Origin of the sequence: Pseudomonas wadenswilerensis, from assembly GCF_900497695.1 — a bacterium.
Taxonomy (GTDB): domain Bacteria; phylum Pseudomonadota; class Gammaproteobacteria; order Pseudomonadales; family Pseudomonadaceae; genus Aquipseudomonas; species Aquipseudomonas wadenswilerensis.
Genome location: NZ_UIDD01000009.1, coordinates 111,001 through 168,671, shown reverse-complemented (window position 1 = coordinate 168,671; position 57,671 = coordinate 111,001). Strand labels below are relative to the sequence as shown.

Here is a 57,671-nt window from a genome sequence, read left to right as displayed (position 1 = left end):
CCCGGCGTTCGGCGATCTTGGCCAGCATGCTGTGCAGTTGCTTGAGGTTGCCGCTGGTAGGATCGTAGAGCTCGATCAGCTCTCGGCACTCGGCCAGGGAAAAACCGATGCGCTTGCCGCGCAGGATCAGCTTCAGGCTGACCTTGTCGCGGGCCGAGTAGACCCGCTCCAGGCCACGGCGTTCGGGGCTGAGCAGGCCCTGTTCTTCATAGAAGCGGATCGCCCGGGTGGTGATGTCCAGCTCGCGGGACAGGTCGGAGATGCTGTAGGTCTGGCTGCTCATTGCTTGGCTCGGTAAAAGGGCATGGAGCTAAGCTAATTGCAGGTTGACGTATACGTCAAGCAAGGATTGGCAGGGCTATGCCCTGCATCGCCGGCAACGCCGGCTCCCACAATGGTTCTGTGTTCACTGCAACGGCACCTCAGCCGTGGCCGCCCGCTCATCCTGCGCCACCACCCCCTGGCACAGCTCGATGATCTGTTCGCGCATCCAGCGGTTGGCCGGGTCCTGGTCGGTGCTTTCGTGCCAGTACAGGTGGGTTTCCAGTGACGGCACGTCCACCGGCAGGCTGACATGATTGAGCTGGTGGCGGCGGGCAAAACGTTCCGGCACGGTCATGACCATATCGGTCTGCTGCAGCACCTGCGAGGCCATCAGGTAGTGCTGGGAGCGCAGGGCGACCTTGCGCTGCACGCCCATCTTGCCCAGGGCCAGGTCGACATAGCCCAGGCCATTACGGCGGCTGGAGATATGAATGTGGGTCATGCCCAGGTAATCGTCCAGGCTGAGCTTGTCCTTGAACAGCGGATGGCCCTGGCGCATGGCGCAGACGTAGCGGTCTTGCATCAGCTTGACGTGGCGCACCTGCGGGTCGGTGTTGAGCGGCGCATCGACGGCAAAGTCCAGGCGCCCGGCAGCCAGCTCCTTGGTGGTTTCCCGGCGCTTGCACAGGAAGCTTTCGATCACCACCGCCGGGGCCAGGCGGCGCAGGCGCTGGAACAGCGGCGGCAAAATCACCGCCTCGGTGAGGTCGGTCATGCTGATGCGAAAGGTCTTGTTGGCCTGCAGCGGGTTGAAGATGCGGCTTTCTTGCACCGATACGCGCAACAGCGAGAGGGCATTGCGCACCGGGCCGATGATGTTCTGCGCCATCGGCGTGGGCACCATGCCCTGGGCGGTACGCACGAACAGCGGGTCGTTGAAGGTTTCGCGCAGGCGCGCCAGGGCGTTGGACACTGCCGGCTGGGTAATGCCGACGATCTGCCCGGCCCGGGTCAGGTTGGCTTCGGTATAGATGGCATCGAAGACGATGAACAGATTCAGGTCGACCTTACTCAGGTTCATGGGCGCTGCTCTTGTTGGTGTTATAGGTCGATCATATATCGGTTATGAATGTTTATACACGCCGAGAATAGGCTAGGTGGATTTTGCCTGCTGATCTAGGATCTTTATCAGATCCCTTTTCCACTGAAGGTACTGCCCATGGATTTCGCCTATTCACCCAAGGTCCAGGCGCTGCGCGAACGTGTCACGGCGTTCATGGATGCCTATGTCTATCCCGCCGAAGCGGTGTTCGAGCGCCAGGTTGCCGAAGGCGATCGCTGGCAGCCGACCGCGATCATGGAGGAGCTCAAGGCCAGGGCCAAGGCCGAGGGCTTGTGGAACCTGTTCCTGCCTGAGTCGGAACTGGGTGCGGGCCTGACCAACCTTGAATATGCCCCCCTGGCCGAGATCATGGGCCGCTCGTTGCTGGGCCCCGAGCCGTTCAACTGCTCGGCGCCGGACACCGGCAACATGGAAGTGCTGGTGCGTTACGCCAATGAAGAACAGAAGCGCCAGTGGCTGGAACCGCTGCTGCGCGGTGACATCCGCTCGGCATTCGCCATGACCGAGCCGGACGTGGCGTCGTCCGACGCTACCAACATGGCTGCCCGCGCCGTGCGTGACGGTGACGAGTGGGTAATCAATGGCCGCAAGTGGTGGACTTCCGGTGCGTGCGACCCACGTTGCAAGATCATGATCTTCATGGGCCTGAGCAACCCGGAAGGTCCGCGTCACCAGCAGCATTCGATGATCCTGGTACCCACCGACACACCCGGGGTGAAAATCGTTCGCCCGCTGCCGGTGTTCGGTTACGACGACGCGCCCCATGGCCACGCTGAAGTGCTGTTCGAGAACGTACGCGTGCCTTACGAGAACGTGCTGCTCGGCGAGGGCCGCGGTTTCGAGATCGCCCAGGGGCGCCTTGGCCCGGGCCGCATCCACCACTGCATGCGGTCGATCGGCATGGCCGAGCGGGCCCTCGAGCTGATGTGCAAACGCTCGGTGGAACGTACCGCCTTCGGTCGGCCATTGGCACGCCTGGGTGGCAACATCGACAAGATCGCCGACTCGCGGATGGAAATCGACATGGCCCGGCTGCTCACCCTCAAGGCCGCCTACATGATGGACACCGTGGGCAACAAGGTCGCCCGCAGCGAAATCGCCCAGATCAAGGTGGTGGCGCCGAACGTGGCCCTGAAGGTCATCGACCGGGCGATCCAGATCCACGGCGGTGCCGGTGTCTCGGGCGACTTCCCGCTGGCCTACATGTACGCCATGCAACGCACCCTGCGCCTGGCCGACGGCCCGGACGAAGTGCACCGCGCGGCGATCGGCAAGTACGAGATCGGCAAGTACGTGCCCAGGGAAATGCTCCGTAGCGGTCATTGATGTTTGCCGCGCAAGCCCGTCTCTTTTGTAGGGCTGGGCTTGCCCCGCGAACGGGTCGAGAACAGCGAAAACAACACCCCACCGCAAAGCAGGGCAATGGTCACCCCCAGCGACAGCATCGGCGGCACGGCACCGATCAGGCCGTGATAGAAAATCTTGCCGCCGATGAACACCAGCACCAGTGCCAGCGCGTACTTGAGGTAGATAAAGCGGTGCATCAGTGCTGCCAGGGCAAAGTACAGCGCCCGTAAACCGAGAATCGCGAAGATGTTCGAGGTGTAGACAATGAACGGATCCTGGGTGATGGCAAAGATCGCCGGCACGCTGTCGACGGCGAACACCAGGTCGGCCAGTTCGATCAGCACCAGGGCCAGGAACAGCGGCGTGGCATAGCGCAGCGCCTTGCTCTGCCCGGTGGGGGTGATGTGCACGAAAAAACGCGGGCCATGAAGCTCGTCGGTCACCCGCAGGTGGCGCCGCACGAATTTCAGCACCGGATTATTGGCCAGGTCCGGGTGGAGTTGTTCTCCGGAGAACAGCATCTTCACCCCGGTGAACAGCAGGAAGGCACCGAACACATAGAGAATCCAGTCGAACTCCTGTACCAGCGCACTGCCCAGGCCAATCATGATCGCCCGCAGCACCACTACCCCGAGAATCCCCCAGAACAGCACCCGGTGCTGGTAGCGGCGGGGGATGGCGAAGAAGCTGAAGATCATCGCCATGACGAACACGTTGTCCATCGACAGCGACTGCTCGATGAGAAAGCCTGTGTAGAACTCCAGGGCTTTCTGCGCCCCCAGCTCGAACCACACCCACACGCCGAACAGCACGCCAACGCTGAAATAGCCGCCATACAGCAGCAGGCTTTCGCGCATTTCGATTTCGTGCAGCTTGCGGTGCAGCACGCCCAGGTCCAGTACCAGCAGGGTCAGCACGATGCCGAGAAAGGCCAGCCAGAACCACAGGCTGGTGCCGAGGAAGTCGTTGTCGAGAAATACCTGTAGAGCTGCCATGAGCCCCTCCTTTATGTCGACGTTGCTGAGCAACAGTGACTCCGACATGGCGGCTTGGCAGCCGTCAGAGGGGCCCGGCGTCACTAAGGACAAGCCTAGCCCCGGGGAGGGTGAGCGCCCAATCGAGCCTGTAACAATTGATTGCCCAGGCTGCCAGGCAGCAAGTCAGTAGACCCACACCTCGACTCGTCGATTGCGGATCCGCCCTTGCTCGGCAGTGTTGGCCGCCACCGGCAGTTCGTCACCCAGGCCGATGATCTCGCGCAATTCGACGCCGCTGCGGGCCAGCTCCCGCCGCACTGCCATGGCCCGCAGCCGCGAAAGCAGGGCAGCGCGCCGCGGGTCATCCTTGGCATCGCCGAACCCCACCAGCACCACCTTGTTGGCCAGCTTGTGCCGCGCCTGCAGGTACTGGACGACCCGCTGCACATCGCGCAGGGCCTTGTTGTCGAGGCTGGCGTTGCCCTCCTGGAAGCGAAAGTTGACCGACAGGCGCTGGGCATCATTGGCAAGGCTCAGGTAACGGCGCGGCATGTCGGCACGGGGCTGAACCTTGCCGCTCTGCACCTGCTGGCCGACGAAGCCGTTACGGGTAACGATGGCCTGGCCCTGGGGGCTTTGGGCGAACTCGACCAGGGCTCGGGCCAGCGGGTTGGCCTGGCCGGGCGGCAGATAGAAGTACAACCGTCGCGACAGTGGATAGTCTTCGCTGGCCACCAGCGCCGGTGTCGGCAGCATGGCCTGGGACTCACCGTCGGCAATCGCCACGACTTTGGCGCCATGCACCGTGGCCAGGCTGCTGAAGCCGATGGCCTGGCGGTCGCCGAGCACCTGGCTGGCCAGTTGTTCAGCCGATTCGAAGCGTCTGGCGGTGTCGGCCAGCGGTTGCTGGGCCGGGTCGAGGACCAGCGCCTTGAAGGTTTCGAAGGTCCCGGAGCGGTCGTCGCGGGCGTACAGGTTGATCGGGCCGCTGCCGATACCCAGTTGTTCCCAACGGTTGATCTGCCCGGAAAAAACCTGCGCCAGCTGGGTGGTGGTCAGCTGCGGCAGCGGGTTGTCGGGATGGACGATCACCGCGACACCGTCCAGGGCGATGATCTGCTCGGCAGCGGCACTGTTGAGGTCGCCCAGGGCTTGCAGCTCGCTCAGCTCAACCGGCTTGATCGGGCGGGAGGAGGCGGCCAGTTCTGCCTGGCCGGACTTGAGTGCGCTAAAGCCGGTGCTGGAGCCGTGTGCGGCGATGTCGATGAGCAAGGCCTGGCCGTTGCTGCCCCGGGCACGGACCTGGAGTTCGTTGGCGGCATCGCTACTGACGATGCTGATGGCGCTGGCGCCTTGTTGCTCGAGCAAACCGGTGACCAGCGCCGGTGCCAGCGCGGCACCGATGGTGTTGGAACCCTGGATACGCAATTGCGCCTGCGGGGCAGCGGCGCCAATCAGCGGGAGCAGGCAAAGCACGAGCAGGGAGAGGTGGCGCAACATGCCGTCTGGCACTCATGGGCAAAGGGTGTGCCGGGAGATTAAGACGGAAGGGTGACCAAAAGATGACAGCGTTTTTGCCAACCTGCGCCAATCCTGTGGGAGCCGGCTTGCCGGCGATGCTTTTCCGCGGCCGATACCGTGCTTGGCCAGCCGGGTCTCATCGCTGGCAAGCCAGCTCCCACAGGGTCTGCGTCTGAACTAGCCCAGTTCAAGCCAGATCGGCGCGTGGTCCGAAGGTTTTTCCATACCGCGCAAGTCATAGTCGACCCCGGCATCCTTGATCCGCGGCAGCAGCCCCTGGGAAGCCATGATCAGGTCGATGCGCAGGCCACGTTTGGGCTCGTCTTCAAAGCCGCGGCTGCGGTAGTCGAACCAGCTGAAACGGTCGGCCACTTCCGGGTGCAGGTGGCGGAAACTGTCGACCAGGCCCCAGTTCTTCAGGCGCGCCATCCACTCGCGTTCTTCCGGCAGGAAACTGCATTTGCCGGTCTTCAGCCAGCGCTTGGCGTTGTCGGCACCGATGCCGATGTCGCAGTCTTCCGGAGAGATGTTCACATCACCCATCACCAGCAATGGCTGATCGTTCTGGAACTGGGTTTCCAGCAGCGCCTGCAGGTCGCTGTAAAAGCGCTGCTTGGCCGGGAATTTGGTCGGGTGGTCGCGGCTTTCGCCCTGGGGGAAGTAGCCGTTCATGATGGTGATCGGCGTGCCATCGGCATCGGCGAAGGTGCCCCAGATGAAGCGGCGCTGGGCTTCTTCTTCATCGGTGCTAAAGCCCTTGTGCAGGCTCAGTGGCGCCTGGCGCGAGAGCAGGGCGACGCCGTAGTGGCCCTTCTGGCCATGAAAGTGTACGTGGTAGCCCAGGGCCTGGACCTCGGCGAGCGGGAACTGCTCGTCGCTGACCTTGGTTTCCTGCAGGCCGATGACGTCGGGCTGGTGCTTTTCGATCAACGCCGCCAACTGGTGGGGCCGGGCACGCAGGCCATTGATGTTGAACGAGACGATCTTCATGGAAGCACAATCCTGGTAAAACCCAGGATCCTAGCCGACATCGGCGGCGTCGGCCAGCGTGGCGATCCACTCGATAGGTTGCTAACCTGTGGCACGAGGTGAACGTTGGCACCCCGAACACCTCAAAGGCAATGAATGCCCATTTCCGGAGGTTTGCCAGCATGCCCGAATCGACTGCCGCACCGGCTGAAGTCCGTCTGCTCGATGGCGGCTACAGCCGCGAGGCGCGCTCCCTGCTGTATCACGCCTATCGCCACGAACCGACCTTTGCCTTTTTGTTCGAAGCCCAGCGCCCGGGGTTCGACCAGCGTATTCGCGCCACCGTGCGCGAGCGGGTCAAGCAGCATTTTCTCCAGGACTTGCCCGCCATTGGCCTGCTGGTCGATGACCGCCTGATCGGCATCGCCCTGATTGCCCCGCCGCAGCGACGCCTGGGCATCACCGAAAGCTGGGCCTGGCGTATGCGCATGGTGCTCAGCACCGGCTTTCGCTGCACCCGCCGCTACCTGGATTACCAGGCCGCGCTGATGGCCTGCCTGCCCAGTGACGCGGTGCATGTGTTGCCGCTGCTGGGGATTCACCCGCAGTTCCAGGGCAAGCACTACGGTGAACAATTGTTGCAGGCGGTGCACGACTGGTGTGCCGTGGATGAGCATTCCCAGGGTGTGGTGCTGGACACCGGCAACGAGCACTACCTGGCGTTTTACCAGCGTCAGGGCTATCAGGAAATTGGCGAGATCGCGGTAGGCCCGGTCCGCGAACACGTGTTCTTCCATCCCAATCCACAGTCGTCGCAGCAGGCTTCGGCCTGAATTGCTCAACCGCGAGGAAAACCTTGGGCTCCATGCTGCCGCCAAGCTCTGGTAGCATCCGCGCCTATGACGCATTCAGGACGATTCACCTGCGGTTTGATTCTATGGTTTGCCAGCATCGGCGCGTATGCGCAAAGCGAGCTGGTGGTCCGGGTCAAACCTGCCAATAACGAACTCAAGGCCAATGTCGAAGGCTATATCGGCAGCCTTGGTAAACGCGATGAAGAGGCGCTGCTGCGCTTCAGCCGCGGCGCAGTCGAGCAGGCGCGCAAGGCAGCTCAGGCCCTGGGTTATTACCAGGCGCAGATCGACAGCGAGGTCAAACCACCGGCCAAGGCCGACAAGGGGCCGCAGCTGGTATTGAACATCGATCCCGGCGAGCCGGTGCACCTGCGTGATGTGACTATCCGCATCGATGGCCCGGCCAGCGAACTCAAAGCCTTCCGCATTCCCGACAGCAAGGCGCTGCGCTCGGGCGCGGTGCTCAACCATGGTCATTATGAAGACGCCAAGCGCCTGATCCAGAACCAGGCATCGCGCTACGGTTACTTCAGCGGCCACTTCGTCCGCCAGCGCCTGGCGGTCGACCCGCAGGCGGGCGTCGCCGACATCGAACTGATCTATGAAAGCGGCCCGCGCTACCGTCTGGGCAAGGTCAGCTTCGCCGGCGATACCCCCCTGGATGAAGACCTGCTGCAACGCATGGTGCCGTTCAAGGCCGACACGCCTTACGATTCCGAACTGATTGCCGACCTCAATAATGCCCTGCAATCGAGTGGCTATTTCGAAGGCGTACGGGTCGATGCCGCACCCACCGCCGCAGTCGATCTGAGCATCCCGGTGGCCGTCCGGCTCGAGACTCGCAAGCCGCGAACCATGGGCCTGGGCCTGGGTTTCTCGACCGACGTCGGGCCGCGCGGCAAGGCCAACTGGACCCGCCACTGGGTCAATCCGCAGGGCCATAGCTACGGTTGGGAAACCGAGCTTTCGGCGCCGCGGCAGAACGTCGGCCTGTGGTACGACATCCCGCTCGACCCGCCGCTGACCGACAAACTGCGTTTTGCCGGTGGCTACCAGAACGAAGAAATCGCCGGCACCGACACCTTGAGCAAGCTGCTCACGGTCGGCCCGGAATGGCACAGCAAATTGCCCAGCGGCTGGCAGCGGGTCATCTCGCTGAAGTACCAGCGCGAAGAATACAAGCTCGGTGACGATTCGGGCCTGAGCAACCTGCTGATGCCCGGCATTAGCTATTCCTACCTGCGCAGCGACAACCGCATTGACCCGCACAACGGCTATCGCCTGCAGTTCGATGTGCAGGCGGCCAAGGAAGGGCTGGTTTCCGACACCAACCTGCTGCACGCCAATGTGTTGCTCAAGGGCCTGACCACCCTGGGCCAGAACCATCGCTTCCTCGGCCGTGTGCAGTTCGGCGGCAGCGCCACCAACAGCTACAAGAACTCGATTCCGCCCTCGCTGCGCTTCTTTGCCGGTGGCGACCAGAGCGTGCGCGGCTACGATTACCAGACCCTGTCGCCAAAGAACTCCGACGGCGATCGCATCGGTGGCCGTTACCTGGTAGCCGGCAGCGCCGAGTACCAGTATTCGGTCGCCGAGAAATGGCGGGTGGCGACCTTCATCGACCAGGGTAATTCATTCAACAATCTGGAGCTCCCCAGCCTCAAGACCGGTGTCGGTATCGGGGTGCGCTGGGTGTCTCCGGTCGGGCCGCTGCGTCTGGATCTGGCCCGCGCGCTGGATGACGACGGCGGTTTCCGTCTGCACTTCTCCATGGGGCCGGAACTGTGAGTCGCGTTATCAAATTCATCGTTCTTGGCCTGCTGGCCTTGCTCGTACTCCTTGTGCTGGGTGTGGGCCTGATGCTCGGTACCCAGGCCGGCAGCCGCTGGGCACTGGGGCTGGTGCCGGGGTTGCAGCTGGATAACTTCCAGGGGCGCCTGGCCGGGCAGTGGCAAGCCGAGCGCTTGCTCTGGGAACAGGGTGGCGATCGGGTCGAGCTGCTGGCGCCGGTATTGGCCTGGTCGCCGGGCTGCCTGCTGCGCATGACCCTGTGCATCGATCAATTGGAAGCCGGCCAGGTCAACCTGGCCTTCGCCCCCGGCGAGCCGAAGCCCGACAGCGGGCCGCTGCAGCTGCCGGAACTCAAGCTGCCCATGGCCATCGAGCTGGGCACCGTGCGCATCGGCCATCTGCGCCTGGACGGCAATGAACAGCTCAGCCAACTGCAACTGGCCGCCCACTGGACCACGGCCGGGCTGCAGATCGACAGCCTGCAACTGCAGCGCGATGACCTCAAGCTGAGCCTGCAGGGCTCGCTCAAGCCCGAAGCCGATTGGCCGTTGCAGGCCCAAGGGCAGCTGCAGTTGCCGAGTGTCGATGGGCAGCCCTGGCAACTGGCATTGCAGGTGGACGGCGACCTGCAGAAAACCCTCAAGCTCAAGGCTGACAGCAGTGGCTACCTGCATGCGCGCCTGACCGGCGAGCTGCAAGCCCTGGCCGACAACCTGCCGGCGCAACTGCAGATCAGCAGCGAGGCGTTCAAACCCTCGGCCGAGCTGCCCGACACCCTGCAGCTGAACAAACTGCAACTGAGCGCCAAGGGCAACCTGCAAAGCGGCTATCGACTGCTTGGCACGGCCAGCCTGCCCGCCGAACAGGGTCCGGTGGCGCTCAACCTGCAAGGCCGGGTCGATGCCAAAGGCGCCGAACTCAGTGCCCTGGACCTCACCGCCAGCGCCGAGCAGGCGCTGAAACTCAAGGCCAAGGCCAACTGGCAGCAAGGCCTGAGCGCCGAAGCCAGCATCGACTGGCTGGATTTCCCCTGGCTGCGCCTGTATCCGCTGGAGCAAGCGCCCGAAGTTGCCTTGCGCCGTTTCAACGGCCAGGTGCAGTACCGCGATGGCAACTACCAGGGTGAGTTCAAAGGTGACCTGGACGGTCCGGCCGGCGCCTTCAGCCTGAGCAGCCCGTTCAAGGGCGACCTCAAGCAGGTCAGCTTGCCGCAACTGCTGCTCAATGCCGGCCAAGGCAAGGCCGCCGGCAGTGTCGGCGTGCAGTTTGCCGATGGCGTGGCCTGGGATGCGGCACTGGAGCTGTCGGCGCTGAACCCGGCGTACTGGCTGGCCGAATTGCCCGGCACCCTGGCCGGCCCGTTGCGCAGCAAGGGGGCAATGAAAAACGGCGAGTTGCGCCTGGACGCCGACCTTGACCTCAAGGGCCGTCTCCGTGGTCAGCCCGCAGTGCTTAAAGCAGTGGCCCAAGGGGCAGGGCAGGAATGGACCCTGGGTACCCTGGACATCCGCCTGGGCGACAACCACATCAATGGCAGTGGCAGCCTGCAGCAGCGCCTGGCCGGACAGATCGATATCAACCTGCCGCGCCTGGGCCAGCTCTGGCCGCAGCTGCAAGGCCAGGTCAAGGGCCGCCTGGAGGTTGCCGGTACCTTGCAGGCACCCCAGGGCAGCTTCGTGCTGCAGGGCCAGCAACTGGCCCAGGCCGACAACCGCGTGCAGCGCCTGAGCCTGGAGGCGCGTCTTGATAACGCGCAAAGAGCGGTCATCGACCTGCAGGCCGGCAGCATTCGCCTGGGCGATACCAGCCTCGGAATGCTCACTGCCAAGGGCGCCGGTGATCTTCGCCAGCAAAAACTGCATCTGGGCCTGGACGGGCCGCAGCTCAAGCTTGACCTGGGTCTGGATGGGCAACTGGACAAGGGCAACTGGCGCGGTCGCCTGGCCAGCGGCGAAATCCAGGCCGGAGGCCAGGACTGGCGCCTGCAGGCGCCGGCCAAACTGCAGCGCCTGGCCAGCGGCCAAGTGGATTTCGGTGCCCATTGCTGGCGCTCCGGCCAGGCCAGCCTGTGTGGTGAAGACCAGCGCCTGGCGCCCGAGCCGCGCCTGCGCTACCACCTCAAGCAGTTCCCGCTGCAAAGCCTGGCGCAGTGGCTGCCCAAGGACTTTGCCTGGCAGGGGCTGCTCAATGCCGACATCAACCTTGACGTACCGGCCAGCGGGCCCAAGGGCACCATCCTCATCGATGCCAGCGGCGGCACCTTGCGTGTGCGCGAAAAGGACCAGTGGCTGGACTTCCCCTACCAGACCCTGCGCCTGCAAAGTACCCTGGGCCCGCGGCGCATTGACACCCGTCTGGATTTCCAGGGCGACAAGCTCGGCGAGCTGGCGGTGAATACCCGGCTTGATCCGCTGGCAAAAAACAAACCCCTGAGCGGTGACTTCCGCCTCAGCGGCCTGGACCTGGCCATCGGCCGTCCGTTCGCGCCGATGGTCGAACGCCTCAATGGCCAGCTCAACGGCAGCGGACGCCTGTCCGGCACCTTGCTGGCCCCCCAGGTCAATGGCAGCCTGAACCTTGCGCGTGGTGAAGTCAGCGGCGCCGAGCTGCCGATCAGCCTTGAGGACCTGCAACTGCAGGCGCTGATCGCCGGCGAACAGGTCCAGCTCAACGGCAGCTGGAAAAGCGGCGATGCGGGCCAGGGCAGCCTGAGCGGGCAGATTGGCTGGGGCCATGCCCTGGCAGTCAACCTGGCACTGCAGGGCCAGCGTTTGCCGGTCAACGTCGAACCCTACGCGGCCCTCGAAGTGGCCCCGGACCTGAAGATCAGCCTGATCGACGACAAGCTCGCGGTGACCGGCAAGGTGCTGGTACCCAAGGGCAAGATCACCGTGCGTGAACTGCCGCCGTCCACGGTCAAGGTCTCCGATGACACGGTGATCCTGGGGCATCAGACCGAGGAGGGCAAAGCACCGATGGCCATGGCCATGGATATCGACGTCCAGGTGGGCCAGGAGAAACTCTCGTTCAGTGGTTTCGGCCTGACCGCCAACCTGTTGGGGCACGTGCATATCGGTGACAACCTCGATACCCGTGGTGAGCTGAGCCTGGCCGACGGTCGTTACCGTGCCTACGGCCAGCGGCTGACAATCCGCCGTGCGCGCTTGTTGTTTGCCGGGCCCATCGATCAGCCGTACCTGGACATCGAGGCGATTCGCAAGACCGATGACGTGATTGCCGGTATCCGCTTGAGCGGCAGCGCCGAGCAGCCTACCACCCAGGTGTTCTCGGAGCCGGCCATGAGCCAGGAGCAGGCGTTGTCCTACCTGGTCCTCGGGCGGCCGTTGGGCACCACGGGGGAAGACAACAACATGCTCGCTGAAGCCGCGCTCGGCCTGGGCCTGGCAGGCAGCGCCGGGATCACCGGCAGCCTGGCCTCGAGCCTGGGCATCGATGACTTCCAGCTCGACACCCAAGGCAGTGGCAACAACACCGCCGTGGTCGCCAGCGGCAACCTGACCGAGCGCTTGAGCCTGCGTTACGGGGTGGGGGTGTTCGAGCCGGCCAACACCATTGCCTTGCGCTACAAGCTCAGCAAGAAGGTCTACCTGGAGGCGGCCAGTGGCCTGGCCAGTTCCCTGGATATCTTCTACAAGCGCGATTTCTAGGGGCGGTCCTGGTCAACGCACGGTCGCGGCTTCGATGAACTCGTTGCTGTCGTCCGTGGGCTGGACAGGGGTGGACAAGCGAAGCGGGGTAATCAGTTTGGTGTACTCCTCGATCAGCCGGTTCAGCGCTTCCGGTGGTTCACAGGCCTGGAACTGCATGCGGATCTGCACTTCATCGGGGTCGCGCGGTGCTTCGCCATTGCGTTTGCTCTGGCCGCCGACCGTTACATAGAAGCGCTCGCGTTGCAGGCTCTCGCTGGCCTCGGTGGTTTCGGTGTTTTGAATCCGCACAGAGAGGTCTACCTGCATGCGCTCCAGTGCCAGCCCCCGCGGTGACACCAGTGCGATCAGCGGGATCTGCATCGTGTGCTGATCGTCCATCGCCACTTCGACCATCTTGGCTTTCATCGGCGTGCCCAGTGCCTCGGCGTCATAGTCGAAAAACTGGTCGAACAGCTTGATGTATTGCTGGGCAATCAGGTTGTTGGTGGCCGCGGCGGCTTCCTGCAGGCCGCGAGTGATATCGCACAGGTCGCTGGCGATGATGGGCGCGTTGTTCGGCGGGCGCGGGTCCAAGCTGTGTGCACTCCTGGAAATCTTCAGCTCAAGCCCCCTCCAGCAGAGAGGGCCATTGGCGAAGGGTTACGCTGAGGTACCCAACGCAAGGGTGGTGGCTGTCAGCTGGAGCTTGTAACCGGCTTGCTGGCGGCTTCAGTGAGGGCATCGATGACCCGCATCAGTGCTTCAGGTGGTTCCATACGACGTACTTTGGTATTGAAGGCGTAGCGGGCACGGGTATCGGTCTTGCGGGTTTGCGTCGACTTGTGGCTGACCTGGCCTTTGAGCTCCATCTTGAACTTGCCGAAGCCAAAGGACGCGGCAGTACTCACTTCACCTGCGGTTTCGCTACTGGATTCGGCCTGTTGGCTAATGGTTACTTCGAACTCGACATTCCCTTCCTCGATGACGATGTTGGGGTGAGCGATCGCCGCCATGAGCGGGATGCGCATGGTTTTGGAGACGGTTCCCTTGGCTGCCCCCTGTTCATCGGTAACGGTTTCGTCGTAGTTGAATTCGATGGCGACCGCTTTGCCATTCTCGACACAGACGCCCATGAGGAAGTCAGCGTAAGACTGGCTGGCGGCGACTTGGGCCTGGACCATTGCCTGCAGCGGTCCGGCGATCATCCGATCCAGGGGTAGGGCGTTCATGACCGAACCGATCATATCGTTGTCGACTGTTGCCATGGGGGATTTCCTTATCGTGGGTGCGCACCTTGTGCGCGGGTTGGGAATCTAGGGTAGTTGTCTGCTGACATCAGCGCGGGCAAGCGTCCTGGCCTAGGTTTTCATAAATAGTTGAAGTGATTTGCTTATAATACTTGACGTTGTAAAAAGATTTATCAGTTTGGTTTGTGTAACGCTTTCAAGTTTTTTGAAATTTAATATCTAAGATCAATTTTGGCTGAATTAAGTCCGTGAGGGTTCATTTGATCTGTGGTGCTATTTATTTTTAATTGGACCTGAAAAGTCTTCAGGTAATTTGTTAAGGAGTTTGTATAGGAGACTCAAATGGCTAGCACTTATGCATTTTATCGGCGGTATAGCCTGTAAGTATGGGGAGCTGTCTGGGTGTGATTTCAAAATATCATAAAGATTTGTTGTGCTGGTGCCTATTATTGGTGCTGCTTTATATATTGATATATAGTCGCTCATGTAACTGGCTATGGCGGACGAAAGGGGTGAGTTTATGCATGCAATATTATTTACATTGATTATAGATTTAGATTTTACTAAGCCGAAAAGGCTTTTAATTCTCTGTTTGGAAATTCCGAGTTCGGTTGCTAGGTGGTCAAGCATTACGAGATTATCAATGATATCTTTTATCTGATCTAGTTCTGTGCTTGTGAATAATTTCTTGTAGTAATCGCTTTGGTAGATAGTTGGGCGATTTTGTAAGATTTTGCGAGAGAGTATAGATAGGCCATTTTTACTTAAATTCAATTCCTTGGCGGCCTGTTTATGGGTAACGGCTTTACGATTAAGTCTATGATTAAGGAAGTCCATCGAAAAGTCGTAAGTCTCGAATATTTTGATGCTGCTGATGTCTGAAGATTTATAAATGTGAATACGGTTGTGGTTGTCGCCTAAAATAGCTGACTCGATTTTGTGTGCGGTAAGTACAGATATTAAAGATCTTGCATCTAGTCCTGTGGCTTTCTTTAGATTGTCAAGCGTGGTGTAATTGCGCTCGAAAAACAAAACGGATTTGTAGTCGACCATTCTCTTGGTCCTGATTTTATAAGTTTTAAGTACTCCGTGATTTATTAGGATGTAAAATTTGTTTATGCTGATGCTCGTAAGTTTGCTTGCCTCTTTTAATGTGATGAGTTGCGAGTTGCGTGATGCTTGTGGTATCTGGACGACCAAGGAATTATTGCGAGTGGACTCCTTTGGGAATTCAGCAGCCCTAAATATAGGCAGAGCTAAGTCTGTTTGGATTTTGTAAAATATTGTTCGTTCGATGAAGCAAGGTGCATCTATGCCTGGTAAGTGTAAACATTTGGCGTCATGCTCTTTTATGATTTTCTGTGTTTGTATGATACTAATGTCTAAAATTTTGCTTGCTGCTTCCAATGAAATGTATAGATCTTTGAAGGTCTCGAAAGACTCTATTTCGATGATTACGACTGGGAGTGTGCTGTCAAGTTTTTTAAGGTGGCCTACCTGGTAAAGTTTGGTAAAGATGGGGTTTGGGATGTCTAGAGTTTCCCTGGCTTGGGATTGACAAACACCGTTAATTAGTGATTTTTGGTTTTTGTTCTTTTTGTCTTCATATAGCTTCATGATCTGACATAGTTCATCGATGGTATATCTTTCACGAGTACTTTTTTTGAAAGGTGACAGAGTGTGTGAGTACCAGTATGTGCGTGTTAGCCCCAGGCATTTGTATAGTTCTGGCGTGGAAAATGTAACGCCTTGGATCGTTCCGATGTTTTTAAGTTTCAATTCTTCAAGCTGCGTTATTAGTCTCTGAGGAATAGCGAGGCAAGACGCATTAGCCAATTGTGCGATGATGATGTTGTGGGTTGGAGCGCTGCCGTAAAAAACACTGTCAATAAGTCTTTTGTAGGCTTTGATGATATTGCCACGGGCAATGTCCATTGCGCAAAGAGAAAGGATTCGATTTAGGTTTTGGTTGTACGTTGTTTGGTGGCAATTTAATTTCGTCAACGCATAAAAAAATGTGTCGACTTTTACTTGGTCGTTGTTTTCGAGTGTTGAAAGTAAAAAAAGCTCGAGCTCTGCAGAGGCGGCCGTCCCTACTTCACACGATAGGTAAGCTCCGCAGGTGCACTCTAGGCTCAGTTGGGTGAGGGATGAAAAGGCTCGATGGCAGTTTGGGCATGCTCTAAGGTATTGGCAGAAATGCAAGGGGCAGTATTCCGCGATTCTTAGGTCTTTGATTTTATGTTCCCAGCCACACTTGAAGCACTCAGTGCAAATGCCTGAGTTTGAAAGATTTATTTCTTTAATTGGGACTCGACAGCAGCCTATGTCTAATAGACGGCCGTGTTTAGAAAATAGCTGTTGGTAGAATGTAGAGATATAATTTACTTCGGAGTTCTCTCGCTTTAAAAAAGTATAGAATTCACTATCTTGAATAAATAGGTCGCGGCCCATGTTTAGATTGGCTTGACGGCAAAAACGAGGCGCTGAAATGAACCCATTATTCAAGGCGATGCGCCGTAATAAGCTGGTTGGGCTCTCATTGGATAATGGGGTAGGAATGTAATGTAAGGTGCTCATAAGCGGGTAATGAGGCTTTCGCAGTGTTGTTGCGAGATCATGAAGGGGTTATGATCGCTGTTAAGATTGTTTTTAATTTTCAAGAGAGCGTAGGCTTGAGCCAAGCTGTCTTTGGTGAGGCCGCATTTGTTTTTTTTAAGGCATATTTGTAATGCGTGGAAGGTGATAATCTTTATGTGCTCAAGGCTGCCGGAAGATGCTAGATAAATCCGATCGCTGATTCCTGGGTCTCCTAGGTGTATGCCGGATTTCAAATCTCCTATTTTATACATCTTGGCATCCAGTTCTGAAAGTACAATTTGAAATTCACTCTCAGGGGCGTTGCTGTAGGAAAGGAGATCAAGCTTTGCGTGGAAGGGAAATCTTCTAGCTAAATCTGCACGCTGGTAGATTAATGTTTCGCAGCTTTTGTAGTACAGGGAGTGTATATCATCCTCGTCCCTTCCGACGAGAATGAAAGGGATGGCTGTTTGGTCAAGGAGCATGACCAGACAATTAATTACTGCTTCTTTGGTCCGGTATGCATCTTTTTTTATAAGAAACTGGAAGTCATCAATCAGTACTACTTTGACTTCACTGATTCGGAGCAGGGTGATTAGCCTGAACAGCAAATCCATTGTATCGCCCTTTAGCTTCTCGCAGTGCATACCTACTAAAATTGTTTTAAGAAGAGCTTTAACTGTACAGGCGGGCGGAAGGGAGCACATAATAACTGGTATTATCCAGCGCTTATCAAGCTCGCTCTGGATGTAGCGTTCTGCGGGGTGAGCGAATTTTATATAATTGAGTAATGTCGATTTGCCTGTGCCTGATGGTCCCGTAATTAGCGCGCAATTAGGTACGCCGCGTAAGTGTGTAGCCTCAATAGCCTTGAGAGTGAGTGCATAACTATTGCGATAATTGTGGTAAAATACCACTTGCTGATTGTATAGGCGTAAACGCTCTTCGGTGTCGGAGTTCATGAGTCGTTCTCCTCAGTAGATGGAGGAGGCAGGCAGGTTTCCGTTAAATCGGGTAGTTCAACAGTGGTCAACCAGTCTGCGGCACTAAAGATTCCAAGTTTTCTGGGTAATTTGTCGGCTCGGCTCCCCTCTGGCGCTTGTCCTGAAAACTTTGACTTGTTTTTTGGCTTGTGTTTATTTTGCTTGGCGATTGATTCATTAATTCTTAGGCGGTGCATGAGTGCTATTTTGTCATTGAACGCTAGTTTCCGTTCCTTGACCTGGGCCATTATTTTACAATGCTCGGACAAGGTAAGGCCTTCCTGATAATCTGGGTTGACAGCAAACACTCTATGCAGGTCGTCGGGATTGTCGGGATGGCAGACGAAGGCATACCCTAAATCGCTTACATCATAGTAGATCGTTAATTTTTTGCGTTTGTCTCTCCAATGGTTTAGAAACGGAACACTGGGGCACGTCCATTGCAGCTTCTTGAATCCTACACGTCCATTGACTGCAAAAGAACTCTCTCTGCACAGGAACAGCTGCTTGAGAGTGGTTTCGCTAAATTGGTGAGGCGGAAATAGATTATCAACATGCGTGTCCCAATAGTCGTTAGGTGATGTTCCAATCTCTCGATGGTAAGTTTGGTGGTATACGTTTTCAAGCCAATCTTCAAAGATATGCTCTAATTGCTCGATGGTGTACATAGCTTGTTTCGTTGAATCATAATCACCCTTATGGTTCGGGTCTGAGAAAGTCGTGCCCCGCATGTGATGAATCAGTTGTTCATTTAGCGTTCTGAAAAATCGCTCGATATGCGGCTTTTGGTTTGGTTCGCCAGGCTCACAAAAAATAGGCGTGCTCCCCAGTGTGGCCAGTATGATTTTAGTTTTTTCCGTGGTGAACTCGGAACCATTGTCAAATATATAAGTCCTGCACAGGCCTGTGCGCGAGCGATTAACGTCGAGTGAGTGCTTTAGTGTACTCATCGTCATTTCCAGGCAAGGGGCGTTTATTGAAAATTTATATCCAAGCAGGCGTCGCGAGGGACAGTTCATTAGAGCGGTGAGCCATGGTCTGCCACAGGGCTCACCGTTAGCATCGACTAATATAATGTCGAGATTGACGGAGTCTGCTTCTGCGCACTCGAGGAGAGTTACAGGTTGCATTTGCTTTCTGCTCCAATGATGAGTTTTTCCAGCCTCTTTATGGCCGCGTTGAGCATGCAGGCGCTCATACTCGTCATGTTCTTTCATTATGCGACGAAGTGTACTGGCGGAAGGAATTGGCAGGGGGGCATTGACAAGGCGGCCTGTGTTGGTTACTTCCACTGCTGATTGGATCTGATCAATAATATCGGTTCCGGAGAATGGAGTTCTTACAAGAAAGTATGTGTTTAGATGATGTTCAATAATTTCTTGGATAGGAAAGGGCTGGTGCAACATCCGAGGTGTTTTGCGTCTGATCGACCGAGTTACCAGCGAAAGTGGATTTCCATTCGAGCGAAAAAATAATTTTATCCAGTTGTGCACCGTGTTATAACATGGTGCGCGCGGATCATTGATTTTCTCGGCGGTCTTTGCAATTATTGACTTCACTTTATTTATAGGGCGCGGCCCGCCAAGATTCTCGATTACTGCATTAACGTATGCCTGCCGACGCTGGAATAAATCAAGTTCCACCTGATTAAGTCCGGCGATGATTTTGTTGGATTCGCCATTGAGTGGCGCTTCGTGTACGCATACGAACCGCCCCTTTACCCAAGCTTTTCGTAGACTATTAAAGCTGTGGAAAGTTATGGTGGCAGCCCGTTCCAGACTTCGGAGTTGGTACCGCTCTGCGACAATTTCCATGACTTCGTACGCTTGGCCATTGTACTCGTAGTGCTCGCCCACGATTGGTGAAAATTCATCATTATTATTAATTTTTGTGTTCATATTCAGGCGCGATCCTAACCATGGCATGGATAGTCAAAGGGCGGCTGAGGTCGGTAAGCAAAATCTCATAGAACAAGGCATGAGCAATAATTTTAGGATCGATACCAAATGCTAATAAGCTGGAAATGCTAAGCTCGCGAGAGGTCCACTGCTTTAGGTTGCTTTTGAAGTGATCTGACTCTGCGTCAGAAACTGTATAACCTTGATGATAGAGCGTTCGAAGATTGGATGTTTTGACTGTGTGGCGAATGGCTGAGTCAAGAGCAATTTCCAAGGAGTAACCACAGTCTCTTAAGATGGAAGCGAATAACTCAAGTTTCTCAGGGTTCTTACCTTTCTTATAACGGGTTTCAGTTTTCACCTCGAATAGCTCTGTTCGACCATTGTGGTATGACACTTCAAAATCTGGGATGTAGCTGGTTTGGGTCTTAAGGTGAGTTATACGAAATGGCTGTGGCGTGTAATTTTTCACGGGCCTCCGACGCTCAAGCTCAAGGCAGAAATCGCTTTCTAATAGGGAGTCACACATGACACCTGCGCGGTTTTTGCGAGAGGGGAAAGAGGACACACGCCGGCCGTGACGGCCATGAGTGATGCGTTCCACGGGAGATAGCGAAAGCTCACTGATTAAAACCTCAGGAATATTGATCATGATCGCCACCCATATCGCAGGAATGCGGTTGCGCTCCTGGGCGTTTCTCATTGGTGAGGGAAAATCAGGCGAGAAGCTTAAGCCCGATCGGCTACCTCTACTGACCAAGTGCACCATAGCGTTGCGGATCCCTGCCGTTTAGTCCACCGGTACGACTAGCGGTGCCTCGGTACGTATAGATTGCGTCTATTCTGTTTGCTTGCCAAACCCGTAAAACAACACATATAGAAAATCTATCGGGGCTCTAAATCAATGATTCTGGCCGTCTAAGCATTCCCATTTTGATTTGTCGTGGGAATTTTTCATGAGAAAAAGCACTCCGGGTAGGGCGAGTGAGATGCGCTTGTACGATCAGCTGGTACGTCAATGCCGGGCGAAACATTTCATTTTTACCTTTGCGGCAACAATCCACGTTGCCCCTAACGGCCCAGCGTTAGCGCGCTGGTGGGAAGCAACCCATGGACCGACGGAGGACCTGCAACCCAATCGAAAATGGGATGCCTATTTCAGGGGGGCTTTGCCCCAAGCCAAACTGTTGGAGCAGTTGATAGGCGATGTACCAGAACTGGCGACTTGCCTGACCAACCCGATTTGGTATGCCTTGGCTGATTTCCAGGTGGGCAATAGCGAGGCGTTCTGGAATTCTTGCGCAAATGCTGTGAGAATTAATGATGCACCGTTCGGTTATCAATCGAGGCAGCGTCTGGATGATCTTTATGCTCAGCCCAATTTGGCAAGCTTGGGTCTCTTAATAATTATACTAAGAAGCGACGACCTGCAGCATTATTACAGTCGTCAGCATATAACACGCTGCTTTACTTGCTATGTGTGTATAGCGCTACTTTCCGACAGGCTGCGGGACGTTGCTGATGATATCTACATGTTAATTAACTCTTTGATTGAGCGCGGAGGATTTACTGAAGGCACTCCCCTAGGGTGGCCTGAAAGCTTAGATGACTTCTGCAGGCAATATAATTCTTATCACTTGATAGCTCAGTGGCTATACCCGACTGTTCAATCGGATCGCCGGGAAGCGGACGTTTTGCTATTGCTTTGGATGGTAGCGGAGGACCATAAATTGCTATGGCAATTTTTTAACCAGGACGAAGTAGTCATTCCACCCTCAATGCTTCAGCGCTGGAGGCGTTGGTGCAAACGATTTGTCAACCATTCCACGCAGTTGTGCTGCTCCGAATGCGATACGCGACTGTTGGCACGTGAGGAAAAACGTGTGTGGTGCAGACTCCTTCTGCGAGGAAACGTCGCGTCAGCCAAGATAGGCACAACGGTTATTGTCGCTCTTAACCTGACGTTCGGTCTGCTGGTATAAAATAGAGGACCCTTCAATTTTGCCTCAGCGTCCAATCAAACTGGCGTCAGCTTGGCCAGCAGCGAGTGGAGTTGCGTCAGTTGCTGCGCCATGTGTCGCAGCGCTTTGCGGTCTTGGCGCCGTTCGAGCAGTAATCGATGCGCCCGTTCACGTACGAATTTGACCTCATCGTCGAGGACTTGCCGACCCACTTCAGCGACCTGGAGTGCCTTGGACAGGCGCTCATTGTCGGCTTGTATCCGATGGAGGGCTTGGTCTTGTTGTCGTAAATCCTGGGCACGTGTTTGCTGCTCGGTGCTGAGGCGTTCAAGGTCACGGTAAACCTGCGTCATTTCTTCCTGTTTACTCATCCACTGTTCCTGCGCCTGGCGAGCCTCCCGCTGCAGTTGCTGCAGTTGTTGATCATGGCGCTGCAATTCTTGTTCGCGCTGCGCCAAGTGCTGTTGGCGGTAGTGGGTCAGGGCCTCCTGTGCTTGCCTATGCTTTTGCTCCAGAGAAACGATGTGTTGCGCTCGCTCCTCCAGCAGTTGCAGGTCATGTTGTTCGCTGACCAAAAGCCGCTGACGTTCGCCTTCCATTTCTTGCAGCCGCTGGTTGAGCTTCTGCTCGCGCCGCTGTGCTTCCTGGCGTTCAACACTCAATTCCCTGTGTACTGCCTGCAATTGCTCGAAGCGCGCCTGGTCGATTGCGCGTTGCTGTTCATAGGCGGTCTGTTGTCGCTGCAGGCGAGCCCGGTCCGCGGCAACGGCCGCTTGGGCATCGGCGGCCAAGCGCTGGGCTAGACTGCCGATGAACGCCTGCAGCTCATCATCCAGGCAGATGTTGGGCGGATGCGGTTCATCCTGCATCAGCTCTTGCAGATAACGCAGAATGGTGCTTTTTGAACCCGTATTGCCGAGCTCCACCCGCACCGCTTCGATGCTTGGGTGTTCGCCGCGGGCGAGTAGGGCATCCCGCGCCCGTTGCACCAAAGCTTTGTTGATTCCGGCGCGGGCCATGATCCGACTCCGACAATTTCGTACCGTAAAGCCAGTATGAGCGTACAGGTATGATATGAGCAGAGTGCGTGAGAAACGGGCGACGAACTGGCGTTCGAGAATCCTGAATTCTCGAACGTGATAGTGCTTTGGCTGGGGTGTCAGTGGTGCTAGCAGTACGGAGGTGCTCAATGAGCGACGCGGAGCGATATTTGGCGGCAGCCCAGCGCGAGAGCACGCGGCGGCGCTATGCCCAAGCGATCGAGCATTTTGAAGCGCAGTGGGGAGGGTGGTTGCCGGCATCCAGTGAGAGCGTGGTGCGCTACCTGGCTGTCTACGGTGCGCAACTCTCCGGCAGTACGCTGAAAACCCACCTGGCGGCACTTGCTCGTTGGCATCAGCAGCATGGCTTTAGTGACCCGACCAAAAGCCCTCGGGTGCGCGATACGCTGCGCGGTATCCAGGCGCTGCACCCGCAGGTCCCGCAGCAGGCGGCTGCAGTGGCGCTGGAGGATCTGGAGCGTTGTGTCACGCAACTGCAGAAGGAGCAGCGCGACACAGCAGACGCCGAACGACTGCGAGCGGCGCGGGATCAGCTGTTGCTGCTGCTGGGGTTCTGGCGAGCGTTGCGCGCTGATGAGCTGTGCCGACTGCGCTTCGAGCATGTCCGGGTGTGTCCACGAGAGCGCTTGGAGCTGTTTTTACCTAGCAGCAAAACCGATAGGGATAACCGCGGCAGGACCGTGAATGTGCCAGCCTTGAAGCGCTTATGTCCGGTCGATGCGTTTGTAGGGTGGAAGGTGAGCACTGGATTACAGGAGGGGCCGGTGTTTCGGAGCATCGACCGTTGGGGGCATATTGGCAGTCAGGCCCTGAATTCGAACAGCTTGTCACGCGTACTACGGCAAGTGATGTTGCGTAGTGGGCTGACAGGTGAGGGCTATTCCGGTCATTCCCTGCGGCGTGGATTTGCAACTTGGGCGAGCCGAAATCAGTGGTCTGCGAGAGATCTGATGACCTACGTGGGATGGCGCGATATTCAGTCCGCCATCCGCTATGTCGATGCCGCAACGCCCTTCGGTGAGTGGCTTCGCTGATTGTGTGAGCGTTGGCCGGACACGGATACACCGAGTAGCGCGGCGCAGGGGAGCAGCACTAGCAAGGGGTTGATGCTTATCGGGAGGGCCAAGTAGAAGGTCCAAGAGAAAATGGCCAGCGGCATGATCGTTGCGCGTGCCTTGAGATATAGGTAGCTGGATTCCCGACCTGCACCGAATTTGCGCAGATCCCGGCGCACCAGGCCATCGACCAGACCTGTGAATGCTGCCATTGCGAAAAGCGACATGGTTAGGGTTTGTACGAAAAATCGCCGAGCGGCGATCAGGCAAGGCGAAAACAGACGAGGAACGGTCGGAGTCGCGCTCGACTTTACGTGTTGTAAAATGATCATTCCGACCGGGCTGGCGCACCAGCCTGCTTTCAACGCAGCCTGATCGTCGCGCAGACACTTTTCGTACAAAGTCTGGTGCAATTCCACTTAGCACGACCGAGCCTTTATGGGGATAGCCTTCCAAAAAGTAAAAACGTTGACTACCGCATGACTACTAGACTGCAGATGTCCACATTCCATGAAATATGGACGATTGCTTTTCGGAAATTCATTGTAGTCAAGTGGAATTTCTGAAATTTGGGATCTTTAGGTCGGAAAACCATCTGCATGCGCTATTTAGCCTGAAGCACGCCCATCCATTACCCGGTGCCCCCAGGGGGAAGAAAGCCGCGGGCAGCGGGCATGGGCGGTTTGGTTTCTCTTGGGTTTCTGGTGCGCTATGCCCTCGATTCAGGATCGCTAGCCGGAATACCGGCCCGACGTCCCCAGAGCACTGCAAAGGGTAGGGCGATCTGAATAAAGCATCCGAAGCGACCTATGAAGCGGAGCTGTCGAAGAGCAAAGGTGAACAGGAGCGCATGGCCTTAGGCGTGGTTACGTCAGTCCTTAAACCGCCATTGATATAGGTAAGGGTTGGCCCATTCGGGCTTGCCTGCTGGGTTGTGCAGGCTTCGACCAGTAGGCCATCATCGTAGGCTAAAGCTTGTGAGACAGAGCTCGGTAAGGATCCTTTCATCCCCATAGCGCGACACTCTCAATAGTGACAAAGTGCAGCAGGCCAAGCATGCCGGATTCATTCCAGTTTCTGCTGACATCTCTCTATATTCTATTGGCCGACGACGCTCAGTCCGCCCGATCGACGGGGGGGACCCTAGAGGCGTCGATGAACAGTTCTCCAGGCTTGTCCAAGACGGGCCGTCGCGGAAGCGGAGCGTTGGCCTGCAAGGACTGAAGTACTTCTAACCCGATACGGTCATTTGCGAACTGGTCGAAGAATTCAAAGCCGGGCATGGGGTTTGCCTCGAGCAGCCACCAAGAACCGGATGCATCCACCTTGAAGTCGAAGCCTGCGAACTCCAGCCCTACGCGGTGCATGTATTCGATTGCTCTGAACTGCTCTGCTACCGGAACTTCAATTGGCTGAACCTGGATGTTGCCGCCCTGACGCTTGGCATACCGATAGTCGACCCGGTCAGATTCAATCTTCAACCCAACGCAGGATGCGCCCACCATGTGGGCTCGCACGTCATAACCACGAACATGTTGCTGGAACAGGGTCGGGCAGCGATCCAACAAATCGAGCCGCGCGACTTCGGGGCCTCCCACTGCCACGGCTATGGTTCGGATGCCCGAACATCCCTTGTTGACCCAGCCGGCATTCGGCGCAACATGCAATTTGACGGCGTCGGCTTGGTTCGATACCAGCGTAGACGGCAAGCGAAAACCACAGGCAGCTAGTTCGGCGACATGACGCGCCTTCGAAGCGTTGCCTATACCGGCCTCTGGCCGGTTCATGACGAGGCAGGAAAGCGGCAACATCTGTAGACCCGTTTCCAGCTCGCCGATGAACTGTGCTAGCAACCTGGAGCGGACGGGATCGTTTGAAGGGCGGAAGAAGCCGCGGTAGAAAACGGCAGCATGCCCGAAATGGAACTCTTCATCATCGACCTCAACACGGAAGCCGTCGCAAACGTGCTCCAGAAGCAGCTTGCCACAGTTCTCGACGCGATGCAGGTCCAGAGTACGGAACGCCATTCCTGAGTCGAGCTGAAGATTGACGAGGTGTGCGAATGTTCCCTCGCGCCCATAACCCACAAGAATGGGCAAGTCGCTACAAAAAGTCATCGAGCACCATTTCAAAACTGAGTGAAGGCTCCGTCGGCAGTTCTGCGCTAGCTCGTGTAATGCGTAAGGGGCCGGGAGAAGGATCTATCCACACCCGCAGGAAGTCCAATCGATGAACGCGTAGGGCTTCCTGTAGCCCCAGCAGTGAGGCCGAATGGCGCTCAACCTCGTACAGCAGAGGAAGCTCGCTCGCCCACCGACGGCGGGTCACCGTAACCTCCAAGCAAGGAGTCGGTGCTGTGGTGTAGCTTTCGGCATTCCCGGGCCATTCCAATCGTAATGAATCGCTGGCTGAACATAGTTTCTGACACATGCGTGTCCAGAATGTATCGGAGCTGCGCAGGCCGAAGTTTTTCAGCACCCACTCCCCATTCAGCACTTGTGTCGCCCGCGTATAGAGGGCGGCTTCAAGGGCAGCTCTCCACTCGCTGTAGGCAAAGTCTCCCTGCGCAGCATCGACCTGTATAGGCAATCGTGGCACTCGCAAAAAAAACAACCGGTCTTCGGGGCTCAACCGTTGTTCATGTAACAGCAACTCGCATAGCCCGCCAGCTTCTAAATGGATTTGCAGGAGGTTGCAGTGCGGGATGTCCACGACGCTATATCGCCGCGATCGCAGTGCGACGACGAGCCAAGCATCTCTTGTTAGATCGGCACCAAGAATGAAGCAACGCATAGCACCACCTCAGCCCAGGTCTAGTCCGTCCTTGCTGTCCTTCCCATCTTTGCCTTTGTCCGAAGAGTCCTTACCGTCCTTTCCGTCTTTCCCATCCTTGCCCTTGTCGGAGGAGTCTTTGCCATCCTTTCCATCCTTGCCCTTGTCCGAAGTGTCCTTTCCGTCTTTTCCATCCTTGCCTTTGTCGGAGGAGTCTTTGCCATCCTTGCCCTTGTCCGAAGAGTCTTTACCGTCTTTTCCGTCTTTTCCGTCTTTACCGTCTTTTCCGTCTTTTCCATCCTTACCCTTGTCGGAAGAGTCCTTCCCGTCCTTCCCGTCTTTACCTTTGTCAGAAGAGTCCTTGCCGTCCTTGCCGTCTTTACCCTTGTCGGAAGAGTCCTTGCCGTCCTTGCCGTCTTTACCCTTGTCGGAAGAGTCCTTGCCGTCCTTGCCGTCTTTACCCTTGTCGGAAGAGTCCTTGCCATCCTTTCCGTCTTTGCCCTTGTCACCGTCTTTGCCCTTGTCTCCCGTTTTACCGCCTCCGTCTATGTCCTTCGCCTTGGGGTTACCTCCACCGTGCTGAGGCGCAGTACCGTCCTTCATGGCGGTGATGTTGCGACTGGCCCGCGTCCCAACTTGCTGCGCCCAGAGGGAGTTGGCCATCTCGTCGGCAGCCAAGTCCCAATCGCCAGAGTTAACCGCGGCCAACATCGCAGTGAAGCGTCCAAAGCCCCCTGGTCCAAGGTTGAATGCCATGTCCACCAACACCGCCTGACGCCCACTAGTCAGCCCCGAAAATCCAGGGACGCGGGCTTCGACTGTTGCAATGGCGCCTGCGATGTCGGCAGAGAAGAGCTGGTCGACCTGAGCATCTGTCAACATCGGTTGGCCAACTTGCCCGGCATAGACCGTGTCAAAATCAAGACCCATCGCCTCGATTTTTTGTTTCGCGTCGCCTCGATTCAAATTGAATCCAACGCCGGTCGTCGGGATGCCTAAGGAGTCGTGATAGACGTCATTGCGCCAACTTTCATTGGAGGCAACGTGTTCTCGGATTTCCAGAATTTGTTGCTGGGTCAGTGGCATGCTTCCTCCTTACCAGAAAGCTACTAAACGGCCTTCCAACCGTATGATGTGGCCTTGGAGCGTGACTCGCTCTAGCTCGCTCGAAAACGGCGCGATGCGATGCACCAGCCGTGAATCGAAAATCACCAGATTCCCTCTGCAATAGGGAACGAAGGCAAGCGGAGCTTGTAAAATGGCATCGGCTTCCGTTGTACCAGGCGCCCAGTACTCCAATCCAACATTGTCATTTTCTCTCGATAATAGAAGCGTGAAAGAGTACTGGTCGCGGCCGAGCTGCTCTCCAACAAATGCGGGAACATGGAGGTACGAAGAGTCCACATGCGGTACTCCTCCTTCGTAACGCGGAAAATTAGCGCTGTTCCGGATAATGTGAAATCCTGGAATGGCAGCGCGTCCGCTCATCAACACGACTTCCCCTAGAAATCGAGCCAGTACGCCAAAAACCTCGGAATATAACGCTTCAAATCGACGCCATTGCCCGGAGTTTTCGGCAAGCGCACTACGCTCGTATTCTTTCCCGCTATCTTGGCTCAGGTAGGCAGGGCGCCCGACGGTGCGCAACTGCTCGGAGCTATATTTTCCCGAGGCTGGTTTCGACCGCCGCGACAGTTCCGAGCACAGCAGCTCTGTGTCTAGCAAAGCGTGTAAGCGCGTCGGTATATGAGTCGGCAGGAGCAAGGGCGTCACCTAGAGTGCACAGGTTCTGCCCGTCGCCGCAGACTGGGCGAAAGACTTGGCTTGTTCGACCTGACTTACTGCGAATGTTTTAAGCAGAGTCAGAACCGTCTTTGGTGCCAGACCTTCGACAGCGGTGCGTCCGGTTTCGAGCACCAGCAGTTCTCCGGTAGTGAAACTGCCCCCGAAGTTTTGCTGCACCTCGAGTACATACATACAAGTGTGGGCTTGCAAGACTCGGTAGCGGACAGTCGTAGTGGTCGCAGTGTCGGAGCTCACGAGCCACTCGTTTTCCTTACGTATCTGCACTGCGGGGTAAGTGGAGGAGCCGAGGCATCCCTTTTCGGATTTGTCGAGGGAGAGCGCCTGGATAAGCCGGTCGCCATTGGGGGAGGTTGCCAGCAACGCAACGCAGGCCGGAGGCATAGAGTTTTGCGGATCTGCGCTGCCAAGTCCGGATTCACCTCGCGCCGCTTTCATCTGAACGGAGCCGCAGCCGGCCGTTAGAAATGGCACTAGCATCCAGCCCAATTGAAAAATTACCTTCAAAATTCGATCCCTCGCCATGCATAGCTACCAATGAGGAAAAATTCCAGATGGAGCGTAGTCGCCCCTATTTTTTGGTAGCGGCGAAATCAAATCCAAAGCTTCTTCAGCCTGTACGCTTATGTCCGAAATCCGCTGTTTGGGCAGTATGGTGTACAGCCGCGGCAGGGGCGCGGCTTACATGTCAGTCAGAGATAAGTACAGGCGCACGGTGTTGTCCAGCGTACGTGCATTAACGATTACTACGAAGTCGTTCGATGCAGTCACGAAAGAGGGGAAAGCCGAAGCATGATGGTCTGGCTTCCAAGCACGAAGCGCAGCCAGCCGGCAACAGCTGCCGGGGACGGTCCTTCAGCATTCAAAATTAAATCACCGCCTTAGGGAATCAACCTGGTTGCTGCGCTCACGGTGTGTGGACAGCGTCCAGCAGTCGCTGAGCAAGGGAGATGTCGCTGGTGTTTCCACCTGAGAGCGTGAAGTGGAGTGGGATGCCACGGGCGACACTGACTATATGAATTTTCGTCGTCAACCCGCCCGGCTTCTTCCAAGTGCGTGGTCCGACGGTTCTTCAGCCCCCCTTTTTTGCCTGCTCCGGCAGAGGCACGGGTGGCCCTCACGGCGGTTGAGTCGATGCACCAGGAGGTTAAATCAATCTGGCCCTGTGCATTGAGCTTGAGGTGTACACCTACGACAACCTCCGAGCTCAAATATGCTACGTGATCGATGATGTGCTTGGCATTCAGGATCGAAACGAGCTAGAGCGAAATTACGGAAGCATTTGCGAAGTCCTGCGGCGGGAGTATGGGGTTTACAAGCTTGTGGCAGGTCTCCGTGCTCGGGCTTCAGTGATGGATGATCGGGACGCGGCCAACGCGACAGACGCTCAATGCGCACGCTCAAGTGAAAAGTGCGTTTCTTGATAAAAAGACCCAGCAGAAGTCAGGCTTCCAGCCCACGAAGCGTCCCGCAAGCCTAGCCATCGCGGAGCAGCGCATCCAGCGTCTCGAAAGTGAGAACCAGCGTTTGAAGGCTGAAAGTGGCCTTCTACTCGAGCGCTTCATTCGGTGGCAGTACAACGCTCAACTACGTGGCCTCTCTCAAGGCGTGCTTGATGTCCCGTTACCGAAGATCGACCGCGATTCGGCAGAGAAAAGCGACTGAGGGGGGAGCTGTCGCCGATAGTGTTGCGGCCTCATGCACTCGTCCCGCTGAGCCACTCCTAAGTCGGTATAATGTCTAGAATTCTAGATGTTATGGCACGATTTTCTTCGTAATACCTAGATTTCTAGGTATTACGAAGCCATTATTCCCTGCTTGCCTCGCTGAAAACATTCCGGACCCTCGAAAGATATGACCGACCGCGTTGATATTCTGCTCTATGTGGCCCTCAGCGAAGAAGCTGAGTCCGTGCTTGAAGTGCTGGGTGACCAATTTCAAGCTAGGGAGCTCAAGAATGCCAACCTCACTGCTTTCATCGGGACAATTCCCGGGCCGACACCAGGCAGAGATTTCAACGTTGCAATGGTTCCCGCTGGTAAAATGGGGAACACCCGCTCTGCCTCTACTGTATCCCTTCTAATCAAAGAATTTGAGCCTGCGGACGTGGTTGTAGTCGGAATCGCAGGATCACTCACTAACGAAATTGAGCCGGGAGACGTTTTTATCCCGGACAGCGTCAATGAATATCTCGCTAATTCTGCTACAAGTGGTGAGGAAGGTGACTGGACGTTCCTAGTATCAGGAGACCGCTTTCTGACTTCTCGGCGACTATTGAATCGTTTCCAGTATTTCGCACACACCCGTAAGTCGGAATATAGGGAGTGGCAGAGCAGTACGCAACAGCTGAGATCTGCCTTGATATCTGCTGCGACCGAAACGGCACTTATAAACGCGGGCATGGAAATGCGCGGAGAGTGCAAGCTCTATGCAGGCGATGATCTAAATCTCGCCAGTGGTCCAGCAGTAGGTAAGGGCAGAGCGTTCTTGGAGTGGATCAAACAAAATGTCGACCGAAAGGCGGCAGCAATGGAAATGGAAACTGCGGGTGTTTATGACGCCGCACTTATTCATATACCAACACCTAGGACTATTGCAATTCGCGGAATCTCTGACTACGCGGACGCACGCAAGGCGAAGATTGAAGAGGTCGCGAAGGGGGTGTTCCGAGCATTGTCTGCTAAGAACGCCGCTCTGCTATTCATTCATGCGGTAAAGGCGGGCTTGTTTGAGGTCGAGAACCTAAGTGCAGCTCACTCCGGTGGATCAACAGACCCGGAACGGCTGGATTCATGGGCAAGGTCGGTTTACGTTATCGGGGGCGAGACTGGCGAGACTGCCGATGTCGATTCTGAATTGCCTCAACTACATCGTGCGTCTCTCAAACTAGGGACCGTACTGGCACGGGCCGGAGCTCATCTTGTTGTCTGTAGTCCTTTCCCCGATTCCGCAGACTACTATGTTGCAATGGGTTATGCCGATGCAAATGGCGGCGGTACCATTCATTTTCACAGCCCAACTCATCCGAAGGTCGAGGAGAAACGGCAGCTTTTTCGGCGGACCTTCGGCGCCAATCTGATGATCCAAGACTGGGACTATCCTGCACCGGAGACTGAAGAAGACGGGTCTTGGTCGCAGGCGTGGTTGCTCGCGCAGCTTCAGGCCCTTGAAAAGGCCGACGTCGTCGTAGCACTGGGCGGGAAGGTCTCTAAAACCGCAAGTACGCTGCTCCACCTAGCTGAAGCAAAAGGTTTGCCAATTATTCCTTTTGCGTTCTTGGGAGGGGTGGCAAAGCGCATTTACCGCCGCCGTGATTGGGGTCGGCTAAATCCAGGGTTCGACGCAACTATTCTGGAAAGTGAGGGTAGCGTTGAGAAAGCAGTATCAATCGCTAATCGTCTAGTACGTGACAGAGTGAGGCGATCGATAGCACACAGTCCTAAGCCAAAAACCATCTTCATCAGTGTCGCGCGGCAAGACAGTGCCATGGGCGTAGCTTTAGATGATGTGCTAATGAGTTATGGTATCGAAGCTGTATTGGGCGAAAGGGAGATCGTATCTGATCAGCTGATTCCAACAACAATAGAGCAAGCGATCCGCCGCAGCGATATCGTAGCTGTTCTTTGGAGTAGATTCTATGCTCAGAGTCCATGGTGCTATGATGAACTTGCTTTGGCGCTCAGCTTAGAAGCACTTAGTGGAATGAAAGTCTGGTTGTTCAATTTGGATGACTCATCCATCGTGCCAACTCAGGCACGGAAGCTGCCCGTGATTTCAGTTCGTAGTGAGGAAGGACTCCGATACGCCGTAAAGGACCTACTTTCATAGCATTACTTTGAGGGTTCTCACTTATCTACGATTGTCGGGGTGTCTCTGCACTGAAAGGAAATTTTTACGTAGCTCAGTAAAGTGCACGATCTGCGTAACAAATTAAATAGAGAAAATTTAAGTTTTGCTCGTTGTGGGGGCGGGAAGTTATCCCTCCTCCCACATTTCCTAAAGATATTATTGATTTATAGGATGCACACGCGTTTATATGGAGTATTATCTTCGCCAGGTTTGGCGGAGAAATCTACAAAGTGTGGAAGTATTGAGAAGGCTAGCCCTATAAGGCCAACAGCAAAAAAAGATACCCGGAAGCATTTTCCATAAGTCCAAACTGCAAAAAATCCTTTGGCACGAGGTGTCTGCCGCTCTCTAGTAAAGATTAATATGTCATCGGTTTCGGTTGCTGCCTCGACTTGGCAAAGAGTCGACTCCGCTGATTTAATCATCTCGGAAACTCGTTGGTCAAGTTTCCAGAAAATGAAAGATACCATAATAAGAAAAATGCCAAGTAAAGAAGCTAAAGTTGAAAATTTAGTTCCCTGTTGCAAGCATACTCCAACCCCCGCGGAAATAAGCCCGGAAATTGCCAAGAAAAAGTTGAATACAGTCATTCGCTGTTGGGCGTGCAGTTCGAAGTATCTCCACGCATGATCCATTGTCCGTTGGATTTTATCATTATCTGTCATTTAGTTTCACCTAAGCAAATTTTACCATGGTCTTCAAGCAGTTTTTGAAGTGTTCGGGCGCTAGCGAATGCAGCATATCGTTGCGCTTCGTCATCTTTGTCTGGGTCAGCATGATCGCATACAGCTTTCAAGGCAAAAAAACGTATAGGTGGACTAGATGTATACGCTGCGGCATATAATCCGTAAATTTCCATTTCTACACCAAATACGTCTCTTTGTTGGTTTTCTTGAATTTCTTTGATGGTTATTCCATCGGCAAGGACCGCAGAGCCTGAGGCTACGGGGCCTATTTTTATTCTTGTAGTATACGGGCACTCCGTGCCAAAAATAGAGGGCAACTCGTTAAGAAATTCCCTATCTGAACGCAGTACCTCCATCAAGGTTTTTATGGCATATGTCGCCGGAATTTGATGAGGAGAAATCATGCGTTTAGTTGTTTCTCCATCACGTACTATTTTTCCACTTTGGAAGTCCCAAGCGAATTCAGCGAAAATGACATCGCCAATTTTAGATTTGCTTGGAATTCCTGCGCATATCCCTATCATAGCGATTAGGCTTGGGCGGAGCTGAGATATGGCGATAGAAGTTTTTACCGCCGTTTCTACCATTCCCATTCTACTTGCGAAAGCGGCAGCGACGGTAATTTTATGGCCGTTTGATGTAAACCATCCATCTCTAACAAACATATGATCGTGGATGGGACGTGAAGGAGCCCAGTTCCAAGGCACCTCCATCAGTGCTTCAAATTCAGGTGTTTCAAGCGCACATAATAAAACGATATCAGTCCGCTCTGCTCTCGTCGTTACGACGGGGCGCGCCTGCTTCTCACGTAGAATATAATTGGCGCAGTTAATAATCCTCTGCTGCCATTCATTATCTATTTGGGAGTAGTTGATAATAGACCACGTGCTCTCGGAGAACGTATCTTTCGCTGCTCCAGCTGCACCCAAATCTGCGGTTATACCAATTATTTTTCCTGGCTTGATGATGAGCTCATCATTGTTTATTCGGTGAAGGATCGCAAGTGAGTGCTCGTGAGAGCCATCTTCATCAGTGTCGTAAAGAGGGATTATTATATCTAGAACTAACAAGTCAAAATACTGATTTTCCAACGCGGTCTGTGCCTCATCGGCACTTCCTACTAAGACCACGGAGGCACGATCAATACCGATTTCCGAAAGTTTTGTCAGGAGGTTTTTGTAACGACTTTTGCAGTCGTCGGCAATTAGTATTCGCACAGTTACTCATGCCCTTTACTAGTTCGGAAGGCTTCAAAAGCGGCTCTTAGTTCAGTTTTCCAAGTCTCATAGGTGGAGTTGTAGTGAAGAACTCCTTGTATGATCCCGGGAAAATCCTCTTTAAGCTCCTCCCGAAGCTCTGAAAAACCTATATCACCACTTTCTCTAGGAAAAACCTCGTAGCCCGTGACTACTATCGTTGGGCAAGCTAGGCCTGCAAATCCCATATATCTTAGGACCTCTATACCTCCGAACCCTTGAGCCCTACCGCCACTTTCTTTATTGGGAATATCTACATCAATCGTTGGTAATGACATGTCAAGAAGTATAAGGTCTGGGACGTTCTCGTCTAGTATGTCTAATGCGGAGTTGACCGAGCGAACCGTGTTGATGTGCATGGGTACACAAAGAGCCCGCAGAAACAGTTCGATCTGTGTGCTCTTTGGTACTTCGTCTTCAACAATTAAAATAGCGATTGGCCGCTCACTCATAATACCTCCTCGATGGGAAGCGTTTCGCCCATAAAATGGTAGGCTACAGTTATTTCGAATTCATCATCATTGAAGCCGAATGTTAAATGGCCTTTAGTTGATTGCTTTACCACAGCTGCGATTTTATAAAGCCCGCTGCCCCCTTCGGTTTTGGTTTTAGAGTGGAACTCGCCGCGCTCTATGTTCTCTCTAATCTCGGCTAGTTTTTTTTCTGATTCAATTCGTGTGCTAGATTTTGCGGAGCAACGTGTTTTTATTACAAAGCTCTCATTGCCGAGGTCTGGGTCAACTGATATATGAATCTTTGGGTTTTTTAAGCCTGAATGAACTCTTGCGTTGTCCAGGGATACAAATATTACGTCATGTATGAAAACCAGTGTACTAGGCAATACGACGACATCAGAGGTGCTTGTAATTACACTAATGTTTGGCTCGAACCCGCGAAGGCATTTTTTTGCAGCTTCAATCGAGATTTTTACTGCCTGATCGGTGTCAAATGTTCGCTTGAGTGCGTCTTTGTCACTAGTTCTGCAGAACCAACTACTCGCATCATCTAGCGCAAGCTGAACAGCTACGGAGCATTCGCCAATTGTCCTGTCGACTTCAGGGTATTCAGATCGCCCTTCAACGAGACTCTTTAAAGATGCTCGGAATTCGTCGAAGATAATAGTTATTCTCGACTTCAGTTCGCCAGAGATATATTCTCTAACTTCTCCTAGTGAGCGATCTAGTAGCGCCCACATGATTCCAACGGCGCCCTTTACAAAGGTTTCCGTGTCCGCGTCGTTCAATACTACTCTGGCAATTGGGACGATTTGAGGGCCCAGTTCAAATGAGATTAGTCCGTGCGGGTTTTCCTTCGATCTGATTTGGATTACCTTATTTTTCGTCTCAATGATTGCTGTATCGAAGGAGTCTGAGAAGCGCTCTATGGTATTGCTGAGTTTTGACAAGATATCTTTAGAACAGTCTGAGAATCTTTCCAGAAGCTCTTCGTTTATATTGTAGTCGGCCCCGCTTTTTTCTTTATTTGTGATTAAGTTTTGTAGCTCAAGAGGGCCGCGGATAAGGCCTACAAAAGACTGATGCCTGATGCGTTTGCTTAAATAGTAGTCAAGACCGAATAGTGAGTTGTTTAGGAATTCGTGGCCAACTCTGGCGAGAAGAGAATACAAAACAGTATCCGCTTCGTCGAACTCAGAGAACTGTGGTGATATCTGATTTTCAATCAAGATATCTCTCATGAGTTCATCGTACTCTGCCGGGGTTACTACTTTGGCTAAATCTCTATATCTATAAAACTCTTCGGAAAGTTCCCGGGTGGCCCATCGCGTCAGTGCGCCGATATCAACTTGAACTCTTGTGCGGTCCACAATCCACTGGCCGTCACTCATCAGTTGTCGATTTGATATTTCCATTATCTCATCTGTGTACTCGTACTCTCGCTCTGGATCAAGGTCTCGCAGTACTGAGCAAGTATTTTGACGTTGATGCAATATTTCCGATGTGGTTTTCACGACTCGAACTTGGTCAACCCAATTGCAGGTGCATACGTGTCTTAAAAAATATACAAGTTGATGGGCGGGTAATGGAGTTTTCTCCATGATGTTTATCAGCTTGGCAGGTTCTTGGACATCTTTTCTACGAATAACTTGACCAAGTTTGAATCTAAGGTGAGAGGCGGTTGTGTTTTTTTCGGTGATTTCCCACAGTATGTGTAACGCTATCGGTGGGGCTAATAGTGCGCCGCACCTATTGTATTCCTCGGTAGTGTAACTCTCGATCGTGCTTGCTATAGGGAGTAGATCAATTCTACATTTTTCTCTTGAACACTCATCAGCTATAAGTTCTATTATGGTTTGACGATGGCCACTTTCGTGAAGAGCATGCAGGTAAAGTGGAATCACCAGAGCCGGAAGTAAGCGCGGCTTGGATTCTCTTAGTGACTCGATATCATGCAATACTAGTTCTAGGTCATCGCTCTTCAACAGTCCGCAGCATCGAAATAGTTTTACTGCTACGCTGTCAAGGTTTCCGAAATCTCGATTTGGATTTTGTAGAAGTCCCCAAAGAAGATTAGAAGGTGATTGGTCTAGGTTAAGATCAAAATTAACTTTGTCCTCAACGCCGATAGAAGGGCAGTTCAAAGAGATAGTTTCTGGTCGCCATTCTTGAGCTGGAAACGAACGATACAGTAATCCGACAAAATTGCGAATCGCATTTGCAAATGGTAATCCGCTAAAGTTTGTGGTGACTTTTAGTAGGCGTGAATAAGCTGCCGATGAGCTATGGTCTTGTCTTAATACGCTAGCTATCAGGCGGCTTACATCGGAAAGGTTTCCGCCTTTAATGGTTTTAGAGCCGAAGCTTAATGCAACTCCAGAGTAAATATATTCCCAGGCGTCTGCTTTTCGTCGGAGGAGGTCTTTTGGCAGTAACGCAGACTTTATGGCTGAGTATGAATTGCCGAGAGCGAGCGCATCAGCGGTTTTTGTCTGCCTGAGAGGAAAACTTGAATTAACTGGTAGGCCAAACGATAAGCAGGCTTTTGATAATCTAAAATCGTTTACTGTCAGTGTTTGATTTAATGCCGCCATTACAGTGGTTTTTAGTTCTTTGTTACTCTCGGAGGTTGTTGAATGTTGAACTAGGCTTACAAATGTCTCATATATGTCTATGAGCGAATGGCTTTGTTCGACGCGAAGTACATCCGCAATTTCTTCGATCTTGTTCGGCCAAATATTTAGCAGTCGATGCCTCATGTAGGATTTTACAGAGTCTTCGTATCTGCTGTGATCAGTTATGCGTCTCTGAATGTCTTCCGTGTATTTTTGTATGCTTACCCTGTCTTCGTTTCGTACGCTAGTGTTGTAAGCAATGAAATTTAGTAGTCCTGCCTTATAGATAGATCGGACTTCTGATGTGTATTTTTTTTGGCCTTCCAAGCCTCCCACGACACCTTCTAGTGCAATTCGAAGCTGTACTGACCAGAAGCTCGCGCCGTGTATAGACTCTAGCTCTTTCAGTAAGGTTATCGCTTTTGTGTGGTCGCCCGAAAGAACAAGTTTTTCAATTTCTTCTGCGTATAATCTGAAATGACTTACCGTAGCGTGGTCTTGATTGATTCTAGCTGCAATCCAAAGGATTTCTCGCTCAAGCGATACTTTAGAATCTTTCCAAGATACTCCCTGTAGCTCATCGTACCCTGTTGGATACCTTTTAAGTTCGGGGAGTTGGTTCGCTATATGAAAGCCACACCACTGTAGGTATTTTGAGAAAGTCGATGTGTGTAATGCAGCTCTAGCCTCGAGCATTAGGTCTCGGTAGCCGCGTCGAAAAACGAAGGAGTGATCGTGTCTACGGTTTTTCTCAAATTTTTTTGCCTTGAAGGCCGAAACCAATCCTCGGAATTTGTGTTGGCAGTCTACAAAAATCTCTTTATGGTCACCAGTACTTAGCATTTTCAATCCCTGTATTTAAATCAGATTTTATTTTTATCCGATTTCGTCTGCCTTGAATTACTAAATGATATTTTCTATCTTGCTAGGTAAACTATTAGACGACTGAGGTGTGTTTTCCGTTTCGACAATCGATAGTGCATGATGGCCCAATGCCCTTGCTCAATCAATACACACGTTAGTAGTCTCAAATACAATTTTGGCGAGCGACGGCAGACTCCCATCACTCCAGTGAGGGGGCAACCCTAGCGACGTGAGCGATGACGAGGCCTGCTGGGGTCAAGCGAAAAACCATGCGAGTATGCTCCCACAATGCGCTTTCATGAGATTGAGATAGGTGATGGCATGCGGGCTCGACAGCAAGGGCGCTTCTCCAGGTCTCGGGATACCGCTGCGGATATCCAACCAACGGCCGAGCACATTATCCCTATATCGTGATCAAACCCCACAGCAACACGCTTCGAGGGGCGCTCGACATCGCGGTGATCGTCAGTGTCGCGGCAGCCTCTATCCGTGCGCTCGCTATGAGCCTGCCGTGGTAGGTCATAGTGAATCGCCCCTGGTTTCGTAGACACCAGGGGCGATTCAGTTCCGTTCGAACCTTCCGGTGGTCTCACCGACGGGCTGCCGCTCGATTTAAATGTCGAATGAATTTCTATGTAGAGCGGCCCGGTTGGTCGTCGATACCTTAGTAAGTTAAAGTTAAAAGAAGGGCGTTACAGCGGTAGCATACTGATCCCGGCGCACACATATCTGAGGGGCGCGACTCGCCTTGATGGTCATGATAAGACAGCAAGGGCAAGCAGATGTTGGCTGGTGCTGCGAGGCAAAGCGATTTTCTGATATAGCACCTTCAGTAATGGTGGGGTTCTCCCACTGCAGCGGACGTCAGGTCGAATTTGCAGTCCGCTACCACGCTGACTACACCATATAAACAAATAATTCTTTGTCTTAGCACCGATTTCCCTGGATAAGGCAAAGAATTGTTTGCTTTATGGTGAGCGTCAACCAAGCCAGCCTTTGTCCGGCAAGGCTGGGCGATTCACCCATTCGCAAGCACTTCCATTTCAAATCTGGTTGAAAAAATTTAAAACCAATTTGAGAACCTAGGCCTGGCGGCGAATATTGCCGATCTGACGCAGGCTCAATCCGTACTTGTTGGCCAGCATGCTGCGCGACAGGCCATCGGCGCTTTCCTGTTGAATCTGCTGGTTGCGCAGTTGGCGCAGGAAATGGTCAACCTTGGGGATTTCCAGTGCCATGCCGGCAAATCGCTTGATCAGCGCATCCAGCGCGGGCGCTGGCAGAATTTCCGCCAGGGCCGTGCGTTCGCGGTGTTTGGGAATGTACTTGGGGCGTCCGCCATAGGTGTTCGTCAGGTTGTAGGCATGTTCAATGCCAAGGCATTCGATCAGCATCTGCAGCGAGTGGGGCAGTTGCTCGACGTCGATTCGGTCCAGGTCGCTCAGTTCCATGGTGACTTCCTTGTGGGCGATAGTTCGGCACCTTGATGATCTGTGCCATGCGGCTGAAGCCATTGCAAGTAGCATCAGCGCGGCAAAGCGCGTCTGCCTGTCGTGGCTTGAGCTGGATTCTCGGCTACCGGGCAGAACGGAGGCTAGGCAGCAAGTGGGGCAGAAGGGGTGGCCGATTTGCACGCTTTCTGTAGGACTGGCATTGCTTCGATGTGGGAATGGAATACAGCCTCAAGCGCTGAGCCTTGACTACCCGTTGGTAAGGTAATTTCACCTTTGTCTGGTTGGCCAACCCATGCTCACTCGCAAGGGCGAGCCAGCAGCAGGCTGACCTGGCCCAGATAGCTGGCCGGCCGGCTGACTCCATGTTCAGGGAAGCTGCGCCAGTCGACCCACACGCACACAGCGGTCACCTCCTGTGCGGCAACCTTGCCGATGACCCTGGGGTGAAAGTCACGGCGATACAGCACCTGCGTCTGCTTCAGCGCGAGGGCCTCATCCGCTGTGGCCAGGGTAGCGGCAACCAGTGCCGGGATTTGTGCCTGGGGCACATCGAAGTGCACGCCTCGTGCGCCAGAGTCCAGGTGCCCGGCCTGTCGGGTGCGTTGCCAGAGCTGTTGCCATTGGCTGCTACCGGCGCTGCCCGCCAGCTGTGAGCCGAGTTCCAGCAAAACGTTTCGAGGTTGGGATTCGGTCGGCAAGGCATGAGCCTTGAAGGTGCCAAGCAGTAGCAGGCTGGCCAGCAGGGTGCGCATGAGCATGGTCGACTTCCATTCGTCTGGGCGTCAGCCCGGGAAGCCATGTTGGCAATGCAGTGCTGTCGGCAGAAGCGGGAAATTGTCCGCTGTCCGGCGGGGGACGTTGTATCATGCGCTCGGCCCGCGTCGGGCCTTTTCGCCGATGTCGCAAGGAAATACCCAATGACTCAAGGTCAACGCCTGAAATACTCCATCCTGATCTCCCTGCTGGTGCTGGGGATCATGCTCGGCCTGTCCTACCTGCAAAAGCAGGGGACGATCAGCGAGCAAGTGTTCCAGTACATCGCCATCGGTGTGGCGGTGGTTGTGGTGGTGGTCAATGGCATCATGCGGCGCAAGGTCAAGACCTGAGGCCGTAAGCGTGGCCGGCTTTGGCCGGCCGGGCGCTCAACGAGAGATGGCCTGCTCCAGCACTTCACGGGCCTGGGGGTTGAGGCTGTAGCATTTATCGCTGCCCAGGCTGATCACGCCTTCGGCGCACAAGCGCTTGAGCACTTCGCGAACGCTGAGGAACGACAGCGGGATATCCAGTTGCTCGAGCTGGCTGTGTATCCCGCGTACACCGATACTGCGACCATTGCGATCGGCCATGTGCAAGGCATCGATGACCTTCAGGCGAATCAGGCTGGTGCGCAGGCCAAAGGCCCGGAGCAGCTCGCGGATGTGTTCATTGCCGGGACGCTCGTTTTCGCCGGCTTCAGTTCTTTCAGTCACAGGTTGGCTCTTCGTGCGTCCAGGGCCAGCTATCACCGCTGACTGTTGCTGGTTGTACATGTGAATGCTCCATTTCTTGGCCTGTCCAGATAAGCAAAAGTGTTTGCCTACACCTATAAGACGAATGAGCGCGGCAAAACTGCAGTACCTGACGAAAAAAATCTGCAGATTCACCTTCTAAAGACGTATTGAGCTGGCTGAAACCGTAAATTTCCCCGGCGTATTTCGTTCAATCAGAACGACTTTTCCCTGATTGAGCTGGAGTGCGCGTGATCAAGCCTCGTCCTTTTGCAACCCTTTGTATGGCCGGGCTGCTCGCCGGTCTCAGCCTTCCCGTCCAGGCGCGGGTGGCAGCGGGCGATGCGTCTGCCGAAATCCGCCGTACCAGTTTCGGCGTGCCGCATATCCTGGCCCAGGACGAGCAGGGCCTGGGGTACGGTATTGGCTATGCCTATGCGCAAGACAACCTGTGCCTGCTGGCTAACGAAGTGGTCACCGTCAACGGCGAGCGTTCGCGTTACTTCGGTCCCAAGCAGCGCACTTTCGAGCAGCGCGAAAACCTGCCCAGCGACCTGTTCTTCAATTGGCTGAACACGCCGACGGCGGTGTTCGGCTTCTGGCAGGCACAACCGCCGGCCATGCGCGCGCGCCTTGAGGGCTATGCCAAGGGTTACAACCGCGCATTGGCCGAATTCAAGGCCCAGGGCCAGGGCGCGCAATGCCTGCAGGCAGAGTGGCTGCGGCCTGTCACCACCCTCGATCTGGTCAAGCTGACCCGCCGCTTGCTGGTCGAAGGCGGTGTCGGCCAGTTCGCCGAAGCATTGGCCGGAGCAACGCCACCCAACATCGTCGCCCAGTTGCGCCCCGACCTCAGCGTCGCCCAGGCGCGTCAGGAGCAATTTGCCGTCGAGCGCGGTAGCAACGCCGTGGCGATCGGTGCCGAGCGTTCATTCAATGGTCGTGGCATGCTCCTGGCCAACCCGCATTTTCCCTGGGCAGGCGGCATGCGTTTCTATCAGATGCAACTGACCTTGCCGGGCAAACTGGATGTCATGGGCGCTGCCTTGCCGGGGCTGCCGCTGATCAACATCGGCTTTAACCGCCATCTGGCCTGGACCCATACCGTAGACACTTCCAAGCATTTCACCCTGTATCGGCTGGAGCTGGACCCCAAGGACCCGACCCGCTACCTGCTCGACGGCAAGTCGCTCGCCATGACCCATCAACGTCTGAGCGTGACGGTGAAGGCCGAGGATGGCCAGTTCAAGCCCGTGACCCGTGACGTCTACAGTTCGGTATTCGGCCCGATCGTGCAGTGGCCGGGGCGCCTGGACTGGAACAAGCAGTACGCCTTCAGCCTGCGTGACGCCAACCTCGACAACACGCGGGTACTTGAGCAGTGGGATGCCATGAACCGCGCCGATAGCCTGAAAAGCCTGCAAGCTTCGGTGCAGCGCCTGCAGGGTATCCCCTGGGTCAACACCCTGGCGGTGGATGCCAAGGGCCAGGCGCTGTACCTGAACCAGTCGGTGGTGCCCTACGTCGATGCCGCCTTGCTCGCCCAGTGCAGCGATCCGGCCGCCGGCCAGGAAATGATCGTGCTCGACGGCTCGCGCAGTGCCTGCAACTGGAAGGTCGACCCGCGCACCGCGCAGGCCGGCATCTTCCCCGCGCAACTGCAACCGAGCCTGAGCCGTAGCGACTTCGTCCAGCACTCCAACGACTCGGCCTGGATGGTCAACCCGGCCAAACCGTTGCAGGGCTACTCGCCGTTGATCAGCCGTGAGGGTCAACCCCTGGGCCCGCGCAGCCGCTTTGCCTTGCAGCGCCTGGCGAGCTTGAGCGAGAAGGGCAAGATCAGCCAGGCGGACCTGCAGCAGATGGTCATGGACAACCAGGTGTATGTCGCCGAGCTGGTCATGCCTGACCTGCTCAAGTGGTGCGCCGGGCAAACCGCCGATGCCCAGCTCGGCGCGCTATGCGCCAGCCTCAAGGCCTGGGACCAACGCGCCAACCTCGACAGTGGCCTTGGCCTGGTGCACTTCCAGAACATCATGCAGGCCCTGCAGGGGCGCAAGGACTTCTGGCGGGTCGGCTTCGACGCCGCCGATCCGCAGCACACACCGCGGGGGCTGGCCGTCGATCAGGCCGACGTGGCCAACGCCTTGCGTGAGGCAGCCTTGGCTTCAGTCGCGCAAGTGACCAAGGCCGGGCTCAGCAATGACGCGCGCTGGGGGCAGATCCAGCAGGCTGCCGATGGCACGCCGATTCACGGCGGGCCGGCGAGCCTGGGCGTGTACAACGCGATCCAGAGCGTACCGGTTGCCGCCGACAAGCGCCTGGTGGTCAGCGGCACCAGCTACCTGCAACTGGTAACCTTCGATGAGCGGGGGCCGCATGCCCTGGGCATGCTGGCGTTCTCGGAGTCCAGTGAGGCAGGTTCGGCCCATGCCGGTGACCAGACCCGGGCGTTCTCGGCCAAGCAGTGGCAGGTGATTCCATTCACCGAGGTGCAGATCAAGGCCGACCCGCAGTATCGTCTGCAGGTGATTCGTGAGGTTGAGGGCGCGACGCTGGCGAAGTCCGCGCCTTGATTCAATGAACCAGATCCCTGAGCAGCAAGCCGAAGGCCAGATCGACCTGCTCGGGGATCGGCAGATACACCGTATGCCCATCCCCCGGCGCCACTTCGATCGTGCCACCCTGGCGATCACGCAACTGGTGCAGGTCGAAGTGGTAATTGCCCTTCGGCGTCATCAATTCCAGATGATCACCCACCGCAAAGCGATTCTTCACCCGCACTTCGGCCAGGCCGTTGATCCGCTCGCCGCTCAGTTCGCCGACGAACTGCTGGCGCTCGGACACCGAGTTGCCACGCTGGTAGTTCTGATATTCATCATGCATATGCCGGCGCAAGAAGCCCTCGGTATATCCGCGCTGGGCCAGTGATTCGAGGTTGAGCATCAGGTTGCGGTCGAACTCGCGCCCGGCCACGGCATCGTCGATGGCCTGGCGGTACACCTGGGCGGTGCGCGCGCAGTAGAAGTGCGACTTGGTCCGGCCCTCGATCTTCAGCGAATGCACGCCCATGCGCGTCAGCCGCTCGACATGCTGCACCGCGCGCAGGTCCTTGGCGTTCATGATGTAGGTGCCGTGCTCGTCTTCGAAGGCCGGCATGTCTTCGTCGGGGCGGTTGCTTTCCTGCAGCACGAACACTTGCTCGGTCGGTGCGCCGAGACCCAGGGTCGGCTCTACCTCGCGAACGATTTCACCGGTGACATTCTCGCTCGCCGGGGTGGCCTTGTACTGCCAGCGGCAGGCGTTGGTGCAACTGCCCTGGTTGGCATCGCGGCGGTTGAGGTAGCCCGACAGCAGGCAACGGCCGGAGTAGGCCATGCACAGGGCGCCGTGGACGAAGACCTCAAGCTCCATCTGCGGCACCTGTTGGCGAATCTCCTCGATCTCTTCCAGCGACAGTTCACGCGACAGGATCACCCGGGTCAGGCCCTGGCTGCGCCAGAACTCGACGCTGGCCCAGTTCACCGTGTTGGCCTGCACCGAGAGGTGGATCGGCATCTGCGGGAAGTGCTGGCGCACCAGCATGATCAGGCCGGGGTCGGACATGATCAGTGCATCCGGGGCCATGTCGATCACCGGCGTCAGGTCCCTGAGGAAGGTCTTGAGCTTGGCGTTATGCGGGGCAATGTTGACCACCACATAGAAGCGCTTGCCCTGGGACTGGGCCTCTTTGATACCTAGCGCGAGGTTGGCGTGATCGAATTCATTGTTGCGCACGCGCAGGCTGTAGCGCGGCTGCCCGGCGTAAACGGCGTCAGCGCCGTAGGCGAAGGCATAGCGCATGTTCTTCAGCGAGCCGGCGGGGGCGAGCAGTTCGGGTTTGGCGAGAAGGGTCATGATCGGGCTGCGGCAAAAGGCGCGAATGCTACGCCGGCTGCGGCAGGCTTTTATTGATCTGCATCAACGGCACTTTTACCACTGGCTGGGGCACTAACGAATAGAACGTACAAGGAGCGCACATGAACGAAACCGTCATGCAACACAAGGCGTTGCTGGCACTGCTGGTGCTGGTGACCATTGCCTTTATCTGGATTCTCCTGCCGTTCTATGGCGCGGTGTTCTGGGCAGTGATCCTCGGTATCGTCTTCGCTCCGCTGCAACGCCGGCTGCTGGCACGCCTGGGCTGGCGGCGCAACCTGGCCGCCGGGCTGACCCTGTTTATCTGCCTGGTGATCGCGATCTTGCCGGTAATCATTATCAGTACCCTGCTGGTGCAGGAGGGGGCTGCGCTGTACAAAAGCATCGAGAGCGGCGAGCTGGACCTGGCCGGCTACATCGAACGCTTCAAGAACATCCTCCCGGCCTTCGTCCAGAATTTCCTCGAGCGCATGGGCATGGGCGACCTGGCCGGCCTGCGCGACAAGATCACCAAGGGTGCGGTGCAGGGCAGTCAGTTCTTCGCGACCCAGGCCTTCAGCTTCGGCCAGGGCACCTTCGATTTTCTGGTGAGCTTCGCCGTCATGCTCTACCTGCTGTATTTCTTCTTGCGTGACGGCGCCGAGCTGGTGCGCAAGATCCGCACGGCGGTGCCGCTGGCCGAGCAGCAGAAGCGTCGCCTGCAACTGAAGTTCAACCGCGTGGTGCGCGCCACGGTCAAAGGCAACCTGTTGGTGGCGGTGACCCAGGGCGCCCTCGGCGGGATCATCTTCTGGATTCTGGACATTCCCAGCGCCCTGGTCTGGGGGGTGCTGATGGCTTTCCTGTCGCTGCTGCCCGCGGTGGGCGCGGGGATCGTCTGGGCGCCGGTGGCGGTGTACTTCGTCGCTACCGGAGCCTTCTGGCAAGGCGCGGTGCTGGCGGCCTACGGTGTGTTCGTGATCGGCCTGGTGGACAACGTGCTGCGTCCGATCCTGGTGGGCAAGGACACCAAGATGCCCGACTACCTTATTCTCGTCTCCACCCTCGGTGGCCTTGCCGTGTTCGGGCTCAATGGCTTCGTCATCGGCCCGCTGATCGCCGCGCTGTTCATGTCCAGCTGGGCGATCTTCGTCTCGACCAAGCCGCAGGTGCAATTGCCCAGTTAGCGGAAGCTGTACGACACCCCGGCGTAGACGCCGAAGCCTTCGCCCGGGGTCGAGCGGGCGGCGTCCGCCCCCTTGTCGTCGTAGCCCGGGGTAACGGTGGCGGCGTAGCGTTTGTTGGTCAGGTTGCGCAGGTCGAGCCAGGTTTGCCAGTCTTGTTTCGGCGAGTTGTAGCCCAGGGTGGCGCCGAGAATGGCATAGGCGCCGGCCGGGTAGCTGTTGGCGTAGTCGACCTGGACCTTGGACGCCATCTGCGTGTTGATCCCCGCATACAAGCCGCTGGGCAGGTCGAAGCGCAACTCGGCCTGGTAGTAGTGCATGGGGATGCCCGGCAGGCGGTTGTCGCCAAAGGTATCGTCGTCGCGGTAGTGGAAGTCGCTGAAGGTGTAGGCCTGGCGCAGGGACAGCTTGCCGACGCCGCCGCGTTCCCAGAGCAGGCTGTCGAGCCCGGCCTCGATGCCCTGGTGCACGGTTGGGCTGGCGTTGAACTCCTTGGCGGGCTGACCTTGCACGATCTCCACGGCCAGCAGCTCATGGCGTACGTCCGAGTAATACCAGGCCAGGTCCCAGCGACCGATGGCCGACTCGCCACGGGCTCCCAGTTCCAGGGTGGTGGCGGTCTGGTTGTGCATTTCGATAGGTTGCGTGGCGCTGGTCGAGCTCCAGATCAGCGCCCACGGGTGCGGCGGCTCCACCGAGCGGCTCAGGTTGCCATAGACCTGCAACTGCGGGCTGATGTCATAGCGCAGGCCCAGACGCGGGGCGTAGTCCCAGTCACTTTGGCTGACCTTGCCGCCGTTGTCCGGATAGGTCACCGCGCTTTCGCGACGGGTGTAGATCGCCGCCAGGCCGCTGGTCAGCCACAGGTCGGGGATCAGTTCCAGTTCGTTGCCAACATGCAGGACGGTGTCCGAACCCTGGTAGGTGAAATCTCGCGTTTTCGCACCGAATACCCCATTCACCCGCGAGTACTGCGAAGCACCGCTGTTGGGCAGGTGCTTGGTGGTGCGCCAGCCGACGGTGGTTTTGCTCTCGTGACCGAACAGGGTGTGGCGGCGCTGATAATTCAGGGTGCCGCTGACGTCGGTGTAGGCGACCTTCAGGCGCATCGGGCCTTCACGCAGATCCATCGGATAGTCGTGATAGACCAGGCCTGCTTCCAGTTGCGAATCGTCATCGAGATAGAAGGTGGTCTTGTTGCCCAGCCAGGTACTGCCCGGCTGCGGACGGCTGTCATCGCGGCTCAGGTAGGCCGGGTTGGCCGCGCGCGGGTCGTGCTTGATCTGCTCCTGGGTCAAGCGTCCGGCCAGATCGTTCTCGGTTTCGCGGTAGCGCAGGTAAAAGCGGGTTTTCAGGTTCGGGTTGAAACGGTAGCCGACGTTGGCGGCGATGCCCTTGCTGCTGCCGCTGCTGTGATCCTGGTAACCGTCGTATTCGGAATCGGTCAGCGCTACGTAGTAGTCCAGGTCACCCAGTACCTGGCCGGAACTGATCTGGCGCTTGGCGTAGCCGCGGCTGCCGATCTCGTAGCGCAGTTGCAGCGGTGCGGCGTCGCGGCCGGTGTGGGTGATGTAGTCGATGGCGCCGCCCAGGGCCAGTGACCCCTTGTCGAAACCGTTGGCGCCGCGCAGCACTTCGGCGCGGCTCAGCCACAGCGGCTCGAACAGCTCATAAGGGGTGCCACCCGGGCCGGTCAACGGCAAACCGTCGAACATCGTGTACACGCCCGAGCCATGGGCGCCGGGTGCGCGGTTGATGCCCGAACCGCGGATCGACAGCTTGATGCCATCGTTGCCGGCCGACTGGGCGAACACCCCGGGTTGGTAGGCGAGCACATCCTGGTTGCTGGCGACCCGGCCTTGCTCCACTCGCCGCATGTCGATCAGGTTGCTGGCGCCGGGCACCTGCTGCAGGCGATCGCGAGCGTCCTGCAGTTCGCTGTGTTCCTGTTCCTGGATCAGTACCTGACCGAGTTCGATGCCTTCGCCGGCCTGGACCGACGCGGCACAGGAGATCAGCAAGGCGAGGGAGGAGCGGGGTAGGGTGGGGCGCATCGAGGGGGTTCCGGGACTGTGAGCGGGTATCTGACGTCGCAACTATCAGACGAAGCACAGTCGCCGATCTGTACCGGCCTCATCGCTGGCAAGCCAGCTCCCACAGGATCATCACCAAATCCTGTGGGAGCTGGCTTGCCAGCGATGGTTGCAGAGCAGCCCAAAACAAAACACCCCGCCGAAGCGGGGTGTTTGTCATAGCCAGATCGATCAACCGATCAGTTGCAGCCCGGCATGCTGAACCATGTCCAGCAACGGTTGCGGGTACACACCCAGCACGAAAGCGAGGATGGCGATGGCCAGCAGCATGACGCCGCCAGTACGCTGTTCCCAGTTCAGCGGGGCGTCGTGGCGACGCAGGTTCGGCTCGATCAGGTACAGGGTGACCATCACGCGCAGGTAGTAGAACACGCCGATGGCACTACCGATCACCAGGGCACCGACCAGCCACCACAGCTGCGACTCGACGCCGGTAGCGATGATGTAGAACTTGCCGATGAAGCCTGCGGTCAGCGGGATACCCGCCAGCGACAGCATCATCACGGTCAGCACCGCGGTCAGGTACGGACGGCGCCAGAACAGGCCGCGGTACTCGTACAGGGCGTCGGCGTCACGGCCGTTGTACGGCGACGACATCAGGGTGATCACGCCGAAGGCACCGAGGCTGGTGATCACGTAGGTGACCAGGTACACGCCGATGGCTTCGACGGCCAGACCCTTGCTCGCCACCAGGGCGATCAGCAGGTAACCGAAGTGGGCAATCGAGGAGTAACCGAGCAGACGCTTGAGGTTGCTCTGGGTCAGCGCCAGCAGGTTACCGATCAGGATCGAAGCCACGGCGATCACCGACAGCACGGTGGTCAGCACGCCGCTGCTGGCAGCAGGGGAGAGCATGAACAGGCGTACGACGACGGCGAACACGGCAACCTTGCTGGCGGTGGCCAGGAAGGCGGCAACCGGTGCCGGAGCACCTTCGTAGACGTCCGGGGTCCACAGGTGGAAAGGCACCAGCGACAGTTTGAAGGCCAGGCCGACCAGCATCATGCCCAGGCCCAGCTGGGCGATCATGCTCGGCATGCTGGTGGTTGCCAGGGCCTTGCCGATACCGTCGAAGCTCAGGCTGCCGGCGTCGGCATACAGCAGCGCCATGCCGAACAGCAGGAAGGCGGAACCGGCGGCCGAGAGCACCATGTACTTGATGCCGGCTTCCAGCGAACGCTTGTTGAAGAAGGCATAGGCCACCAGGCCATAGACCGGTACCGACAGCAGCTCCAGGCCAATGAACAGGCCTGCCAGGTGCTGCGCGCTGACCAGTACCAGGCCGCCCAGTGCCGACATGAGGATCAGCAGGTACAGCTCTTCGCGGTTGCCCGGGTAGCCTTTGCCGCCATCACCCAGATACGCGTGGGCGAGGGTGACGCAGGCCAGGGTGGCGACCAGGATCAGCGCCATGTACAGGCAGGCGAAGTTGTCGATGGTCAGCAGCGGGGTGACCGCCAGTGGCGCAACCTTCAGGGCCGGGATGATCGACAGCAGGGCCAGGTTCAGGCCCACGATGGACAGCAGGAAGGTTTGCGAGTGGTTGCGGCGCCAGGCGATCGCCAGCATCACCACGACAGTGGTGATGGTGGTGATCAGCAGCGGCGCAAGCGCGATAAAGTGTTGAATCGTCAGGTCCATAGCGCTCTTACCGGGCCGAAGCGAGTTGAGTGAAAGCGGTACCGAACCACTGCTGCACACCGCTCATGGTGGCGGCAGAAGTGTCCAGGAACGGCTGCGGGTAGATGCCCAGCAAGATCAGCAGGCCAGCCAGGCCCAGCACCATGATCAGTTCACGGGTATCCATGCCAGCCAGGGCTTCATCGGATTTGGCCGGGCCGAAGTAGGCGCGGTGAATCATGATCAGCGAGTACACCGAACCGAACACCAGGCCGGAAGTGGCGATCACGGTGACCCATGGCGAGGCGACGAAGCTGCCGATCAGGATCAGGAATTCGCCCACGAAGTTACCGGTACCCGGCAGGCCCAGCGACGCCGCAGCGAAGAACAGGCTGATTGCCGGCAGGTAGGCGATACGGTGCCACAGGCCACCCATCTGACGCATGTCACGGGTGTGCAGGCGCTCGTACAGCTGGCCGGCGAGGATAAACAGTGCCGCCGCCGACAGGCCGTGGGCCAGCATCTGGATCACCGCACCTTGCAGTGCTTGCTGGCTGCCGGAGTAGATACCGATCAGCACGAAGCCCATGTGCGAAACGCTGGAGAAGGCGACCAGACGCTTGATGTCGGTCTGGGCGAACGCCAGGAAGGCACCGTAGAAAATCCCGATCAGACCCAGGGTCATGGCGATCGGGGCAAACTCGGCCGAGGCATTCGGGAACAGCGGCAGGGCGAAACGCAGCAGGCCGTAGGCCGCAGTCTTCAGCAAGATACCGGCGAGGTCGACGGAACCTGCGGTCGGTGCCTGGGCGTGAGCATCAGGCAGCCAGGAGTGGAAGGGTACGACCGGCAGTTTGACCGCGAAGGCGATGAAGAAGCCGAGCATCAGCAGGTATTCGGTGCCCGCCGGCAGTTCGGCCTTGAGCAACTGGGTGTAGTCGAAGGTGATCACACCGGTGTTGCTGTAGTTGACCAGTACCAGGCCGAGGATCGCCACCAACATGATCAGGCCGCTGGCCTGGGTGAAGATGAAGAACTTGGTCGCGGCGTAGATCCGGGTCTTCTTGCCGTCCGAGGAGCTGTGACCCCAGAGCGCGATGAGGAAATACATCGGCACCAGCATCATTTCCCAGAAGAAGAAGAACAGGAACAGGTCCAGGGCGAGGAACACACCGACCACGCCACCGAGGATCCACATCAGGTTGAGGTGGAAGAAGCCGACGTGGCGGGTGATCTCTTTCCAGGAGCACAGTACCGAGAGCACACCGAGCAGGCCGGTGAGCAGGATCATCAGCAGCGACAGGCCGTCGAGGGCCAGGTGCAGGCTGATGCCGAAGCGCTCGATCCACAGCACTTTGAATTCGACCGCCCACTCAGGCGCGGCGCCCGGTGCAGGGGCCAGGGTGTAGTCCCCGTTGGCCCACAGCCAGAGGCCGATACCAAGCAGCAGGGACATGGTCAGCAGCGCAATCCAGCGCGGCAGGGTGGCGCCGAAGCGCTCACCCAGCCAGCACAGCAGGCCACCGATGAAGGGGATCAGGATCAGCCAAGGCAAAATCATGACGGGCTCAATTCCTTTCGCAAAGTCGCAAGGTTCATATCAGACCGCAGCCATAACAACGGCACCGAGCACAAGCACGGCACCTACGGCGATCGAAGCGGTGTACCAGCGCAGCTGACCGGTTTCGGTTTTGCTCATGGCGGCATGACCGCCCTTCGCCATACGCGGAATCAGGCCGATGCTGCGGTCAACCGGATCCTTGCGCAGGATGTGGCTGATCAGCAGGTAAGGTTTGACGAACAGCTTGTCGTAGATCCAGTCGAAGCCCCAGGCGGCGAACCACCAGGCCGACAGCACACGACCGATGCCGCTGTTGGCGATCGCGGTAACCAGGCGACGCTTGCCCAGGAACAGCATCGCGGCCAGCAGGATACCGGCGATGGCGATGGCGCCCGAGGCGATTTCCAGGCTGTGCTTGGCTTCGCCGCCAGCATGGCCGACGCTCTGCGGCAGCACGCCTGCCAGTGGTGGATGAATCCAGGCACCGACGAAGGTCGACAGCACGATCAGCACGCCCAGTGGCAGCCAGTGGGAAATCCCGTGGCCGGCGTGAGCTTCGGTCTTGGCTTCGCCGTGGAAGGCGATGAAGATCAGGCGGAAGGTGTACAGCGAGGTCATGAACGCACCGACCAGGCCGGCGTACAGCAGACCGTTGTTGCCGCTGGCGAAGGCTTCCCAGAGGATCTCGTCCTTGGAGTAGAAGCCGGCGGTCAGCAGCGGCAGGGCAGCCAGGGCGGCGCCACCGACGATGAAGCTGGCGTAGGCCAGGGGCAGTTTCTTCCACAGGCCGCCCATCTTGAAGATGTTCTGCTCGTGGTGGCAGGCAACGATCACCGCACCGGAGGCAAGGAACAGCAGGGCCTTGAAGAAGGCGTGGGTCATCAGGTGGAAGATCGCGCCTTCCCAGGCGCCAACGCCCAGGGCCAGGAACATGTAGCCGATCTGGCTCATGGTCGAGTAGGCGAGGATACGCTTGATGTCGGTCTGGACCAGGGCGGCAAAGCCGGCCAGTACCAGGGTCACGCCGCCGACCACACCGACCAGGTGCAGGATGTCAGGTGCCAGGGCGAACAGACCGTGGGTACGGGCAATCAGGTAAACGCCGGCGGTAACCATGGTTGCCGCGTGGATCAGTGCCGAAACCGGGGTAGGGCCGGCCATCGCGTCGGCAAGCCAGGTCTGCAGCGGCAGCTGGGCCGATTTACCGACCGCGCCACCGAGCAGCATCAGGGTCGCCAGGACCATCCAGAAATCACCCGCCTGGAACTTCTGCGGCGCCAGTACCAGCAGCTCCTGCACGTTCAGGGTGCCGAGCTGGGCGAACAGGATGAACAGGCCGATGGCCATGAACACGTCGCCGATACGGGTGACGATGAAGGCTTTCAGCGCGGCGTTGCCGTTGTTGCGGTTGCTGTAGTAGAAACCGATCAACAGGTACGAGCACAGGCCCACGCCTTCCCAACCGAAGTAGATGAACAGCAGGTTGTCGCCCAGAACCAGGAACAGCATGCTGGCAATGAACAGGTTGGTGTAGGCGAAGAAGCGCGAATAGCCGGCTTCACCACGCATGTACCAGGACGCGAACAGGTGGATCAGGAAGCCGACACCGGTGACCACGCCGAGCATGGTGACCGACAGACCATCCACGTACAGGGTGAAGTTCGGCGCAAAGCCGTCCACCGACATCCACTGCCACAGCAGCTGGCTGTACGCGCCGCCTTCCGGCGGGGCGATGTTGAACTGCCAGATCACGTAGGCGGCCACGGCGGCCGAGAGGCCCACCGAGCCGACGCCGACCAGCGCCGACAGGTTCTCGGACCAGCGACCGCGCGAGAACGACAGCAGCAGGAAGCCGATCAGGGGGAATACGAACGTCAGGAAGATAAGGTTCATCCGCGCATCTCACTGGCTGCATCGATATCGAGAGTGTGGAAGCGGCGATACAGCTGCAACAGGATCGCCAGGCCGATACTGGCCTCGGCCGCTGCCAGGCTGATCACCAGGATGAACATGATCTGCCCATCCGGCTGTGCCCAGCGGCTGCCAGCGACGATGAAGGCCAGTGCCGAGGCGTTCATCATGATTTCCAGGCTCATCAGCACGAAAAGAATGTTGCGGCGCACCATCAGGCCTACCAGGCCGAGGCAGAACAGGATGCCGGCGACGGCCAAACCATGTTCGAGAGGAATTGCTGGCATGTGATTACTCCTTCGCCTCGTTGCGGCCGAGATGGAAAGCCGTCACCGCCGCGGCGAGCAGCAGCATCGAGGCCAGTTCCACCACCAGCAGGTAAGGGCCGAACAGGCTGATGCCGACGGCCTTGGCGTCAACGGTGGTGTGGCCGATGCCGGCACCGCTTTCGCTGACGAACAGCACGTACAGCAGCTCGACCAGCAGCAGTGCACCAAGCACCACCGGGCCGAGCCAGATGCCCGGCTTGAGCCAGCCGCGTTCCTGGGCGACCGAAGCCGGCCCGAGGTTGAGCATCATCACCACGAAGACGAACAGCACCATGATGGCGCCAGCATAGGCGATCACTTCCAGGACACCGGCGAACGGAGCGCCGAGGGCGAAGAAGGTCATCGCCACGGAGATCAGCGAAATGATCAGGTAGAGCAGGGCGTGCACGGGGTTGGTGTTGGTGATCACCCGAAGGGTGGACACCACAGCGACACCGGATGCGAAATAGAAAGCGAATTCCATCTTTCTTCCTTAAGGGAGCAAGCTCTTCACGTTGATCGGCTCGGCTTCGTTCTGCGCGGCGCCTTTCGGCTTGCCGGCAACAGCCATACCTGCAACACGGTAGAAGTTGTAGTCAGGGTTCTTGCCGGGGCCGGAGATCAGCAGATCTTCTTTCTCGTAAACCAGGTCCTGACGTTTGAACTCGGCCATTTCGAAATCCGGCGTGAGCTGGATCGCGGTGGTCGGGCAGGCTTCCTCGCAGAGGCCACAGAAAATGCAACGGGAGAAGTTGATGCGGAAGAACTCCGGGTACCAACGACCGTCTTCTGTTTCGGCTTTCTGCAGCGAGATGCAACCGACCGGGCAGGCCACGGCACACAGGTTGCACGCTACACAGCGCTCTTCGCCATCCGGGTCGCGGGTCAGGACGATGCGGCCACGGTAGCGTGGCGGCAGGTAGACCGGCTCTTCCGGGTATTGCAGGGTGTCACGTTTGCGAAAACCGTGAGAGAACACCATCACCAGGCTGCGCAGCTGGGTGCCAGTGCCCTTAACGATGTCGCCAATATATTTGAACATGGGTCAAATCCTCACTGGGCCGCAACAGCTGGCGTGTTGAGCAACACGAGCGCAGCGGTCACCAGCAAATTGATCAGGGTCAGCGGCAGGCAGAACTTCCAGCTGAAGTCCATCACCTGGTCATAGCGCGGGCGCGGGATCGAGGCGCGCAGCAGGATGAACAGCATGATGAAGAACGCGGTCTTCAGGGCGAACCAGACGAACGACAGTTGCGGCAGGATGCCGAACGGGCCGTGCCAGCCGCCGAAGAACAGGGTTACCAGCAGCGCCGAGATCAGGATGATGCCGATGTACTCACCGACGAAGAACATGCCCCATTTCATGCCGGCATATTCAATGTGGTAACCGTCGGCCAGTTCCTGTTCCGCTTCCGGCTGGTCGAACGGGTGACGGTGAGTCACGGCGACGCCAGCGATGAAGAAGGTGCAGAAGCCGAAGAACTGCGGAATGATGAACCACAGGTTCTGGGCCTGGTAGTCAACGATGTCGCGCATGTTGAACGAGCCGACCTGGGCCACGATGCCCATCAGCGCCAGGCCCATGAACACTTCGTACGACACGGTCTGGGCCGAGGCCCGCAGGCTGCCGAGCAGGGCGTACTTGTTGTTCGACGACCAGCCGGCGAACAGCACGGCGTAGACCGACAGACCGGCCATGGCGAAGAAGAACAGCAGGCCGATGTTCAGGTCCGCGACACCCCAGGTCGGGGTGATCGGGATGATCGCGAAGGCGATCAGCAAGGCGCTCATGGCCACCACTGGCGCCAGGGTGAAGATCACCTTGTCGACGAAGGGCGGGTTCCAGTCTTCCTTGAAGAACATTTTCAGCATGTCGGCTGCGATCTGGAACATGCCGAACGGGCCGACGCGGTTCGGACCGTAACGGTCCTGCCACCAGCCCAGCAGGCGCCGCTCGACGAAGCTGAGCAGCGCACCGCAGACCACCACGGCCAGCAAGACCACGATGGCCTTGATGACGGTGATGATCACATCGATCACTTCAGGGGTGAACCAGGTCATTGTGCTGCCTCCTGCAGGCCTTCGACGGATGCACCGAAGATGGCTGGCGGAATGCCGGCCAGGCCTTTCGGCAGGGCAACCAGGCCTGCGCCCAGTTCTTCATTGATGCGCAGCGGCAGACGCAGGGTCACGCCTGCCACGTTCAGGCTGAGCAGGGCGCCGTCGTTGACACCCAGGCGGTCGGCTTCGGACTTGGCCAGGGCCACGTAGGCTTGCGGGATGCGCTCCTGCACCGGCGCTGCGCGCGAAGAGTTCTCTTCGCTGCCGAACAGGTGGTAGAACGGTACGGCCTGCCAGGTGCCGCGGGCCGGGGCGAAGGCTGCCGGAACGCTGGCGAACCAGTTCAGCTTGTCGCCCTGGGTTTCGATCAGGCGGGTGCCCGGGTCGCCTGCGCGCAGGTGACCACCGACCTCGTCCTGGAACTTGTTCCAGGCTTGCGGCGAGTTCCAGCCCGGCGACCAGGCGAACGGCACTTGCGAGCGCGGTTCGGCCGAACCCGAGTAACCTTCCATGGAGAAGGCGAATGCGGAGTCCTTGTCTTGCGGGGTACGCGGCTCGTGCACGCTGATGTCGGCGCGCATGGCGGTACGGCCGGAGTAGCGCAGCGGCTCACGCGCAAGCTTCATGCCCTTGATGCGGAACGAAGCGGACGGTGCGGCGTTGACGATGCCGGTCAGTTGCGGCGCGGCAGCGGCGCAGGCGCTGGTGACGTGGTCCAGCTGGGTCCAGTCGACCGGCTTGTTGAGCAGGGTGGCACGCAGGGCGTGCATCCAGCGCCAGCCTTCGTGAACCAGGATGCTGCTGTCCAGGTAGGTAGGGTCGAACACCTGGAAGAAGCGCTGGGCACGGCCTTCCAGGCTGACCAGGGTACCGTCGCCTTCGGCGAAGGACGCCGCCGGCAGCACCAGGTGGGCGCGGTCGGTGGTAGCGGTCTTCTGGTGATCGGCAACGATTACGACTTTGGCAGCGGCCAGGGCAGCGTCGACCTTGGCAGCGGCAACGCGGCTGTACAGGTCGTTTTCCATCACGACGATGGCGTCGGCCTTGCCTTCGATCACTGCGTCCAGCGCGGCATCGATCGACTCGCCACCGAGCATGGCCAAGCCGAGGCTGTTGGCCTCAGGCACCACCAGGCTCAGGGAACCGTTCTTCTCGCGCAGCTTCAGGGCCTTGGCGATGTTGGCCGCGGCTTCGATCAGGGCGCTGGAACCCAGCGAGGTACCGGCAACCACCAGCGGACGGTTGGCGGCCACCAGGGCGTCGGCGATGCGCTTGGCCAGGGCCAGGGCTTCGGCGTCCAGGCCGTCGACGGCAGGGGCGCTCGGGTCGATGGCATGGGCCACGGCGAAACCGATGCGGGCCAGGTCGTCCGGCGCTGCGTGCACGCACTCTTCGGCGACGTCATCGAGCTTGGTTTCGGCCAGGCTTGCGATAAACAGCGGGTACATGGCGTGCTGGCCGATGTTCTTCACCGCGGCATCGAGCCAAGGCTGAACGCGCATGGCATCGGCCATGGCTTCGGCCTTGCCCTTGACCGACTGACGCAGGGCCAGGGCCACACGGGCGGCGGTCTGGGTCAGGTCTTCGCCAAGTACGAACACCGCGTCATGGTCTTCCATGTCGCGCAGGGTCGGGACCGGCAGCGGGCTGTCGTTGAGCACTTGCAGGGCCAGGCGTACGCGGGCCAGCTCACCGGCTTCCATACCCGAGTAGAAGTGCTCGGCACCGACCAGTTCGCGCAGGCCGTAGTTGCTTTCGAGGCTGGCGCGCGGCGAGCCGATACCGACGATATTGCGCCCGCGCAGCATGTCCGCAGCCTTGTCCAGGGCGGCATCCAGGCTCAGCTTGGTGCCGTCGGCCAGCAGTGGCTGACGTGGACGGTCGGTGCGGTTGACGTAGCCATAGCCGAAACGGCCACGGTCGCAGAGGAAGTACTGGTTGACCGAACCGTTGAAGCGGTTCTCGATCCGGCGCAGTTCGCCGTAACGCTCACCCGGGCTGATGTTGCAACCGCTGGAGCAGCCATGGCAGATGCTCGGGGCGAACTGCATGTCCCATTTACGGTTGTAGCGCTCGGAGTGGGTCTTGTCGGTGAACACACCGGTCGGGCAGACCTCGGTGAGGTTGCCGGAGAACTCGCTCTCGAGGGTACCGTCTTCAACGCGACCGAAGTAGACGTTGTCGTGGGCACCGAATACGCCCAGGTCGGTACCGCCGGCGTAGTCCTTGTAGTAACGCACGCAACGGTAGCAGGCGATGCAGCGGTTCATCTCGTGGGCGATGAACGGGCCGAGCTCCTGGTTCTGGTGGGTACGCTTGGTGAAACGGTAGCGGCGCTCGTTGTGGCCGGTCATGACCGTCATGTCTTGCAGGTGGCAGTGACCGCCTTCCTCGCACACCGGGCAGTCGTGCGGGTGGTTGGTCATCAGCCATTCGACGACGCTGGCACGGAATACCTTGGCTTCTTCGTCTTCGATGGAAATCCAGCTGCCATCGGTGGCAGGGGTCATGCAG

General features: G+C 57.1%; 45 protein-coding genes and 2 pseudogenes (2 of these 47 only partly in view). 11 read left to right on the top strand and 36 right to left on the bottom strand.

All coding sequences use genetic code 11. From position 1 onward, the window contains the following. Both CCOS864_RS18625 and CCOS864_RS18620 read right to left on the bottom strand, forming a co-directional pair. Positions 1 to 283, bottom strand: the 5' portion of a protein-coding gene (locus CCOS864_RS18625; protein ID WP_028944211.1) for a MerR family transcriptional regulator. The gene continues 119 nt to the left of window position 1, outside the view; 283 of the gene's 402 nt are visible here — the first part of the coding sequence; its start codon is at positions 281 to 283; the stop codon falls past the left edge of the window. A 123-nt stretch (positions 284 to 406) separates the two neighbouring features. After that, positions 407 to 1,345, bottom strand: a complete 939-nt coding sequence (locus CCOS864_RS18620) for a LysR family transcriptional regulator (RefSeq protein WP_115087807.1) — start codon at positions 1,343 to 1,345, stop codon at positions 407 to 409. Between the two features lie 138 nt (positions 1,346 to 1,483). Here CCOS864_RS18620 and CCOS864_RS18615 point away from each other — a divergent pair, with 138 nt between their 5' ends. Next, complete coding sequence (locus tag CCOS864_RS18615) at positions 1,484 to 2,713, top strand: acyl-CoA dehydrogenase (RefSeq protein WP_115087806.1); 1,230 nt, start codon at positions 1,484 to 1,486, stop codon at positions 2,711 to 2,713. On the opposite strand, the gene CCOS864_RS18610 is transcribed toward CCOS864_RS18615, so the two are convergent. From CCOS864_RS18610 to xthA, 3 genes are all read right to left on the bottom strand, one after another. Next, positions 2,707 to 3,729, bottom strand: coding sequence for a TerC family protein (locus tag CCOS864_RS18610; RefSeq protein ID WP_115087805.1), 1,023 nt, complete (start codon positions 3,727 to 3,729; stop codon positions 2,707 to 2,709). The two genes, CCOS864_RS18615 and CCOS864_RS18610, sit on opposite strands and share 7 nt — an antisense overlap. 165 nt (positions 3,730 to 3,894) lie before the next feature. Further along, a complete protein-coding gene (locus tag CCOS864_RS18605) occupies positions 3,895 to 5,211 on the bottom strand; it encodes a substrate-binding domain-containing protein (RefSeq protein ID WP_115087804.1) in 1,317 nt (438 codons plus the stop codon). A 198-nt stretch (positions 5,212 to 5,409) separates the two neighbouring features. Next, positions 5,410 to 6,222, bottom strand: a complete 813-nt coding sequence (xthA, locus tag CCOS864_RS18600) for an exodeoxyribonuclease III (protein WP_115087803.1) — start codon at positions 6,220 to 6,222, stop codon at positions 5,410 to 5,412. 161 nt (positions 6,223 to 6,383) lie between these two features. Here xthA and CCOS864_RS18595 point away from each other — a divergent pair, with 161 nt between their 5' ends. From CCOS864_RS18595 to CCOS864_RS18585, 3 genes are all read left to right on the top strand, one after another. Continuing rightward, entirely contained in the window at positions 6,384 to 7,034 is a 651-nt protein-coding gene (locus CCOS864_RS18595; RefSeq protein ID WP_115087802.1) for a GNAT family N-acetyltransferase, read from the top strand. Positions 7,035 to 7,100: 66 nt separating this feature from the next. Beyond that, a complete protein-coding gene (locus tag CCOS864_RS18590; protein WP_115087801.1) occupies positions 7,101 to 8,843 on the top strand; it encodes an autotransporter assembly complex protein TamA in 1,743 nt (580 codons plus the stop codon). Further along, entirely contained in the window at positions 8,840 to 12,514 is a 3,675-nt protein-coding gene (locus CCOS864_RS18585; RefSeq protein ID WP_115087800.1) for a translocation/assembly module TamB domain-containing protein, read from the top strand. The genes CCOS864_RS18590 and CCOS864_RS18585 overlap by 4 nt, the downstream gene beginning before the upstream one ends. A gap of 12 nt (positions 12,515 to 12,526) precedes the next feature. Here the strand turns inward: CCOS864_RS18585 and CCOS864_RS18580 are convergent, their stop codons facing one another. The 6 genes from CCOS864_RS18580 to CCOS864_RS28110 all read right to left on the bottom strand — a co-directional run bounded on the left by CCOS864_RS18580 (position 12,527) and on the right by CCOS864_RS28110 (position 19,856). After that, complete coding sequence (locus tag CCOS864_RS18580; protein WP_115087852.1) at positions 12,527 to 13,060, bottom strand: DUF2589 domain-containing protein; 534 nt, start codon at positions 13,058 to 13,060, stop codon at positions 12,527 to 12,529. Positions 13,061 to 13,191: 131 nt separating this feature from the next. Further along, positions 13,192 to 13,761, bottom strand: a complete 570-nt coding sequence (locus CCOS864_RS18575) for a DUF2589 domain-containing protein (protein WP_115087799.1) — start codon at positions 13,759 to 13,761, stop codon at positions 13,192 to 13,194. 255 nt (positions 13,762 to 14,016) lie between these two features. After that, a complete protein-coding gene (locus tag CCOS864_RS28115) occupies positions 14,017 to 16,251 on the bottom strand; it encodes a helix-turn-helix domain-containing protein (RefSeq protein ID WP_148708566.1) in 2,235 nt (744 codons plus the stop codon). Between the two features lie 68 nt (positions 16,252 to 16,319). Continuing rightward, a complete protein-coding gene (locus tag CCOS864_RS18565) occupies positions 16,320 to 17,285 on the bottom strand; it encodes a TniB family NTP-binding protein (protein WP_115087797.1) in 966 nt (321 codons plus the stop codon). After that, positions 17,282 to 19,204, bottom strand: a complete 1,923-nt coding sequence (locus tag CCOS864_RS18560) for a DDE-type integrase/transposase/recombinase (RefSeq protein WP_167458913.1) — start codon at positions 19,202 to 19,204, stop codon at positions 17,282 to 17,284. Before CCOS864_RS18560 ends, CCOS864_RS18565 begins: the two co-directional genes overlap by 4 nt. Next, positions 19,188 to 19,856 carry a hypothetical protein gene (locus tag CCOS864_RS28110; protein WP_148708565.1) on the bottom strand — a complete coding sequence of 223 codons (669 nt, stop codon included), beginning with the start codon at positions 19,854 to 19,856 and terminating at the stop codon, positions 19,188 to 19,190. Before CCOS864_RS28110 ends, CCOS864_RS18560 begins: the two co-directional genes overlap by 17 nt. A gap of 304 nt (positions 19,857 to 20,160) precedes the next feature. Here CCOS864_RS28110 and CCOS864_RS18555 point away from each other — a divergent pair, with 304 nt between their 5' ends. Continuing rightward, positions 20,161 to 21,186, top strand: a complete 1,026-nt coding sequence (locus CCOS864_RS18555; protein WP_148708564.1) for a hypothetical protein — start codon at positions 20,161 to 20,163, stop codon at positions 21,184 to 21,186. A gap of 35 nt (positions 21,187 to 21,221) precedes the next feature. Here CCOS864_RS18555 and CCOS864_RS18550 read toward each other — a convergent pair whose 3' ends face one another. Continuing rightward, complete coding sequence (locus tag CCOS864_RS18550) at positions 21,222 to 22,184, bottom strand: DNA-binding protein (protein ID WP_115087794.1); 963 nt, start codon at positions 22,182 to 22,184, stop codon at positions 21,222 to 21,224. Between the two features lie 170 nt (positions 22,185 to 22,354). On the opposite strand from CCOS864_RS18550, the gene CCOS864_RS18545 reads away from it, so the two are divergent. Further along, entirely contained in the window at positions 22,355 to 23,260 is a 906-nt protein-coding gene (locus CCOS864_RS18545) for a site-specific integrase (protein ID WP_115087793.1), read from the top strand. Here CCOS864_RS18545 and CCOS864_RS18540 read toward each other — a convergent pair. The 7 genes and pseudogenes from CCOS864_RS18540 to CCOS864_RS18515 all read right to left on the bottom strand — a co-directional run. After that, a pseudogene (locus tag CCOS864_RS18540) lies at positions 23,218 to 23,532 on the bottom strand (IncC plasmid conjugative DNA transfer DtrJ family protein); the annotation flags it as partial. The gene CCOS864_RS18545 and the pseudogene CCOS864_RS18540 overlap by 43 nt on opposite strands. A gap of 864 nt (positions 23,533 to 24,396) precedes the next feature. Next, the gene (locus CCOS864_RS18535) at positions 24,397 to 25,308 is read right to left on the bottom strand and encodes an MvdC/MvdD family ATP grasp protein (protein ID WP_148708563.1); all 912 of its coding nucleotides are present in this window, start codon (positions 25,306 to 25,308) and stop codon (positions 24,397 to 24,399) included. Positions 25,309 to 25,384: 76 nt separating this feature from the next. Further along, positions 25,385 to 26,074 (bottom strand): hypothetical protein, encoded by a 690-nt coding sequence (locus CCOS864_RS28105; protein ID WP_148708562.1) that lies wholly within the window; start codon positions 26,072 to 26,074, stop codon positions 25,385 to 25,387. Positions 26,075 to 26,083: 9 nt separating this feature from the next. Beyond that, positions 26,084 to 27,139, bottom strand: coding sequence for a glycoside hydrolase family protein (locus tag CCOS864_RS18530; RefSeq protein ID WP_115087791.1), 1,056 nt, complete (start codon positions 27,137 to 27,139; stop codon positions 26,084 to 26,086). Between the two features lie 9 nt (positions 27,140 to 27,148). Next, a complete protein-coding gene (locus CCOS864_RS28100) occupies positions 27,149 to 27,817 on the bottom strand; it encodes a phytanoyl-CoA dioxygenase family protein (protein WP_148708561.1) in 669 nt (222 codons plus the stop codon). 9 nt (positions 27,818 to 27,826) lie between these two features. Next, positions 27,827 to 28,363: a hypothetical protein gene (locus CCOS864_RS18520; RefSeq protein WP_148708560.1), complete on the bottom strand. Its 537-nt coding sequence runs from the start codon at positions 28,361 to 28,363 to the stop codon at positions 27,827 to 27,829. 403 nt (positions 28,364 to 28,766) lie between these two features. Then, a pseudogene (locus CCOS864_RS18515) lies at positions 28,767 to 29,043 on the bottom strand (transposase); the annotation flags it as partial. 217 nt (positions 29,044 to 29,260) lie between these two features. Here CCOS864_RS18515 and CCOS864_RS18510 point away from each other — a divergent pair. Both CCOS864_RS18510 and CCOS864_RS18505 read left to right on the top strand, forming a co-directional pair. After that, positions 29,261 to 29,521, top strand: a complete 261-nt coding sequence (locus CCOS864_RS18510) for a hypothetical protein (RefSeq protein ID WP_208644389.1) — start codon at positions 29,261 to 29,263, stop codon at positions 29,519 to 29,521. Between the two features lie 189 nt (positions 29,522 to 29,710). Continuing rightward, complete coding sequence (locus CCOS864_RS18505; RefSeq protein WP_115087788.1) at positions 29,711 to 31,684, top strand: phosphorylase family protein; 1,974 nt, start codon at positions 29,711 to 29,713, stop codon at positions 31,682 to 31,684. A gap of 185 nt (positions 31,685 to 31,869) precedes the next feature. On the opposite strand, the gene CCOS864_RS18500 is transcribed toward CCOS864_RS18505, so the two are convergent. From CCOS864_RS18500 to CCOS864_RS18475, 6 genes are all read right to left on the bottom strand, one after another. Next, on the bottom strand, positions 31,870 to 32,370 hold the full coding sequence (locus tag CCOS864_RS18500; protein ID WP_115087787.1) for a hypothetical protein: 501 nt from the start codon (positions 32,368 to 32,370) through the stop codon (positions 31,870 to 31,872). Beyond that, complete coding sequence (locus CCOS864_RS18495) at positions 32,367 to 33,608, bottom strand: 5'-methylthioadenosine/S-adenosylhomocysteine nucleosidase family protein (protein WP_115087786.1); 1,242 nt, start codon at positions 33,606 to 33,608, stop codon at positions 32,367 to 32,369. Before CCOS864_RS18495 ends, CCOS864_RS18500 begins: the two co-directional genes overlap by 4 nt. A gap of 2 nt (positions 33,609 to 33,610) precedes the next feature. Continuing rightward, on the bottom strand, positions 33,611 to 34,099 hold the full coding sequence (locus tag CCOS864_RS18490; RefSeq protein WP_115087785.1) for a response regulator: 489 nt from the start codon (positions 34,097 to 34,099) through the stop codon (positions 33,611 to 33,613). Beyond that, a complete protein-coding gene (locus CCOS864_RS28095) occupies positions 34,096 to 37,560 on the bottom strand; it encodes a hypothetical protein (RefSeq protein WP_148708559.1) in 3,465 nt (1,154 codons plus the stop codon). The genes CCOS864_RS18490 and CCOS864_RS28095 overlap by 4 nt, the downstream gene beginning before the upstream one ends. 1,103 nt (positions 37,561 to 38,663) lie before the next feature. Beyond that, positions 38,664 to 39,032 carry a Mor transcription activator family protein gene (locus CCOS864_RS18480; protein WP_115087783.1) on the bottom strand — a complete coding sequence of 123 codons (369 nt, stop codon included), beginning with the start codon at positions 39,030 to 39,032 and terminating at the stop codon, positions 38,664 to 38,666. Positions 39,033 to 39,331: 299 nt separating this feature from the next. Beyond that, positions 39,332 to 39,793, bottom strand: a complete 462-nt coding sequence (locus CCOS864_RS18475; protein ID WP_244211939.1) for a hypothetical protein — start codon at positions 39,791 to 39,793, stop codon at positions 39,332 to 39,334. 159 nt (positions 39,794 to 39,952) lie between these two features. On the opposite strand from CCOS864_RS18475, the gene CCOS864_RS18470 reads away from it, so the two are divergent. Next, a complete protein-coding gene (locus CCOS864_RS18470) occupies positions 39,953 to 40,141 on the top strand; it encodes a hypothetical protein (protein WP_115087782.1) in 189 nt (62 codons plus the stop codon). A gap of 36 nt (positions 40,142 to 40,177) precedes the next feature. Here CCOS864_RS18470 and CCOS864_RS18465 read toward each other — a convergent pair whose 3' ends face one another. Beyond that, the gene (locus tag CCOS864_RS18465) at positions 40,178 to 40,564 is read right to left on the bottom strand and encodes a fe2+ zn2+ uptake regulation protein (protein WP_115087781.1); all 387 of its coding nucleotides are present in this window, start codon (positions 40,562 to 40,564) and stop codon (positions 40,178 to 40,180) included. A 242-nt stretch (positions 40,565 to 40,806) separates the two neighbouring features. Between CCOS864_RS18465 and pvdQ the strand changes: the two genes are divergently transcribed. Further along, the gene (gene pvdQ / locus CCOS864_RS18460; protein ID WP_115087780.1) at positions 40,807 to 43,098 is read left to right on the top strand and encodes a bifunctional acylase PvdQ; all 2,292 of its coding nucleotides are present in this window, start codon (positions 40,807 to 40,809) and stop codon (positions 43,096 to 43,098) included. Position 43,099: 1 nt separating this feature from the next. Here pvdQ and trhP read toward each other — a convergent pair whose 3' ends face one another. Then, positions 43,100 to 44,419 carry a prephenate-dependent tRNA uridine(34) hydroxylase TrhP gene (gene trhP / locus CCOS864_RS18455; RefSeq protein WP_115087779.1) on the bottom strand — a complete coding sequence of 440 codons (1,320 nt, stop codon included), beginning with the start codon at positions 44,417 to 44,419 and terminating at the stop codon, positions 43,100 to 43,102. A 122-nt stretch (positions 44,420 to 44,541) separates the two neighbouring features. On the opposite strand from trhP, the gene CCOS864_RS18450 reads away from it, so the two are divergent. After that, entirely contained in the window at positions 44,542 to 45,606 is a 1,065-nt protein-coding gene (locus CCOS864_RS18450; protein WP_115087778.1) for an AI-2E family transporter, read from the top strand. Here the strand turns inward: CCOS864_RS18450 and CCOS864_RS18445 are convergent. The 9 genes from CCOS864_RS18445 to nuoG all read right to left on the bottom strand — a co-directional run. Then, positions 45,603 to 47,657: a TonB-dependent receptor family protein gene (locus tag CCOS864_RS18445; protein ID WP_115087777.1), complete on the bottom strand. Its 2,055-nt coding sequence runs from the start codon at positions 47,655 to 47,657 to the stop codon at positions 45,603 to 45,605. The two genes, CCOS864_RS18450 and CCOS864_RS18445, sit on opposite strands and share 4 nt — an antisense overlap. A gap of 210 nt (positions 47,658 to 47,867) precedes the next feature. Continuing rightward, positions 47,868 to 49,337, bottom strand: coding sequence for an NADH-quinone oxidoreductase subunit NuoN (nuoN, locus tag CCOS864_RS18435; RefSeq protein WP_115087775.1), 1,470 nt, complete (start codon positions 49,335 to 49,337; stop codon positions 47,868 to 47,870). A 7-nt stretch (positions 49,338 to 49,344) separates the two neighbouring features. Continuing rightward, a complete protein-coding gene (gene nuoM, locus CCOS864_RS18430; RefSeq protein WP_115087774.1) occupies positions 49,345 to 50,877 on the bottom strand; it encodes an NADH-quinone oxidoreductase subunit M in 1,533 nt (510 codons plus the stop codon). Positions 50,878 to 50,916: 39 nt separating this feature from the next. Next, positions 50,917 to 52,770, bottom strand: coding sequence for an NADH-quinone oxidoreductase subunit L (gene nuoL, locus CCOS864_RS18425; protein WP_115087773.1), 1,854 nt, complete (start codon positions 52,768 to 52,770; stop codon positions 50,917 to 50,919). Continuing rightward, positions 52,767 to 53,075, bottom strand: coding sequence for an NADH-quinone oxidoreductase subunit NuoK (gene nuoK / locus CCOS864_RS18420; RefSeq protein WP_028944232.1), 309 nt, complete (start codon positions 53,073 to 53,075; stop codon positions 52,767 to 52,769). Before nuoK ends, nuoL begins: the two co-directional genes overlap by 4 nt. Positions 53,076 to 53,079: 4 nt before the next feature. Continuing rightward, positions 53,080 to 53,580 (bottom strand): NADH-quinone oxidoreductase subunit J, encoded by a 501-nt coding sequence (gene nuoJ / locus CCOS864_RS18415; RefSeq protein WP_115087772.1) that lies wholly within the window; start codon positions 53,578 to 53,580, stop codon positions 53,080 to 53,082. Between the two features lie 9 nt (positions 53,581 to 53,589). After that, positions 53,590 to 54,138 carry an NADH-quinone oxidoreductase subunit NuoI gene (nuoI, locus tag CCOS864_RS18410; RefSeq protein WP_009400993.1) on the bottom strand — a complete coding sequence of 183 codons (549 nt, stop codon included), beginning with the start codon at positions 54,136 to 54,138 and terminating at the stop codon, positions 53,590 to 53,592. An 11-nt stretch (positions 54,139 to 54,149) separates the two neighbouring features. Continuing rightward, on the bottom strand, positions 54,150 to 55,157 hold the full coding sequence (nuoH, locus tag CCOS864_RS18405; RefSeq protein ID WP_038996049.1) for an NADH-quinone oxidoreductase subunit NuoH: 1,008 nt from the start codon (positions 55,155 to 55,157) through the stop codon (positions 54,150 to 54,152). After that, on the bottom strand, positions 55,154 to 57,671 hold the 3' portion of the coding sequence (gene nuoG, locus CCOS864_RS18400; RefSeq protein ID WP_115087771.1) for an NADH-quinone oxidoreductase subunit NuoG. It continues 197 nt past the right edge of the window; only the last 2,518 of its 2,715 coding nucleotides appear in the window; the start codon falls outside the window, past its right edge; its stop codon occupies positions 55,154 to 55,156. Before nuoG ends, nuoH begins: the two co-directional genes overlap by 4 nt.

Bases quoted from the DNA above. Each gene is read 5' to 3' on its own strand.
- CCOS864_RS18565 (WP_115087797.1), bottom strand. From the start codon at position 17,285: ATGAACTCCGACACCGAAGAGCGTTTACGCCTATACAATCAGCAAGTG.
- CCOS864_RS18490 (WP_115087785.1), bottom strand. From the start codon at position 34,099: ATGAGTGAGCGGCCAATCGCTATTTTAATTGTTGAAGACGAAGTACCA.
- CCOS864_RS18465 (WP_115087781.1), bottom strand. From the start codon at position 40,564: ATGTACAACCAGCAACAGTCAGCGGTGATAGCTGGCCCTGGACGCACG.
- CCOS864_RS18575 (WP_115087799.1), bottom strand. From the start codon at position 13,761: ATGGCAACAGTCGACAACGATATGATCGGTTCGGTCATGAACGCCCTA.
- CCOS864_RS18595 (WP_115087802.1), top strand. From the start codon at position 6,384: ATGCCCGAATCGACTGCCGCACCGGCTGAAGTCCGTCTGCTCGATGGC.
- nuoJ (WP_115087772.1), bottom strand. From the start codon at position 53,580: ATGGAATTCGCTTTCTATTTCGCATCCGGTGTCGCTGTGGTGTCCACC.
- CCOS864_RS18615 (WP_115087806.1), top strand. From the start codon at position 1,484: ATGGATTTCGCCTATTCACCCAAGGTCCAGGCGCTGCGCGAACGTGTC.
- CCOS864_RS18590 (WP_115087801.1), top strand. From the start codon at position 7,101: ATGACGCATTCAGGACGATTCACCTGCGGTTTGATTCTATGGTTTGCC.
- CCOS864_RS18545 (WP_115087793.1), top strand. From the start codon at position 22,355: ATGAGCGACGCGGAGCGATATTTGGCGGCAGCCCAGCGCGAGAGCACG.
- CCOS864_RS18610 (WP_115087805.1), bottom strand. From the start codon at position 3,729: ATGGCAGCTCTACAGGTATTTCTCGACAACGACTTCCTCGGCACCAGC.
- CCOS864_RS18620 (WP_115087807.1), bottom strand. From the start codon at position 1,345: ATGAACCTGAGTAAGGTCGACCTGAATCTGTTCATCGTCTTCGATGCC.
- xthA (WP_115087803.1), bottom strand. From the start codon at position 6,222: ATGAAGATCGTCTCGTTCAACATCAATGGCCTGCGTGCCCGGCCCCAC.
- nuoH (WP_038996049.1), bottom strand. From the start codon at position 55,157: ATGACCTGGTTCACCCCTGAAGTGATCGATGTGATCATCACCGTCATC.
- nuoM (WP_115087774.1), bottom strand. From the start codon at position 50,877: ATGATTTTGCCTTGGCTGATCCTGATCCCCTTCATCGGTGGCCTGCTG.
- CCOS864_RS18550 (WP_115087794.1), bottom strand. From the start codon at position 22,184: ATGGCCCGCGCCGGAATCAACAAAGCTTTGGTGCAACGGGCGCGGGAT.
- CCOS864_RS18480 (WP_115087783.1), bottom strand. From the start codon at position 39,032: ATGGAACTGAGCGACCTGGACCGAATCGACGTCGAGCAACTGCCCCAC.
- nuoI (WP_009400993.1), bottom strand. From the start codon at position 54,138: ATGTTCAAATATATTGGCGACATCGTTAAGGGCACTGGCACCCAGCTG.
- CCOS864_RS18530 (WP_115087791.1), bottom strand. From the start codon at position 27,139: ATGCCACTGACCCAGCAACAAATTCTGGAAATCCGAGAACACGTTGCC.
- CCOS864_RS28105 (WP_148708562.1), bottom strand. From the start codon at position 26,074: ATGCGTTGCTTCATTCTTGGTGCCGATCTAACAAGAGATGCTTGGCTC.
- nuoK (WP_028944232.1), bottom strand. From the start codon at position 53,075: ATGCCAGCAATTCCTCTCGAACATGGTTTGGCCGTCGCCGGCATCCTG.
- CCOS864_RS18505 (WP_115087788.1), top strand. From the start codon at position 29,711: ATGACCGACCGCGTTGATATTCTGCTCTATGTGGCCCTCAGCGAAGAA.
- CCOS864_RS18475 (WP_244211939.1), bottom strand. From the start codon at position 39,793: ATGCTCATGCGCACCCTGCTGGCCAGCCTGCTACTGCTTGGCACCTTC.
- CCOS864_RS18470 (WP_115087782.1), top strand. From the start codon at position 39,953: ATGACTCAAGGTCAACGCCTGAAATACTCCATCCTGATCTCCCTGCTG.
- nuoL (WP_115087773.1), bottom strand. From the start codon at position 52,770: ATGAACCTTATCTTCCTGACGTTCGTATTCCCCCTGATCGGCTTCCTG.
- CCOS864_RS18555 (WP_148708564.1), top strand. From the start codon at position 20,161: ATGAGAAAAAGCACTCCGGGTAGGGCGAGTGAGATGCGCTTGTACGAT.
- trhP (WP_115087779.1), bottom strand. From the start codon at position 44,419: ATGACCCTTCTCGCCAAACCCGAACTGCTCGCCCCCGCCGGCTCGCTG.
- nuoN (WP_115087775.1), bottom strand. From the start codon at position 49,337: ATGGACCTGACGATTCAACACTTTATCGCGCTTGCGCCGCTGCTGATC.
- CCOS864_RS18445 (WP_115087777.1), bottom strand. From the start codon at position 47,657: ATGCGCCCCACCCTACCCCGCTCCTCCCTCGCCTTGCTGATCTCCTGT.
- CCOS864_RS28110 (WP_148708565.1), bottom strand. From the start codon at position 19,856: ATGATCAATATTCCTGAGGTTTTAATCAGTGAGCTTTCGCTATCTCCC.
- CCOS864_RS18450 (WP_115087778.1), top strand. From the start codon at position 44,542: ATGAACGAAACCGTCATGCAACACAAGGCGTTGCTGGCACTGCTGGTG.
- CCOS864_RS18500 (WP_115087787.1), bottom strand. From the start codon at position 32,370: ATGACAGATAATGATAAAATCCAACGGACAATGGATCATGCGTGGAGA.
- CCOS864_RS28095 (WP_148708559.1), bottom strand. From the start codon at position 37,560: ATGCTAAGTACTGGTGACCATAAAGAGATTTTTGTAGACTGCCAACAC.
- pvdQ (WP_115087780.1), top strand. From the start codon at position 40,807: ATGGCCGGGCTGCTCGCCGGTCTCAGCCTTCCCGTCCAGGCGCGGGTG.
- CCOS864_RS18535 (WP_148708563.1), bottom strand. From the start codon at position 25,308: ATGGCGTTCCGTACTCTGGACCTGCATCGCGTCGAGAACTGTGGCAAG.
- CCOS864_RS18560 (WP_167458913.1), bottom strand. From the start codon at position 19,204: ATGAACACAAAAATTAATAATAATGATGAATTTTCACCAATCGTGGGC.
- CCOS864_RS18605 (WP_115087804.1), bottom strand. From the start codon at position 5,211: ATGTTGCGCCACCTCTCCCTGCTCGTGCTTTGCCTGCTCCCGCTGATT.